The organism is Prevotella sp. C561 (assembly GCF_000224595.1).
In the GTDB taxonomy this organism is placed as follows: domain Bacteria; phylum Bacteroidota; class Bacteroidia; order Bacteroidales; family Bacteroidaceae; genus Prevotella; species Prevotella jejuni.
In genome coordinates, this window is sequence record NZ_JH114141.1 from 262,024 (window position 1) to 319,694 (window position 57,671).

A 57,671-nucleotide genomic window follows, 5' to 3' on the forward strand; every position below is an offset into this window, starting at 1 on the left:
AATGGAGAACTTTGCACTGCAAAACCTTGCCATGTATATCTTTGAACATAATAAGGACGAACTCGACCGAGCGCAACAATACATACAGACTGCCCTTGAGGATGCTCGTTTCTATAATAACAGACTTCGTATAATAGAGATTTCAAGTAAGTTACCTGCCATTGTTAGCAGTTATCAACAGACGCTTAACCAGCGGAATAAAGTGCAGATGACGGCCATCATTGTTATTTCACTATTACTTCTCTTCCTACTTTTTGCGGTCGTATATATCGTAAAACAGACCAAACGACTTAGCCTTCAACAGCAAAAGTTACAACTGAATAATAATCAACTATCCAATCTCAACACACAGCAAAAACAGCTGAATACACAACTACACGACCTTAATGCTTTGCTTGTAGACACCAATCGAAAGCGCGAAAGATTGGCGAAGTTGTATATTGACCTTTGTGCTAAATATATTGCAAGACTAAAGAAACAACAGACATTGGTCAAGAGGAAGATAAAAGCCAACCAAACTACAGAATTGCTTAGTCAGCTCTCCTCTGAGCGACTCTCAGAGGAAGACGCTGCTACATTCCTGTCTCGTTTCGACAAAGCATTCCTTGATCTCTATCCAGACTTTACTGAAGAACTTAATAACTTACTCTTACCTGATGGCAAAATTCAGAACAAAAGCAATGATGGACTTACCACCGAGCAACGCATTATGGCCTTAATCAGATTGGGCGTAAAGGAGAGCTCTGAGATAGCCGACCTCCTTTTCTATTCTCCACAGACCATCTATAACTACCGTTCAGTACTTAAAGGGAAAGCTGTAAACAAAGAGACTTTTGAAGAAGAGGTAATGACCTTGTGTCGTGTCATTGGTAAATCGAATACCAACTAACTCAAAACAGGAGTTAAGAACAGCCTTTGCTATGTCAATAAAATGGTTCTTCCGTTAAATGTGTGGACGCTTTTCGTAGTGCTTTAACGTAAGAGCCAAAGTTACTCATTAAACAAAAGTATAGCTGAGACAGTCAACTATCTATTCTATTTTCATCCTCTTTCATTGAAAATCTTTATATTTTAAGACTTCGAAAATCTGCAGACAAGGTTTGAAAAATCATTACATAATTTCAAGGAAAATACCTATAACTAACGACAAAAATACACACATGAAGCAGGTTTGCAATCAACAGGATATCAATTAGTTACCAGGTATAAAGTAAAAGGTGCTTAGTTGGACTTCAAAAGGGCGTTAGTAAGGGTCTTAAAGAGCATCTTTTGCAACCCAAAAGGGCGTCTTTTAGAAGCCAAAAGAGCATGTGTTGGATTTGAGCTGTACAAAAATAGTTTACAAACATGATTTAATAAGGGAATAAGCAGGTTATAGATGACAGATTGGCATCACGCCTAATTACATTTATCATATAGTTTACCCCCCCTTATAAAACAATCTTATTGGCGGTAAGCTTACCATGTATGTATATTAATCTCATTCTATTAACGATCTACGCATTTAACGGAAGAACCAATAAAATTAACGAATCAAGTTAAAAACCACAAACTTTCAATAGCATAAAATAAATTAATCACTTAATAGAAATAAGTGTGCTACTTTTGTATTCATAATTAAGTCGCTCAGTGATAAGTAGGTATATATTCACCAAAAAGACTATATGGAAAGTATGAAAACAAAAGGTTTTAAGTCAATGGTTGTCCTCTTGATTGGTGCAACACTCATGAGTTCATGCGTAGGGTCGTTTGCTTTGTTCAATAAACTTGCTCATTGGAATAAGCGAGCAACCAAGTCTAAGTTCGTCAATGAGATTATCTTCATCGTTCTCACACCTGCCTACGCCTTCTGTGGAGTTGCTGATGCTGTCGTTTTGAACTCTATTGAGTTCTGGACAGGCGACAATCCCGTTGCTAACCAGGTTGGTAAGACACGTAACATCAAGGGTGATGATGGCTTGATATACGCTGTTAAGTATCTTGAGAACGGTTATCAGATAACAAAACCAGATGGTAGTGTATTCTACTTCACCTACAACAAGCAGGAGAACACATGGTACATGAATGCAGAAGGCAAAGAACAGAAGGTTATCCACTTTAACGGTGACGGTTCTGTAAAGGCTTTTCTCAATAATGGTTTGACTGCTGATGTAACGTTGGATGCCGCTGGTGTATATGAAGTACGTCAGCTGCAAGCAGGTACAAGCTACTTTATGGCAAGAAGATAAACTATCGTTTCCCATTCATCTTCTCCTTTGTTACGATAAAGGAGAGGGTGAAAGGGATAGATACGCATAATTAGTTTCCATGAAGAATACATCAATATAGCAACAAGACAGCCTACTGACAAAAGGTAGTAAACACGCTTGCTATAAGCAAATAACCAAATAGGGGCACAGACGTGTTCCTATTTTGCTTTTCTATGAAACAACTCCTAACAACATATTGTACATTTAGTATTTTCCAAAGAACAAACCTCTACATATTAGATATAAGTCTTCTCAGTAGACAATAACGACACTACCCAACCGACCTCACCATCGCCTACAATCATGCCATTGCCCCACACAAACGGTCTGAACACCAAACAAATTTCCCGTTAAACCCTACCACCTATCGTTTAGAGGATTAATTCAATTTCCCCCACACCTTATTATATATACAGTCTTACCTTAGAAAAGAGACATATAACCCCAAATAAGAATCCACCATATAATATAAACACCTCCACTCCACCCTACTAAAAAAGGGCTTGCACAAGGTATAACCCCCTTGGCAAGCCCCTTTATATTAATGTTTTGCTTACAGATCCTTACTTCAACTTCAAGTCGTAGTTCATATCCTTGGTATTTGTTGCAGGCTCTTCGAACTCGTCATTAACAAGACGGAGTGTAGAATCGTTCACAACAAGGAAATTTGTCTTGTTGCCCTTACCCAATTCAAACTGGTAGTAAGTATTCTTCTTGCCCTTAACATCCTTCTCAATAACCTGATACTTACCGTTATAGTTATAAACAGTATCAGCCTCAGAAGCAGATTTCATATAAGCCTCAGATACGCTGAAACCGTTTGAAGAATCCTTAGCCAAAGCCACACGATACTTGATACCAGCAACATCAGCAGCAGGTGTCAGGCCTTCGTAAACAGCAGAGTCGCCAGCAGCAGCAGTTGAGTCCTGTGCTGATGAGTCTGCACCCCCATTGTTTGCAGTAGTCTTGCCATTGTTACAAGCTACCATAGCTGCGCATGCAGCTACCATAAACATAATCTTTTTCATAATCATTTTAGTTTTATATGTAAACTCTAATTTAACTCTCGAGCTGCAAAGATATTGTATTTACAATTAAAAACAAGAATGTTTTAACCTTTATTTGTTCTTATCGTGCAAGTTTTACTTTATTTTTATCGCCATAGCACGTATCCCTTGTCCACCCTGCGAGTTCGTTGCTCTAATTACAAAATGATAATCTCCTGGTTGCGCATTAGCCGGGATGTAGATGCTTCGACGGGCGTCATAGTCTTTATTACCACGTGGGATAACAAAGTCCTGATTATAATAGAACGCATTCTTCTGAGGCTCTTTTTTTGCGTCTAAGGCGCATGTCTGTCCTTGTGTTCCGTGTGTATGGTGATCGAAGTTATTATGGATTTCAAGGTTATAACTACCTAACTCCTCATGACCAGTAATTCGATAGTGGAAGTAAATACTATCTCCACGGTTATACACTTGGCAGTCTACAGGATTAGCCGTTATACCTAAATCAGTAATAACTGGTACCTCTACGCTTTCTGTTGAGCAAGACACCATTCCAAGGAGGGCTGCTACAGCTGCTAAACTAAATAGAATCTTTTTCATAATGTGTGCTTTCTTGATTAATGCGTTAGGATTAATTCTGTTTCAATACTTTGTTTTCTTATCTTTAAGATTTAACCTACTTACAAGAAGACAATACCCTCTTGTCACTCACTTTGCTTGTTATGAACAAACAAGCTGAAGCACATCCCCTTATAAGTAGGTCCTCATTATTTATCAAGCATTTATCGTTTTCGTTTCTTACTTACTTAACGATAAAGTCCTCAATCTCCTCAGTAGTCTCGCGACCCTTAGTATCCTTCACTGTGAAATGGATGTGATAAGTACCAGGCTTACACTCAGCAGGGATAGTAACCTCCTGTGTGAAAGTAATGTTACCACTCTTTCCTTTGTAACCATCCACGTCTATCTCATGCTCTTTATCACCATGGAACTCTATCTCTATTTCGTCAATAGGGTCCTTGGTAACGATGTTTGCAGAGAAAGTAAGCTTACCATTCGCTGTTCCAGACATAGCATTCACCTTCAAATCAGAAATCTTTGGTGCATTAGGGTCTACCACCTTCTTCTGCAAATTTACCTTCTCTACAATGGTGTTGACGCCTCCCTGCTCGTTAGTAACCTTAATTGTGCAAGTGTAGACACCCTCAGCAAGTGTTTCAGGAAGGTCGAGATGCTCGTGGAAAGTAGTGTTGAGCACTCCAACATACTTGAGACTGTTGTAAACCTTCTCCACCTTATTATTCTCATCCTTGTAGAATGAGACGCTGACAGACTTTATCTTAGAACTTGACTGTATTTTACATTCCAAGTGGATGTCGTCGCCAATTGTGCCAACTTTGCTGTTGTCGTGTCCGATCTCTATTTCGCTAAAAGTGATACCACCGTTTGCAGGAGAATCATTATCGTCACTACATGAAGTAAGTGTCATTGCAAACACGCTCAAAAGCGCCATAGCGCCCATTAAAAGTTTCTTTTTCATTGTTTAATCTGTTTTTGATTGAAGCTTTCGCCTCGGTTTTCTATTATGTTGTTTATCTCATTCTTTACGTTGTGAAAGGATGACATGGGAGACAGTGTGTTGTTAGTCCGTCTCTCCATGTCTATCCAATCGAAGTCTCAGATTAGTGTATTTGATCAAGCATTTATATTGTTTTCGTTATTGAAGTTACTTTTCATCAGAACTCAAAGGTAGCCATCAGTGCCACGTTGCGGCCTGGCTCTGGCACATCTATGAGTCGATAGAAACTCGTGTGGTCGTAATACTTACGATTGAGGAGGTTCTCTGCGTTAAGACTCAGTCGTAACGTACGCTCACCAAAGGCAAAGTCTTTCCCCGCAGTGAGGTTCAACGTGTAGTAACCCGGCGTCGGTTTCTCTGGCGGAACTATGTTGTTTTGTCTACCAGTGACGTGCATGTTCATTGCGACAAAGCCTTCATTACCTACGTTCTTACGACAGAAGGCATAACGAAGGGTAGCATCTGCCGACCAAGGAGTGCTGAATGGGAGTGTATAACCCTTCTTTTCGCCTGATAACTGTTCTGCATATAGATATTCACCCTTGAACTCTGCACTCAATGAAGGTAGTATCTTCCAGTCTGCCTGTAGCTCAAAACCACAGCGGATAACCCTACTCTGCGTGTAATAATACCATTGCAAACCTTCATAATAGTTCGGTGTCGGATTCATATAGATGTAGTTTGGGAAATAGTTGAGATAGGGGTCGAACTGAATCGTTAGTCTATCGTTTCCCCAATGAATACCAGCATCCAACTGATAAGACTCCTCAGGGTTCAGATTAGGGTTGCCTTTCTCATATCGGAAGATGTGATAATTAACACCATCTGTGCCCAGCTCCTTTGGAATAGGTACTCGGAAGCTCTTTCCTATATTTGCTTTTAGAATCCAACCTGCCGTTGCGTAGTTGATACCAGCCGACCACGTGAGACTATTGAACGAACGACAGAGGTCCTGCGAACGTTCTTTATAAATGGTATCGGTGGCACTTACAGGCGTCTTAAACCAGTCGGTATAACTATGAATATTCGTCCTTACGTGGTCGTAACGTACACCAGCGTTTACAATCAGGTCTTTCTTAATTGTGTAACGGTCGAAGGCATACGCACCAAACGAGGTTGTCTCAAAGTCAGGAATGATAAAACCCCAGCCCGCACGACGGTTGTGTTGATACTCACCATTGACTCCTGCCGACAGACTATGGCGTTCGTTCAAGTCGTAACGTGTCATCAGATTGGCCGTGTAAGTATCTTTCTTGAACTCACGCTCCAGTGAGTTCGGTGGCGTAGGCATGTATCCATGTGCGATAGGTTCGGTTAGCTCCTTGCGGTGGTTGTTCTGATAGGCTAAATTTAACTCTAAAGCAAGCTGCCCTTCTTGGTAGACTGTATGACTCATCACCTTGAAGTGGTTCACACTCTGGTAAGGTAAGTCGATGTCTCGACGTGACTTATCATAGTCGATGCTCGACAGTCTCACCTCTAATCCATGTGCGTTTGCAAAGAAGCCACTCTTTGTGTAGGCATCCGACAGCTTGAGCTCGGTATGGAAATTAATACCCTTATAACCCAACGTCACACTCCCATCTCGTTCAAGACCAGCCGTATTGCGAAGGAGCTTGTCCTTCAATGGGATGTCGTAAGAGAAGTACTGAATGCTATTCGTTGGCACTCTGTAATCGGCATAGTCGATAAGTGTTGCGTTAGCCTTCCAATAGAAGCCCCCTGTGATACCCTGTAAGCGAGCCGACAGACCAACTGATTCATTGTTGCTACGGCCGAAGAGCGACACAGCCCCTTGGAATTTCTTCGTCGGAATATAGTTGCTATAGAGGTTAATCACGCCGCCAATGGCATCTGAACCATAGAGTAACGCTGCCGGACCCTTGACAACATCAATGTGGTCGATGGCAAACTGGTCTATTTCCAACCCATGGTCGTCGCCCCACTGTTGCCCTTCATGCTTGATACCATCCTCGGTTACAACCATACGATTAAATCCCAAACCACGTATCGTTGGCTTTGATTGACCCGAACCAATACTCATTGCCTTTACACCAGGGATGCCCCTAAGGCTCTGCATCAAACTTCCTGAGAAGTTATTCTGTAGGAACTCTTTGCCAATACTTATCGTATTGACTGATGATCTCATCTGAATGTCTTTCTGTCTGTTGCCCAATACGGTCAGATCTTGCATAACAATACTACTGTCAACGCCTACTTCAAGCGGTGCTGAAGGTGCTTTTGACGTGCGATTGTCTGCCAAGGCTGTCATGCACACAGGAGAAAGAACAAAAGCTAATAAAGCCTTATTCATTTCCAATTGTTGTTGAATGTTGATAAAATTATGGTATGTCAGCCTTGTCTTATACATGCGAAAAGGCGTGTATAACAAGGCTTTTTAAGACACAGTGACGACAGAAAAGGGACTATCCTACGGGGTTCTATTTATCCTCGAAGGCTACTTTCGCCTATTACGGCCAAAGCTGACAAGGCATAACTATCCCCTTTTAGTGTCTGTGCCAGAGCTTGTTTCTGCTTTGAAATTGGTGAAAGACAATGGTTTGGACTACTCACATCAGTATCCAACAGCCTCTTTGGCCTATAGACAATAGGCCATGACAAGCAGATACAATCTCTCTTTAGAATCGTGTAGGAGGTGCCCTAAGGCTGATAACTTCCACTTCTGGGCGTACATACCTCGTTACGCAAGCAAGGAAAAGGAAGCCAAGTAAAATGATAACTACGTCATTCAACTGAATGCTCGTAGCTTTCATGTAATTGAAAAAGGCAAAATGACAAATCTTACAGGTGTCTGTGTCATGGCTCTGACTGTGTTGACCAGCCGTCTTATGACCTACAGCAAGCTCAGACTCTACCTGACATACATGCACAGCCTTAACTACCATTGGTAACATAAAGAGTACCAATAGCAGCCATGCAATGAGCATCTGTCTTGTATTTCTGTTCTGCTTTGCCATTTAAAAACCTTTATAATCGCTCGACAAAGATATTTATTATTTTGGGAGAAAGCAAATAATACGTTTTTATTTTTGCTATTATTAACAGTAGGAAACGGTTGCTAAACTTTCTTCTCGGGGTTGTTATGACGCTAATCAGTGCTTTTTTCATGGCATTACCTAAGTCTTTTCTGCCCCCATTGGTCGATGATTAGGAGTCTCCATGGCCCTACTTTCAAATTCTTTTCATGAAGATAAAGATTTATTTTCACGACAATAAATATTTTTTTTCATGAAGAAAAATATTTTTTTTTCATGAAAAAAATTCGCCACCGACTATAAGCAGCCCTCTTCAAGGGGGATATAAATAGGGTTGCATCGGCTTGATTGGTTCATATATGGGTACGTTCTGTACAGATATTCAAGTCTGTTTGTGGATGAATATATCCACTCTTCATAGCCCCCAAAGGATTCAGTCTTCATAAAAAAGGCAGGAATACACGATGTATCCCCGCCTTCCTTCATCTAAGAAAAAGCTTGTCACCAAACTATCTCGTCTCTTCCATGCTTATGGAAGGTGTTTTATTGCAGTGTAATAAGTCATATCATGGTAGCGTTCAACTCTATTCACACTACCCCCATCTTTATATTCCACGAATGGTATAAACCTACTGTCGGCATCGTTAAAAGTTCCAAGAAGGTTTAATCCGCTTGTTTCTATCGGCATATAATACCAACCCTTTGGGTTAAAACCATTATAAGGAGCATTAAAAGGCTTGTCCTTAGAGCGAATAAAATCTCTCTCTCCTAAGTAATAATTATAGTAGAATCCATTGCTGCCATTCAACAAATAGGCCACTTCAAGGCCGAAATTGTCTACAATATTATTGTTAGGATCTTTCAAGTCGATGTTCCAACCGTCTTTACATATATACTTTGAATAGCGCACACCACCCGTAACAGCCGATGGAGTAGACACTCCGGAGCCTATATTGATTACTTGATAGGCCTTATTCTTAGCTACAACCTCTGCATATCCTGTGCCTGCAGCTAAGCAAATAGACCTTCCTGCAGGTATCGATGTTGTTGAGTTTCCTGGCATACCGACACTACTACTGCCTCGACTCAATGCTTTGAGGTCGGTCAGGTTATCAACATACAATGCTCCGTAAGGCGGTACGTTCCATGGATTAGGACTAACAAGATAATAGCCTTTCAGGGATACCGTCTCTCTTGAAGCGTTCGTTATCTCAATCCAACTACGCTCCCCCGTCTCAGCAGACGAGTATTAGGTAGATGTGATTACACAATCAGGTTGATACGATTATACCATATAGATAGATAAAATAACACTATCTGGTTCATGCGATTATACCATTAAATAGATCAGATTACACCATCAAGTTGATACGATTATACTATTAGATAGATATCATTACACCATCAGGTTGATACGACTATACCATTAGATAGATGCGGATTCACTATCAGATTTACGCAGTTACATCGTAGGTAAATATTGTGTGCACAGTCAATAAAAACAGGGTTTGCGTACTGTACATCTTAAACAAAGGTGAGTATAATTCCCCCACAAGCCACAGTAGGCTTGCAGGGGACTATAAATTAATTACGAATAAAGTTTATTCGTGGTTCCCAAAATCATTGTTCTCACGACGTGGACGACGCTCGCCATCACGACGATCACCCTCACGACGTGGACGACGGTCGCCTCTTGGACGGCGTTGTGGCTCTACATAACCCTCTGGTTTGTCGAGTAACACACGACGAGAAAGCTTATACTTACCAGTCTTAGGATCGATCTCAAGGAGCTTAACCTTAATCTTATCGCCCTCCTTAATACCAGCTTCTTCAACAGTCTCAAGGCGCTTCCAGTCGATTTCTGAGATGTGAAGCAAGCCATCCTTACCTGGGAGTATCTCTACGAAGCAGCCGTATGGCATGATAGAACGTACTACACCCTCATAGACCTCACCGATCTCAGGAACAGCAACGATAGCCTTTATCTTACCGAGAGCAGCGTCGATAGAGTCCTTGTTTGGCGCAGATACCTGTACCTTACCTACTCCTTCTGTCTCTTCAATAGTGATAGTAGCACCCGTCTCTTCCTGCATCTGCTGAATAATCTTGCCTCCAGGGCCAATGACAGCACCGATGAACTCCTTCGGAATCTCCAACTGTACGATACGAGGAACCTGTGGTTTCATCTCGGCACGTGGCTCGGCAATTGTCTCAGTCATGATGTTGAGGATGTGCTCACGAGCTGCCTTAGCCTGCATAAGAGCCTTCTCAAGAATCTCGAATGACAATCCGTCACACTTGATATCCATCTGAGTTGCAGTCAAGCCGTCCTTTGTACCAGTTGTCTTGAAGTCCATATCACCCAAGTGATCTTCGTCTCCAAGGATGTCACTCAACACTGCATACTTGTCTTCACCAGGGTTTTTAATAAGACCCATAGCGATACCTGAGACTGGTTTCTTCATTGGAACGCCTGCATCCATCAATGCAAGTGTACCCGCACATACGGTTGCCATGGATGAAGAACCATTTGATTCGAGGATTTGACTAACCAAACGAACAGTGTAAGGGAAGTCCTCTGGAATCTGACCCTTTAGTCCTCTCCATGCAAGATGACCATGCCCAATCTCTCGACGACCAACTCCTCGCTGCGCCTTAGCCTCACCTGTACAGAAAGGAGGGAAGTTATAGTGAAGAAGGAAACGTTGGTAGCTCTTCTCCAAGACGTTATCAACCATCTTCTCATCCATCTTTGTACCAAGAGTACAGGTAGAGAGAGACATTGTTTCACCACGTTGAAAGAGTGAACTTCCGTGCGGCATTGGTAGAGTATCTACCTCGCACCATATAGGACGTATCTCATCTGTTGCACGACCGTCCATGCGCTTGCCAGTATCAAGTACGCTTCGGCGCATAGAGTCACGCTGAACATCAGCAAAGTAACGGTCGATAAGTGTGTGTTTTTCTTCGAGGTCGTCTTCTGAAAGGTCTGTGTGAGCAGCATCGTAAGCCTCAGTAAATTCAGACTTAATCTTATCGTAAGTCTCTTCACGGTGCTTCTTATCATCGTCACCACTCTGAGCCTGTGCGTAGCAAGCATCGTATGTAGCCTTGCGAAGCTCTTCACGGAGCTCTTCATCATTGACTTCATCTTCGTATGCACGCTTAACATCTGTTCCGCAAGCCTTTGACAGCTCCTCTTGCATCTCACACATCGGTTTAATAGCATCGTGTGCAGCCTTCAAAGCACCGATGAGATCCTGTTCAGAAACCTCATCCATCTCACCTTCAACCATCATGATATTGTCCTTGGTAGCACCTACCATGAGGTCCATATCAGCTTCCTTCATCTGCTCGAAGGTTGGGTTAATAACGTACTCGCCGTTAACTCGTGCAACGCGAACCTCTGATGTAGTATGCTCGATAGGGATGTCTGAAGCAGCAAGAGCTGCTGAAGCTGCCAATCCAGCAAGTGCATCAGGCTGATCGACGCCATCAGCTGACAGCAACATTACCTGTACATAAACTTCGCAGTGGTAATCTGATGGGAAAAGTGGACGAAGAACACGGTCCACAAGGCGTGATGTAAGGATTTCGTCGTCATTGGCTTTGCCTTCGCGCTTGGTGAAACCACCAGGGAAACGACCTGCGGCAGCATACTGCTCGCGATAATCAACTTGCAAAGGCATGAAGTCTGTGCCCGGAACTGCCTCTTTAGCTGCACAAACAGTGGCAAGAAGTACGGTGTTACCCATGCGGAGAACTGCTGCACCATCGGCCTGCTTTGCAACCTTTCCGGTTTCAATTGAGATGGTTCTCCCATCTGGCAACTGAACTGTTTTCGTAATTACGTTCATCTAAAAATTATAACTTATTGTTTTGACCAACATCTTTGGGAACCAAAAGCGGCAACAATGCGCAAGGTTCTAAAGTCTTGATGTTACCTTCTCACGCGTCCCGAAAAAAATTAATCCGTGCAAATTTACCTATTATATATGTAACACACAAATAAATAACCATATTTTTTGCGGTGCTAATTATCAGATGTTAAATCGCTTATCACTATACGCTCTCAGCTCAAACACGACCTTTTTGATTTTAGGTGATAGTTTTCTTCTTCCAAGGAGATTGTCGGACTGATGCTAAAGTAGGGTCTTTCAAGGTACAAAAATCGTCGTTTTCATCGTAAGAAAACAATGTTAATGAATTATGACAACCTTACTCCCTCGAATTATTATCATGAAAAAAAATATTTTTGTTCATGAAGAAAAATATTTCTTGTCGTGAAAATAAATATTTTTGTTCATGAAAAGAATTTGAAATTATCGGTCAATTGGTAACGAACAAAAGATATTACCCGACCGCCTCGAGCGATAATAAACAATGAAGAAACGCCTCTCAGCAGTAGTATTCACTCCCCTCTCCTATCAAGAAGAAACCAAGGCAGGGCCTTACCTTAGCCTAAAAATAAAAAGGCTTCGCATCCCTGCGAAGCCTTTCGTTTAACATCAATCTTACTCACGTAAGTTTTGTGTCCTTGTACTAACTCAAATAATTAACTTTAATAACGACTATTTTCTATTTGACAACGCAAAGTTACAAAAAAACACATAAATAAAATGAGATTTAGAAATAATCATTAATACTTTTAGACTTTATAACAGAAAGCGCAGTTTGGCGTATTTTTTTAATAGGTTTTGACACAACTATTTCTTCTCTTAGCCTTATTTTTAATAGTGTTCACGGTCTTTTCCACGCTCTTTCACCAACTATTTGCCCCATAACCTTGATTTATAATCGGTTTTATTTGTCCATATCAACATCTTGCCGTACCTTTGCAACCAATAAAAAGGTAACATACCACCTGAGAGTCTGCGTACTGACTGGTTGAAGCCCGTCGCAGGCAAGTGTCTTTTTAGTGGGTTCGTTTGGTGGTGATCTTACCTTTTATATAGGATAATAAATAATAAACAAACGAATTTGAAGACATTTGAAGAGTTAGGTGTGAGCGAAGAGATTCGTCGCGCCATTGGTGAGCTTGGATTTGAACATCCAATGCCTGTACAAGAAGAAGTAATCCCTTATTTACTTGGTAATCGTAACGACGTCATCGCACTGGCACAGACTGGTACGGGTAAGACGGCAGCCTTTGGTCTTCCTCTGCTGCAACGCATTGACACAAGCAGCAAGGATACGCAGGCGATAGTGCTTAGTCCTACACGTGAACTATGTTTGCAGATTGCTGATGACCTAAAGGAGTTTAGCAAGTATATCCCCCATCTACACATCGCAGCGGTCTATGGCGGTGCATCTATCGATACACAGATTCGCCAGTTGCGCCATGGTGTACAGATAATCGTGGCTACGCCGGGTCGTCTGATTGACCTTATGCATCGTGGAAAAGCTCGTCTGGACAATGTGAGAAATGTTGTCTTGGACGAAGCCGACGAAATGCTTAACATGGGTTTCCAAGAGAGTATCACCGAGATATTGACTGGTGTGCCCGAAGATCGTAACACATTGCTATTCTCGGCTACGATGAGTCGTGAAGTAGAACGGGTTGCAAAGGGTTATCTGCATGACTATAAAGAGATCGTAGTGGGTAGCCGCAACGAGGGAGCCGAGAGTGTTAACCATATTTATTATATGGTGAATGCACGCGACAAGTATCTTGCCTTGAAACGACTGGTTGACTTCTATCCAAAGATATATGCGATAGTTTTCTGCCGCACAAAGCTTGAGACGCAAGAAATTGCTGATAAGTTGATTAAGGACGGATACAATGCTGAAGCCTTGCATGGCGACCTCTCACAGCAGCAACGTGACCTTACGATGCAGAAGTTCCGCTCACATCTCACACAGATTCTCGTCGCTACAGACGTTGCAGCACGTGGACTGGATGTGAACGACTTGACACACGTTATCAACTATGGGCTACCTGATGATATAGAGAACTATACTCACCGCTCTGGCCGTACGGGTCGTGCAGGGAAGAAGGGTACGTCTATCTCGATTATCCACTCTCGTGAGAAATATAAGGTACGTAATATTGAGCGCGAAATCGGTAAGGACTTTGTCGATGGAACACTCCCTTCTCCAGAGGAGATATGCAAGAAACAGTTGTTCAAAACTATGGATGACATCTTGAAAACAGACGTTGATGAAGACCAGATAGCACCTTATATGAAGGATATCAACCGTCAGTTCGAGTATATCGATAAGGAGATTGTCATCAAGAAGATTGTTACTGCGACCTTTGGTAGGTTCCTTGATTATTATAAGAACGCTCAAGAGATTGAGAAACCATCCTCACGTAGTTCACGAGATGATAGCCGTAGCACAAAAGGAGAAGGCAGAGGAAGTCGCAGCCGTGGCCCTCGTAAGGCGGAGAGTGGCTATAAGCGACTCTTTATCAACCTCGGTAAGGCAGATGGTTTCTATCCGGGTGAGGTGATGCAGTTCATTAATAAGAATATGCATGGGCATCAGGCGGTAGGCCATATAGACCTCCTTGCAAAGCAGAGCTACATCGAAGTGCCTGAACAGGACGCCAAGAAGGTGATGAGTGCATTGGATGGTGCTACCTACAAAGGCCGCAAAGTGCGTTGTAACGATGCTGAAGAGGGTGGCCATGGACGCTCGGCTGGTGGTCGCTCGGCTGGTGGCAATGGTCGCTCATCAGGCGGTCGTAGTGGTTACGCCAGCCGCGGAGAAGGTCGTCAAGACGCTCGTGAGCGTAGAGGACGTGGTCGACGACAGAATGATGACAATGCTTTTGGCGCACAGTATAAGTTCAAGAAAGATGATTGGAAGGAACTTATGAAAGGTGCACCAGCTAAGCTAAAGGGCGACGAACCCGATTTCTCTGAAGAAGGATGGGCCAGACGCAGACCAAAGAAATAGGGAGCTATACTACAGCTCAGTCTGAAAGGATGGAGGACTTAGCGTATAAAGGTGAGGAGTAAACTGATAGTAAACACCTCATCTACTGCATTTTATCCTTCAGAGTGGCTTAAAGAGCTATCAAAAAAGCCCCATAGCATCGATGCTATGGGGCTTTTTATATATTAAGACAGACCCTTACTGTGGATTAATCTCGTTCAGCAAACGATCAGCGTGACCCCACTTATCCATTAAGTAGAGTACATAACGAATGTCAACACCAATACAACGTGCGAGCTTGCGATCGAAGTTGATATCGCTTGAAAGGCTATCCCAGTTACCGTCGAAAGCAAGACCAATAAGGCGACCCTTACCATCGAACATTGGAGAACCTGAATTACCACCAGTGATATCATTGTTAGTAAGGAAGCAAAGCTGCATCTTTCCTGTTGTCTTATCAGCATAACGACCGAAGTCCTTAGCACTCATAAGCTCCATCATGACAGGCTCTACCTTGTAATCCTCAAGCTTCTTACCCTTCTTCATCTTCTCTACAATACTCTCAGCGGCCGTGTAATAGTTGCTATCAAAGCCTCCAAGCATATAGCCACCCACCTGTCCATAAGACAAGCGCATGGTGAAGTTGGCATCACTATAGTGTGGCATGTCCATCTCCATCTGCACCTTTGCCTCGCAGAGCTTCTTCTCCTCGTTCGCAATAGCTTCTTCTTTCGTGGCATAATCAGCTAATACTTTCTGATACACCATTACGAGCTGCACTCCAAGTAAGATACCTGGGTCTTCAAGAGTCTTCTCATCATTATAGAACTTATGCCCTTTAACGAGTAACATACTCTTTGAATAAAGCCAGTCAACATACTTCTTATAATTATTACCAAACTTAGTCTTGATTTCATTATACGCCTCTGGGAGATACTGAGCAGGCACATGTTCGGCATAATTCTTCAACATTGCGGCTGTCATCTCCTTGTCAAGAGCTAAGTTCCAATCGTTACTATTGTCCTTAAACAGTATGTACTGTCCCTTAGGATCGTTCTCTGACCCCTGTGGTTCGATAGCTCCACGAGTGATATCAAAGGCCCTCTGAATCAATTCAGACACCTTCCAGAAAGACTCTCTCCAATAAGCTTGAACCAAGGCAGGCTCGTTACTTTCTTTATAAAGCCTACTCAATTTAGCAAAGTCGACATCTACAGAAGGGTCTTTCACCTTCTTCTCGTCTAACCACCTTTGTATCTTAGCCTCGTATTCAGCCTTTTGACGAATCAAACCAATGGAGTCTATGCACTTATTCATACCCATTGAGTTCTTCCAATAGTTCGCTGCTCCAACGTACTTGTCCTCATATTGGATACGAGTCTTCTCACTCTTGTCCATATAACGCTTTAGGATAGCAAGCTTAATACCACGTGCTTGCACCTGAACAGCGTTGTTTATGTCTCTACGTTGCTGTATACCGTATGAAGAAAGATACCGATTAGTAGAGCCCGGATAGCCTATTGTCATCGCAAAGTCCTTGTCCTTATAGCCTTCAAGACTTACTGGTGCCCAGTTAGCAGGCTTATATGGCACATTATCCTTTGAGTAAGAAGCTGGTCCATTGGTCTTAGGATCAGCATAGATACGGAACACTGAGAAGTCACTTGTTTGTCTTGGCCACATCCAATTGTCCGTTTCTCCACCGAACTTACCCATACTCTTTGGGACAGTAAAGACCAGTCTCACATCAGGAAAATCCTGATATGTAGTTGCATAGTACTTGTTTCCCTCATAGAAAGGGTCTATACTGATATGCAGGGTCTTGTCGATAGCCTTAATAGAGTCAGTCAGATGGTTGGTAAGAGAGTCTATGATAGCCTCGGTCTGTTCGCTGTTCTTCCCTGCAACAAGCTTACTCACACGAGCTGTAATATCCTCCTGTTTCTTCATGAAGGATACAAACAAGTCTTTGTTTGGGAGTTCCTCAGCATAGGTCTTGGCGTAGAAGCCATTCTTCATATAGTCATGTTCTACGGTGGAATGGGCATTAATTGCACTAAATCCACAATGGTGATTGGTGAAGACCAGGCCATTTGGAGAAACAACAACGCCTGAGCAATAGCCAGAGAAATTAATAACTGAATTGCTGATAGCGTTTGGAGCGCCATAAAGCATAGCCTGTGGCAACTGGAAACCCTCAGCTACCATTTGTTCATAGACGGCCTCTGGCAAGTTATAGAGCGTCCACATACCTTCATCAGCATGCATAGCTGTACTACCCAATGCGAGAAGTCCGGCAATAAGTAATGTCGATTTCTTCATATTAATACTATTAATTAATTGATACTTACTTGTTTTCTACTTGTGTATAAAGGGTTAACAAAAATCTATGGGGAGCTTAGAGAGGGGGCGCCTACTTATCTATAACGCTCTATAAGGCCATCCTTTATAGTCTTATAAACCCTCTTCTCCCATAATATCTCTTATTTCTTACCAAATCGTTTACGCAGTTGTTGCAGCGGGAAGTCATGGTATAAGACATGAGCAATGAATAGGATAATAACCAAAGTATTAATTCCTAAAGCCGCAGCAACAGACAGGTTGGCATTAGTATAGCTAATAATAGCAAAGAAGAGACCACCTATAAGGACATAGACCCCAATACTCTTTAATGGATAATCTATCGGATACTTACGTTGACCGACGATATAAGACAGCACCATAGCCGTAGCGTTACCCAAGAAACCTGCCCATGCACAAGCGATATAACCGTATTGGGGGACGAAAATAACGTTGATTCCGATAATTACAGCACATCCGATACCTGAGAAGTAAGCCCCCCAAATCGTCTTATCAATGAGCTTATACCAGAAACTAAGGTTGAAGTAAACACCTGTCATGATACCTCCTGCCATCACGATAGGCACCACCTCCAGTCCTACCCAGTAGTCACGCCCAATGATATGACGCAGAACATCCATATAGCCCATCACCACCAAGAAAGCTAAAAGCGTAAAGATGATAAAGAACTTCATAGCTCTTGCATACGTCTCCTTATTGTCCTTGTCGCGAGCCTTACCAAAGACGAATGGTTCATAAGCATAGCGAAAGGCCTGCGTAATCATCGACATGATCATAGCTATCTTACTTGCAGCCCCAAAGATACCCAACTGTGTATGCGCATCGCTATTCTTATAGACGTATGGGAAGATGATATAACCTGCCGTTTGATTAAGAATACCAGCAATACCAAGGATGAGGATAGGCCAAGAATAGGATAGCATCTTCTTCGCCAAAGGCATATCAAGGAGCTTACCACTGGCAAAGAAGCCATCTTTCAACTCTCTCCAGAAGCAGAAAGTGATAGTTCCTGTACAAACAAGGTTGATGTAGAAGGCATAACCTACATCATGTCCGCCTAAGAAGAGATAGTAAACAAGGTTCAAGATGATATTCAACGCAATGAATAACAGTTTGAAGGCAGCAAACTTAATAGGGCGCTTCTTATATCTTAGATAGGCGAAAGGAATAGCCTGAAAAGCGTCTATCGCAACCGTGATAGCCATCACCCACACATACGAAGGATGTTCTGAATAGCCCATAAAGTCACAGATAGGCTGTAAGAAAACAAAGACCATCGCTATAAACAGCAGTGATGACAATCCTACTAAAGACAGAGTAGTTGAGTAAACCTTCTGTGGGTCTTGGTCAGTCTTGTTGGCATAACGGAAGAAAGTAGTCTCCATACCATACGTCAGAACCACCAACAGCAAGGCTGTATAGGCATAGATGTTTGTTATAACACCATATCCACCGCTCGCAGCACTAATCTTTGCAGTATAGAGGGGTACGAGAAGATAGTTTAAGAACCTTCCGATAATACTGCTAAAGCCATAGATAGCAGTGTCTTTTGCCAGTGATTTTAAATTTGCCATTGTCGTTTTGTAGTTTAGCTTATTTGCCCTATTAGGCTAATAAAGCTTATAGGGCTAACAGCCCAATAGTTTAATAGACTCTATTATCTCCTAAAAGAATATATAGCAGACGGCGATAGCGGCTATTACACCCGCCAAATCAGCTAACAGTCCACAGGCCAATGCGTGGCGAGTGTAGCGTATTCCGATACTGCCAAAATAAACTGCAAGAATATAAAAGGTGGTATCTGTTGAACCTTGGAAGATACAACTCAATCTGCCAACGAATGAGTCAACACCAAAGGTTTTCATTGATTCCAACATAAGGCCACGTGCTCCACTACCTGAAAGGGGTTTCATAAAGGCTGTGGGGAGTGCATCCACGAATCTTGTGTCAAGTCCACATTGCTGTACAACCCACCTTATACCATCTATCAAGAGGTCTAACGCACCAGAAGCACGTAGCACTCCTACTGCCACAAGGATAGCTACTAAATAAGGAATAATACGTACTGCGGTTTGGAAACCATCTTTCGCTCCTTCGATGAAAGCGTCATAAACATTCACCTTCCGCCACATACCAACAACGATGAAAAGGACGATTATCGACATGATAATCAAGTTTGACGCTACTTTAGTTACCGTATTCATCGTTTGCTTATCCATCTGTCCGAATCCCCACATTACCAGTCCGACAAAGCCAATGATACCAACAAGACCCAAGAACAATGTTGGTTGGAAGATATTGACACGTTGCCACGCTGCTGTAAGGAGTATACCTGCTATCGTCGCAACCGTTGTTGCCAACAAGATAGGGATGAACACGTCCATTGGCTGTGCTGCTCCGTTCATGCTCCGATAGCCAAGAATAGTCGTAGGGATAAGCGTCAAACCCGAAGTATTCAGTACTAAGAACATTATCATTGGGTTTGTTGCCGTGTCTTTCTTGGTGTTCAGTTCTTGCATCTGCGCCATCGCTTTCAATCCAGTAGGGGTGGCTGCATTGTCAAGGCCCAACATGTTTGACGCAATATTCATAAAGATAGACCCCATAACAGGGTGATTCTTAGGAATATCAGGGAAGAGCTTTGAGAAGAAAGGGCTAAGCATACGTGCAAGAACATTTACTACACCAGCCTTTTCGCCAATCTTCATGATTCCCAACCACAGTGCTAAGACACCTGTAAGACCGATAGAAGTCGTGAAAGCTGTCTTAGATGAGTCGAATGTGGATAGCATCATCCTACTAAATATGTCTGTGTCTCCCATCAAGAGAGAGACGAGTCCGAAGATAAATGAGATGAGAAAGAATCCTATCCAAATATAGTTCAGTGCCATTTATTGCTGCTTATAATTGTTTTAAGATGTCTGTTATATATCAGAAACGGGGACAGACAGCCCCACAAAGGTACCATGCTTTCCCAATGCAAAGATAAACATTTCTGTGTGAACCTACGGCATAATAAACTAAAAAGATGTTGTTTGTGTCCGTGTTTCTAATTGTTTTGTCGATAATATGTCGTGGGTTGTTTTCTTAAACCATGTCTAAACAACCCTTATTACACCTTATTTTTCTATCTTTTATCGATGATTAAACCGTTAGACGCATATTATTTAATCTTTTTAACATACCTAATTATGTATATATAGTACGAAGTCTTTAACTTTGCAAACGTCTTTTTCGGATAGAATTGTATCTCTTTCCGATTACTATTAATACATAATTAGTCACTTTGCGAATACAGATAGTAACTGTAAGACTATATGGGTATATTCGATTTGTTTAAGAAGAGTAAGCGAGAAACGCAACAGAAGGGCCAATGTTTCTTAGATAAAGAGGAGACCGAGGAGGTCGATTTATGGTCTAAAGCTTGTGTAGCAGAGCCTCAATGTTATGAAAAAGAGGGCAAGGAGAAGCTCCTTAGTTTCGTTATAACAGAGGGTGTCAACACTATCCTACCAATGTTTCCTAACGAGTTATACAAGAACAAGGAAGATAGCTTCGCTGACATACGCCTTAAATTCGTTAGTACAACGAACCAAGGAGAGGTAGTCGACCTACCTTTCTTTCATTGTGTACCTGCTTTATCGAACTATGCTGTGGAGTACAGAGAGCCTAATGTATTAATTAGAGGACTGAATGCGGCTGAGATGTGCTTGCTGATTTCAAGTGTCAAGCAGTCATTAAAGCGCCTATAAACGCCTGAAAAGGAGACTACATTATCAATCGTCAAAAATACCGATTATGGTTGCAAGAGATTTTGCCCATAGTCGGCTTTTTCGTTTTCAACCTTCTTAAATGGCCCATTCCATCGAAGAAAAAGGGGCTAATCTACCCTCCCTTCCTCTCAAAACGCTACTCATTACCGACACGAAAAAGCTTAGTTAGCCTTTGAGACAAGTTGCAGCTTAGTACTTAACCCTTCTTTCTTATTCCCTTCCATCAACTGATTTACACCCACAAAGACACTCCCCGGCGAATTATTTTCATGAAGAAAAAGAATTATTTACATGAAAAGAAATATTTTTTTTCATGAAAAAAAATTGGAGAAGGATGGTGTGCAGTGCGAAAAGGATGGTATAATAACCTTTTAGTCCAGTCCTTTCATTCCTTTCATGACGGCTTCTTCCACCCAAGAAATAAGTTGATTACACACAAAAACACCTATACCATTGTTCATAGACAGCACCTTATCGATTCTTTGTCGTAGTTAGCCCAACAAGAGACAGGCAAGAAAAGGAAAGGCTGAAATCCCTTACAGAATTCCAGCCTCTTATGTTCACGAGTAATAAAAACGTCTACCGTTACTCTTTTACAATGAATACAACACCTGAATAACAGTCTGTCCTACTGCCTGTAGCGTATTTTTATCAATATGCTCCATCGTGTCGTTGACCGTATGCCAGGTCGGACCGAAAGAGCTTTGTTGGCAATCAGGATAGTAAGGAATAATGTCTACAGTAGGAATACCAGCATACTGATTAACAGGAACATGGTCGTCTGTAACCATTCCACCGATGTTGTCTGGGAAATAAGAGCCATAGCCAGCCGACTTAGCAGCTTCCCAAACACGGCTAACGACGTCAGGAGCAAGCTGAACAGACATGCCCTCGCGATAAAACTGTGCTCCTTCGCCCCCTACCATATCAAGAAGAATACCGAACTGAGGCTTAACTGCAGTCGGGAAGTTCTTTGCGTAGTATTGAGCACCTAATGCCCAAGAGTCTTCACTATTCTGATATCCAGTCGCCCAGGTCGGTACTCCCCAGTCTTCTGCATCGAAACAAACGAAGTCAACACCCACTGTTAGCTTCTTATCGGCCTGTAACTGACGCGCTAACTCGAGCATTACAGCCACGCCACTGGCCCCATCATTGGCAGCCATGACAGGCTTCTTGTGGTTAGTTGAGTCTGGGTCGTTGTCTGCCCAAGGCCTACTATCCCAGTGCGCACATATTAAGATGCGTCTCTTAGCTTGTGGATTGAATCGTGCAATGATGTTGGTTGACTTCAACACCGTACCATCATAGCCTTTTAAGTCAGCCGTTTGTTCCTTGACCTCACAGCCATATTGCTTGAACTTCTCTACTATCCACTTGCCACACTTGTCATGGGCGGCAGAGTTCATCACACGTGGTCCGAACGCACACTGCGCTGCTGTGAAAGCGTAGGCAGAGTCTGCATTGAACGAAGGACCGACAGGTTTGGCCGTAGCAACAGTGTCAGTAGTATTCACATTACTACTTGCTTTACCCTTACAGCCGAACGTTACGGTTGTAAGCAACACTGCCACGAGGCAACCAAAAAGGGGATTTAAGTTTGTTCTCATCGTTGATTACGTTCTTATTCTCCGCCACCTCTATTTAAAAAGTAGCTGAAGACGATTCTATTCGTTTACTTTCTTACACTCTGTACCTTTGCCATTACACGAAGCCAGTTGGCTCCCCATATCTTTTCTATGTCTCGTTCGCTGTACTTACGACGGAGGAGATGGAGGGTGAAGTTTATCATTTCGCTGGCATCACACATACCTCTTACAGTGCCATCACCGTCGAAGTCGGTGCCAACTCCTACATGATCGATACCCATGATGTCGATGGCATGCTCGAGATGGGCTATGGCGTCCATCACTGTCGCCTCTCCGATCTTCTTCAAGAAACCCTGATAAAGCGTGATGTGGGCCACTCCACCCTTCTTTGCCAAGGCTCTCATCTGGTCGTCAGTAAGGTTACGAGGGACGTCACAGAGTGCTTTACTGTTTGAATGACTACATACGATTGGCATCGAACTGATGTCTAATGCGTCATAAAAACTCTTCTCTCCGCCATGGCTAAGGTCGACCATAATACCATTGCGGTTCATCTCCTTGATGACTTCCTCACCAAACTTACTTACGCCACCATGGGTGTTGCAGCCTCGAGCAGAGTCGCATATATCATTGTCACCATTGTGACAAAGGGTAATATAGGTCACACCTCGCTGTGCAAAATGCTTGACATTCTCAAGCTTATGTTCCAAGGCAAGACCATTCTCAATGGCAAACATGATGCTCTTACGCCCCTTACGCTTGTCTTCATAGAGGTCGGATGGGGTGCGAGCAATACTGATATAACGTTGATTCTGCTTGACTATTTCCTCGATTTTATCGAAGATAAGGTCGGCATAAGCGGCAGGTGAGAGATGATCTAACACCTCTGTAAGGTTAAGATTAAAGCGTTTTAGCCCCTCAACATCAATCTTTGATGAGAAAGACTCACCTATCTTCGGTTGTGGAAGGTATGCGGCCATCGTCACAGCATCCTGTCTTCCATCCGTCATCTTGTGTAGATCGTATAAAATACGAGGGTCGCGCTGTTCAAAGCGGACGCCTTGTGGGAAGAACATCGGCGTGTCGCAGTGTGTATCAAGCGTCAGGATACGCTGGTGAAGTTGCTTAGCAAGATAGAAGTTGTTGGCCTGTCCGACAAGCCACTGAAATAGTTTGCCGCCTTCTTCACCCATCCATTCAGGATGCCACTGTACTCCCATGATAGGCTTAAACTCACTACTCTCTATACATTCGATAACTCCATCGGGAGAGAGAGCCGTCACACGAAAGCGATTTCCAGCCTCCTTCACCGCTTGATGATGGAAACTATTGACCATGAGGCGTTCTTCCTTGTAGAGAGCATAGAGTACAGAAGACTTGAGAACGGTCACGCTATGCGTCGCTTCACTGCGTTCTGCGTCCTGTGAATGCTTGAGTGTTGCAGCATGAAAGGTTGTGATAGTCTTGTCTTTGCTCAACTTCTTCTCTACAGTCTCATCCGTTTTGATATAGTCTTCATAGATGTCCTGCTGTATTTTCCCGCCTAAGGCGACAGCAAGATTTTGTATTCCTCGACAGATACCAAGGATAGGCACTTGTCGATTATAGGCCAAACGAATTAGCATAAGTTCTGGTAGATCACGCTCAGCATTGATGTTGTGCAGCTTAACTGAGGGTTCTTCTCCGTACCAAAGAGGGTTAATATCGGCCCCACCAGTGAGGAGAAGGCCATCTAAATGGTCGAGTGTATTGACAAGAACATCCTTATCAGCAATAGGAGGAACCAACATTGGAACGCCACCAGCCGCTACCACCTGCTTATAATAGACATTCCTTAACGCTGCATCACCATTCATATAATTGGTTGTAATACCTATTATAGGCTTACGCTTAGCCTCTGGGAATGTGGCATACACCTTTTCAAGGTGCTCCTGAATATCATATTGCATTCTAATTACTATTTAATAAGTCGTTTAATCATTGTTAATTGGGAGAGAGACTTAGAGGAGTTCCTCTACAATAGGTATCTCTCTCTTAATGCTTTGTTCAAGAGATATAAGCGTCTCAGTCGATACCACGCCTGCAATACCTTGTAGTTGATTGTTAAGAAGGTCCATGAGTTGCTCATTGTCTTTGGCATATAGCTTCACAAGCATCGTATAAGGACCAGTTGTAAAATGGCATTCAACGACCTCGGGGATGGCACTTATGCGCTCAACTACCTTCTTATACATAGAGCCACGTTCAAGGTTAAGACCCACGTAGGTGCAGGTGCTGTAGCCTAAACTCTTCGGATTGACATCGAAACCACTACCCGTAATAACACCATTCTCTATGAGGTGCTGTACTCTCTGGTGTATAGCGGCACGTGACACACCACATTGAGCGGCCACATCCTTAAATGGCATGCGTGCATTCTGCGATAGAATACCTAATATCTTCTTGTCTAAACGGTCTACTTTTTCCATATTCAAGGCTGGATTACATTACTGGTTCGATAATTGAAAGATATAAATTGATAGCGAGCAAAAGTAGGGAATTAATATGGAACAGGCAACAATATGACAGAAAAAATGCGCCTCTTGGGCGCATTTTGTCTTTATTTTAAGGAATAGAACAGTATTTCACGGCTCTTACCTTACTTTTTTACAGTCTTCTTTGACTTCTGTGTAGGGGCTTTCTTAGCAGGTACTAACTTAGCAGCGTCCACTACTTTCTTCTCCTTTTCGGCTGGGGCTTCAATGCCTTTAAGGTCGAGTGTGAAGATAAGTGTTGAATATGGAGCAATGTCACGACCTGCGCCACGCTCGCCGTATGCCAAGTTTTCTGGTATAACAATCTCCCATGTTGAACCTACAGGCATCATCTTTAGAGCCTCGGTCCAGCCCTTTATGAGTCCATTCACATTGAAGGTATCAAACTCAACACCATGACGTGATGTGGCATCAAACACCTTTCCGTCAACAGTCTTACCTTCATAGCTTACCTGAACACGGTCGCCATCCTTTGGAAGAACGCCATCACCCTTCTTAATGATACGGTATTGCAAACCAGAAGGGAGTGTTACAACCCCTGCCTTCTTCTTGTTTTCTTCCAGATAAGCCTCATTCTTAGCCCTTGCTTCAGCCTCTTTCTTTACTTTCAGTTCAACTTGTTTCTTCTCAAAGAGCTGCTCAGCGACTGCTTGCTTTAGTACTGTAGAGTCTTTTGCAAGTGCTGCTACAAATCCTCGATAGAGTAAGTCGGCATTAATAGGAGCTGGTGTACCCTCGAACTGGGCTGTGACATTAGGCAACGTCGTCTTCTCTACCTGCGAACTGATGACCAATCCGGCTACATAAGCAGCAAAGGCAGAGTCCTTACGATGGTCTATTCCTTGGCGCAGGCCACGTAGGAAGTCAGGCATCTGGGCTTCTTTCACCCCGAACTGATTAGCGAGATAATCGTTCAGACCGCGAGTCATGGCCATACCTGCCGCATAACTCAACGAATCAGACGGTGTTCTTAACTCTACAGGAGTTGTTTTACAAGCCAGTTGACACTCAGTATTCTGTTTGCCGGCCTTGTTTTTCTTCTTACTCTGTGCACTTGCAGAGTTGAAGACTGAACCTGCTGCGATGAGCAGAGCCAGTATAATTACTTTCTTCATTGTTTTGTCGTTTTAAAGAAAAGATGTTTTTATTTTTAAGAGGGTGTAGATTAAATAGTATCTACAGAACTTCTGTTTTCCATCTGTCGAACTTTAATGCCCTCTTGTCTGCTTTTGTAAAGCTTTGTTTAGGGCTTAAACCATTGGTGCTAAGCGTTTTTTCGATGACTAATGATAGTCTTTTAACCATCTATACATCTTCCTTTCCATGCTACAAGAGTATCATTACTGAATTATTCTCATGAAAATAAATAATTACTTTCATGAGAATAAATATTTATTTTCACGACAATAAAGATTTTCTTTCATGAAAATAATTCGCTATCATCGTGAAAATGGATTACAGCTGATGCTCTTCCATATAAGATAAGGAAGACTCATCGAACCATTATCAAGCTTTAGTTGATTACATACCTGGCTTACCCTGTGGCTTACCTGGCTTACCCTGTGGCATACCTGACATACCCTGAGGCATACCTGGCTGACCCTCTGGAGCCTTCTCGATACCGAGTAACTCAACAGTAAAGATAAGTGTAGAGAATGGTTTGAGGTCTGGACTTGGCTGTTCAGCGCCATAACCTGCTGTATAAGGGATAGTAATCTCCCACTTAGCACCAACAGGCATCTTGGTCAAAGCCTCTGTGAAACCTGGGATAACACCACCTACAGGCATTGTAGCACCATCGCGCTGGTCGAAGACCTTACCATCGATAGTCTTACCAACATAGTTAATCTTAACTACATCTGAAGCTTTTGGAGTAGCACCAGAGCCTGCCTTGAGTTCTTTCACCTGTACACCATGACCGAGAGTCTTCACTCCTGGCTTCTTGGCGTTGGCTGCCATGTAGGCATCACTCTTCTTTTTGTTAGCACCGTAAGTCTTCTCTGCAGTCTTCATCTGAATAGCCTTTGATGTTTTCTGCTCAATCTCACGAGCCTGCTCAACGGTCATCTTCTGGCCCTTACCCTTTGCACTTGCTGCGAAACCAGCGAGGAAATTATCCAAAGAGATGCTCTTTGTTGAGTCTTCACCAAAGATTTGACGATTGAGTTGTTGCTTAATAACCATGTTCATCTGCATTCCTGCGCTTACACCAGCATTGTAAGCAGCACGCTTCTTATCATCGGCATTCTTCGCACCATCGTTCATTCCCTTTACAAACTCGTCTATGTAAGCGGTATCTATCTGCATTTGTTGAAGATACTGCTTAACACCTTGACCCTGATCAACACCGAATGCGTAGCTCAAAGAGTCTACATCAGATTTCAAACTCTCCTTTGGAGCTGAATTGCCACAGGCTGTGAAGCCTGCAGCTGCAATAGCCATAGCAGCTAATAAATAAACTTTCTTCATTATACTTTTATTTGTTTAGTTCCTTAAGCAATATTATTTAAGTAGGCGATAACCAACGATACGACCGCTTTCAACCGCCTACAATACTCATTATTTTACCTCTATCAACTCTACATCGAATACGAGTGTAGCAAAAGGAGGTATCTGTGCACCTGCACCACGCTCACCGTATGCAAGCTTATAAGGGATAAAGAAGCGATACTTAGCACCCTCCTGCATGAGCTGTACACCCTCGGTCCAACCAGGGATAACCTGATTCAAGCCGAATGTAGCAGGCTGATTGCGCTGATAAGAACTATCGAAGACAGTACCATCAATCAGCGTTCCTTCATAATGACATACTACTTGGTCTGTTGCAGAAGGCTTCTTACCATCGCCTTCCTTTAACACTTGATACTGTAAACCTGATGGTAAGGTAACAATACCCTCCTTCTTACCATTCTCAGCAAGGAAAGCCTCGCCTTCAGCCTTTGCTGCCTTACCAGCCTCAGCGGCTGCTGCTTGCTGCTTAGCTTCCTGCTCTTGGAAGAAATTCTGTACCAGTGTCTGTGCTTCAACATTGTCAACTTTCAGCTGTGAACCCGAAATAACATCCTTGATAGCCTGTGCGAAGTCGTCAATATTCAGTTCTTTTGCACCCATTCCAGCAAGTTGTGAACCGATACCGATCCCCAGTGCATAGCTTAATTTATCCATTCTTGTTCTTAATATGTTAATAATTAATGTGCAAAGATACTATTTTTAAGGTATAGTAGGGCATTAATCGGATTAAAATTACTAAATTTGTCATAGAGAACGGAGGATTAGCTAGTAAGTTGTAACTTATTACCTAAATTCTGAAAGATAATCTATTGGCATTCTCTTTGCCATACTCTCCTTTCAAGAACTTTATGGAATAGGTGCTTATTAGATATTCTCCTTGTTCAAGCCTCAACTCAATAAAGATCGAAGTATGAAGAGAATCGTATTCTTAACAGGTGCTGGAATGTCCGTGGAGAGCGGCTTCAAGACCTTTCGCGGTAATGATGGATTATGGGAAGACTACCCTGTTGAACAGATAGCTACCCACGAGGGCTGGCTTGCTAACCCTACCCTCGTCAATAACTTCTACAACCGTCTGCGTAAGAAACTATATGCGGCCAAGCCTAATGAGGGTCATCTCCTTATTAAAGAACTTGAGAAAGACTACGACGTAACAGTGATTACGCAGAATGTTGACAATCTCCACGAGAAAGCGGGGACTGAAAAGATTATCCATCTACATGGGGAACTGACTAAGGTGTGCTCAAGTAAGGACCCTGACGACCATAGATACATAGTAGAACTACCTGCTGATCACTGCGAGGTGGCACCAGGTCAGCTTGCAGGCGATGGCAGTCTCTTGCGCCCGTTCATAGTCTTCTTTGGTGAAGCAGTACCCATGATTGAGCCTGCAGCAGAGCTTGTAGCACAGGCAGACATGCTTGTCATCATTGGGACATCGCTTGTTGTCTATCCTGCCGCTGGTCTTGTGCAATACACCCGGCCAGGGACTCCTATCTATCTAATCGACCCTGACGATACGCCTACACGTGCTTCTGGTAGATTAACACATATCAAGAAGGGGGCAAGTGAGGGTATGAAAGAATTTATAAAACTATTGTAAGGAGTCGAGGATAGTATTACATGTAACTAACTACAGGACAGTCACTCCCAATACTGTACCCCTATTAATAACCAAGAAAGAATATATACGATACCAACCATTTATCCCCTACCCTCTCATTAGGGCTTAAATGAATGTGAATATCAATGATTAAATGTATGAAGAAACTATTATCAATCATCTTCTTAGCCCTTATGGCGTTGCCAACCATGGCTCAGAAGAATGTTTACAAGTTTAGTGTAAAGGACGGTAATGACCATACCGTTAAGTTGAAAGACTACAAGGGTAAGGTGCTGCTCATCGTGAACACGGCGACAAAATGCGGATTTACACCACAGTACGAGGCCTTACAAAAACTCTATGAGACCTATAAGAATCAAGGATTTGTCGTCCTTGACTTCCCTTGTAATCAGTTTGGTGCACAGGCACCTGGCTCCTTCCGCGACATACACGACTTCTGTACAGGCAACTATGGGACCACTTTTCCACAGTTCGCAAAGGTTAATGTCAATGGACGCAACGAGTCACAGCTCTACACTTACCTAAAGGCTCAACAGCCATTCAAGGGCTTTGACATGAATAATAACATCGGTAAGTTCCTCGATGAGAGGTTTCGTAAGGAGAACCCAGACTACTTCAAGGATCCAAGTATCAAATGGAACTTCACAAAGTTCCTAATAGATAGACAGGGACATGTCATCGATCGCTTTGAACCAACAGCTGATATGAAAGACGTTGAGGCTGGTATTAAGGCGGCTTTGAGGATGAAGTAAAGGCTAAGAAGGCTATTAGCCTTATTAGGCTAATGGGCCTTATAGGGCTAATAAAGCAATTAGCCTTATTAGGCCAATGGGCCTTATAGGGCTAATAAAGCAATTAGGCCTATTGGGCCAATGGGCCTTATTGGGCTAATAAAGCAATAAGCCTTATTGGGCCAATGGGCCTTATAGGGCCAATAAGCCCAATACTCCCAAAGCAAAGCCGGCTAACACGCAACCACGTGTCAGCCGGCTTTGTTCGTTTTATTGCTTAGGCAGATTAGTAAAGTTCTGCTTATTCTTATTAGGTGACTTCTTCTTCACCTTAAACTTATCAAATCCTTTACCAAACACACCCATTACCTGACTCTGAGTTACGAATGCATCAGGGTCTATCTCATCAATCATTCGATACACATAGGAGGCTTCGCGCTGGCGAGTAACTACGATAACCAACTTTATATCATGCCCAGTATAATAGCCCTTAGCATCGATTATCGTACTTGTACGGTGTGGTTGCTCTTGCGAAATCATATCACAAATCTCCTTATACCGCTCTGATATGATAAGAAACTGTACTGATCGCCGACTGGAACTGATAACTTGATCGAGCACAAACGACGTGATAATCAAGTTAACATAACCATAGATAACCAGCTCCCAACTGTGAAGAACAAGGTAGCTGCCTGTCACGATGGTCATATCAACTAACAAGATAACTCGTCCAAGGGAGATATCACGATACTTGTTAACTATCGCTGCGACAATATCCGAGCCTCCTGAACTACCGTTATAAGACAGTCCAAAGGCTAAGCCAACGCCACAGAACGCTGCACCAATGATTGCTGCCATGAACGGCTGACCGTGTAAGAGCCCCGGATTAGGGAAGAAATGCCCAAAAGCACGCGTCATTAAGGTTAGCATTACCACCCCATAGATGGTGCGAATGCAGAACTTTAAGCCTAAGACCTTTAATGCAACAGCTAAGAGAATAGCGTTCAGAACAAAGTAAGTAATACTTACGTCTATGTTCTGTCCCCATTTCAAGATGGAAGCTAAACCTGCTACTCCACCATTACCGATGTGGTTGGGAAGTAGGAAAACCATCCATCCGATAGCGTAAGACATCATACCTACGGCTATCATCACGTAGTCTAAGACTTCACGATATAGTACTTTCTTGTTAATCTTGTTAATCATATATTTAAGGATATGAGTTGAATGACGCTACAAATTTAGATATTTTTTCTGAAACAAAGCCCTCGCACAGAAAAAATAGAGTACCTTTGCAGAAAATTATATCTTCCCAATAGAGACAGACCTAACGCCATATTCGACTATTCATAGGCAAGCATAGCAGATGTATCCATAAAAGACTGTGTTTTAGGGATATGCGAACAATGTGCGAAGACACGGTCTACTCTCTCTAAAACTTACGTCTTTTTGCAGAAAGATAGCAATATGCCAGAAGAATTTGACATACATGAAGAAAGGCAGAACTCGCTTGAGAAAGATTTCGAGAACGCTCTGCGCCCTCTGAAGTTTGATGATTTCAGCGGACAGCAGAAGGTTGTTGAGAACCTTAGCGTGTTTGTTGAAGCCGCTAAATTCCGTGGGGAACCACTCGACCACACCCTCTTGCACGGTCCTCCAGGATTGGGTAAGACGACATTAAGCAATATTATTGCTAACGAACTCGGTGTTGGCTTCAAGCTTACCTCTGGTCCGGTTCTTGACAAACCGGGCGACCTTGCGGGCATTCTCACCTCTTTGGAGCCTAACGATGTTCTATTCATTGATGAGATACACCGCCTTTCTCCAGTCGTTGAGGAGTATCTTTACTCAGCGATGGAGGACTATCGTATCGACATAATGATTGATAAAGGGCCATCGGCACGGTCTATCCAAATAGACCTTAATCCGTTCACTCTCATAGGTGCAACGACGCGAAGTGGACTGCTCACAGCCCCTCTCCGCGCTCGATTCGGTATCAATCTACATTTGGAATATTATGATCCAGAGACCTTGAAGCGTATCATCAAGCGTTCAGCAACACTATTAAAAGTGCCCATTGTCGACGACGCTGCAGTAGAGATTGCACGTCGTTCACGTGGCACACCACGTATCTGTAACGCCCTACTTCGCCGTGTTCGCGACTTTGCACAAGTGAAAGGTAATGGTACTATCACACCTGAAATAGCCACCATATCACTACAGTCATTGAACATAGACACGTATGGTTTGGACGAAATCGATAATAAGATTCTACTCACTATCATCGATAAGTTCCATGGCGGTCCGGTAGGTGTTTCGACCATTGCGACGGCCATCGGCGAAGATTCTGGTACGGTTGAAGAGGTCTACGAACCTTTCCTCATCATGGAGGGATTTATCAAGAGGACACCACGAGGGCGTGTAGCGACAAAGCTTGCCTACGACCACTTGGGACGAAACTACGGTTCATCAAACCCGCTTCAACCAGGGTTATTCGACTAACAAATGCTCCATTGCAATTGTTCATACCGAACAGACGCAATGGAGTTCTTGTTTTTTATCATCTTAGAACGGCCTTTTTGCAATCATTATAAAGCTCATATTCAACACTTTATCACAGTCTCCCCTACCCTCTCACACCGTCTCATTCAAATTATTTTCATGAAGAAAAAGAATTATTTACGTGAAAAAAAATATTTTTCTTCATGAAAAGAAATATTTTTTTTCATGAAAAAAATCGCAGAGGTCTAATTCCTGCATGAAAATTCCTACTGGAAATAGCCTCAACTTATAAATGGACTCCTACTCTACTAATACTCCTTATTGACCATAAACACCTACCTGTAGCTGCCAATAAGGGCCAAATACTGAGTTTTAAGAGGGTAATTATTCTTTTACAACCGTATCTTTTTGAAGTGTCGTGCTTATTTCCTAACTTTGTCGACATGATTATTCAAATGCATAAACCTAAGCCAAGGATGGAAGAACTGGACTTTCTTAAGTTCGTCTTCATCACACTGATGATTGCTTTCCACCTTACTTATATAGGCGACACCTACCCTGTTGCCAAACAACTGGTCTATACCTTTCACATGCCGGGCTTCTTATTGGTGTCGGGTTATCTGTTTAATGTGAATAAGTCGTGGGCTGCTTTTGGGAAAACAATGCTTTGGATATTCATTCCATATACGTTGATGGAAAGCGGATACACCGTGATGGCTTCGCTTCTACCTATCCGTGAACATATTAACCATCTGACGGTAAGAATACTGATCGACCATATCTTACTTCATCCGATGGGTCCTTACTGGTATTTACATACACTCGTACTTTGCGGTATCTCGTATTATCTCGCTTTCAAAAGACCAAAAAGAGCCTTTTCATCGAGTATTAAGCAAGAGAAAACACTACTCCCTATCAAAATGATGAGTTGGGAGAATCAGATACTGTTGGGTAAGTTTACACTCTTTGCCCTATTCCTTTGGCTGCTCTCTTACGGCTGTGGACTACTCTCAATAGCCAATGCGGCCTATTTCCTTATAGGTGCTCTTGTGCGCCAATCAGTAGGTAACTTCCGCCAAGCCTTCCCCGGTCGTTGGTGGACAGTGGGCCTTTTAGTGGTGTGGTGCATCGACCCTTCCCACTATGATAAAGCAACCTTTGCAGGGGCATGTGTGGTTTTCTTGGTTATCAGTACACTGTTGTGGGTCTATCAGTTAGGTATTCCTCAACCCCTACGCAAGCTCTTTCTCTTTATCGGACGTAATACTTTACCGCTCTTACTCTTCTCCCCCATCTTCACCATACTTGCCAAATACTATCAATCTCTACTGCTCCGTATGGAGCCAACAGGAATGTTATTCCTTGTCGTTAGTGTAGCCTTCGCCATTGCAGGCTCGTATGGAATAACGTGGCTGATGGATGTCATGGGATTATCAAAGCTCTTCTTTGGCAAGAAAGGACTGATATAAGGAAGGGGATTAGGTGGTTATTGATTATTGACTTTATGGGCCTTATTAGCCCAATTAGACTAATAAGGCCCATAAAGTCAATAATTTCTCCCTATATTCTCTCCTGCTTTAGCGGTGTTCCATCAAGCGTATAAGCAGTGAAGACACCATGCTCATAAGTCATGAAAGTAGGTACGTTTCCTCCTTTGGGGAAAGTGATAGACCCAAGATTACAAACGAGTGTACCCTCCTGCTGGGTTAGCTCCCACAGATGAGTATGTCCATAGACAATCGCATCAACACTGCCTTTCGGCATGGACGACTTATTATAGATATGTCCATGCGTCAGGAAAAGCTTACGACCCTCATCAACTAAAATCAAATAGTCGCCCATCATAGGAAAATCAAGCAGCATCTGGTCTACCTCAGCATCACAGTTTCCACGTACGGCAACAATGTTATTCGCCCGTTTGTTCAGTGCTTCCACAATTCCCTTAGCGTCTATTCCCTCCGGAATAGAGTTTCGTGGACCATAGTTGAGTATGTCTCCGAGTACACAAAGCATATCGCAATGCTCACGATCATAGAACTGTAGCACCTTTTCCAGTGCTGGTAGACATCCGTGGATATCTGATACCAATAGATACTTCATATCACTTTGATTGATTGTTTACGTGGCAAAGGTAATGTTATTTTCCCATATAACCTTTTAATTTAACCCCAACTAACACATTACAGACCATCGAACAGGAGGAAGCCGACTGTTGAAAGCACTTAAAACGAGGTAACCTTTTGAGAATAAAAGGCCACAGAGAAATATGTAAAAAGAAGACACTGTTATCTAACAACATACTTGTATAAATAACACTAACACAGACTAATAGCATTAAATACTATTTTTTTAAATTATTTCCTTGATTTTATTTGATTGTTTGAAACTTTTAGCTATATTTGCGACATAATTATCTATTACAATCAACCTTACTTGGAAATAACATAAAGACCAACCTTATGAATACGAAAAGACTCTTTTTATTTACCCTATTGATGCTGTCGACACTCGCCAGCTTTGCCCAACAGGTATTCACAACCACAGGTGTTGTAGTTGACGAAACAGGCGAAACAATTATTGGTGCAACTGTTCAAGTAGTCGGTGACAGCAAACTAATAACAGCAACAGACATGGACGGTAAGTTTACACTTGCCAATGTCAAGTCTGGTGCTAAGTTGGAAGTATCTTATGTCGGCATGAAGACTTTTACTGGTCTTGCTAAACCGACAATGAAGATTACGATGCTTAATGACAACTCAGCGCTTGACGAGGTGGTTGTTACGGCCTTCGGAGAGCAGAAACGTTCGGCATTTACAGGCTCTGCAGCTATTGTTGACTCTAAAAAGATTGAGCATAAACAAGTCAATAACGTGATGAGTAGTTTGAAAGGTGAGGCTGCTGGTGTTCAGATTATAGACAACAGTGGTGAGCCTGGAGCTACCCCTTCTATCCGTGTACGTGGCTTTAGTAGTATTAGTGCAGGGCAGAGTCCATTGATTATAGTGGATGGTGCGCCTTATGATGGCGGTTGGAATAACCTTAATCCAGCCGATGTCGCTTCTGTAACCGTCCTGAAAGATGCGTCTTCAACCGCACTCTATGGAGCACGTGGAGCCAATGGCGTTATCATGGTGACTACTAAACATGCACAGGTGGGCAATGCCCGTATATCTGTCGACATGAGATGGGGTACGAATAGTCGTATTAATCGTAACTATGAGACCATAGATGACCCTGTTAAGTACTATGAGGTCTACTATGATGCACTTTATAATTATCAGCTACATGGCCTTGGCTTGACTCCTGCTCAGGCTGTAATAGAGGCTAACAAACAGCTTGTCTCATCTGGTGCGTCAGGTGGTCTGGGATATCCTATATTTACTGTTCCAAATGGAGAACAGCTCATTGGAGCTGATGGACACATGAACCCTAACGCTACATTAGGGCGTGTCATTGAACATAATGGGAAGCGTTATACTATCATACCAGACGATTGGAAGAGCTATGCCTTCCGTAATGGAATGCGCAAAGAATATGATATTAACTTAACAGGAGGTAGCGAGAAGATGCAATACTACCTTTCATTAGGTTACTTAAACAATGAGGGTGTTGCTTACCACTCGGACTTCGACCGTCTCACTGTTCGTGCTAAGGCTGACTACGAGGCACGTAAATGGTTGAAGGTGGGTACGAACATGAACTTCTCTCGGGCTAAATACCATGTGATACCATCGGACGGTAATGGTCTTTTCTATCAGTTGAATAATGTCGCTCCAATATACCCTGCCTTTATTCGAGACGAACAAGGTAACATCATAACAGATGAGAATGGACAGATGTTTGACTATGGTAATGGTGCTGTCATTGGTCTTAGACGTCCGATGCTACCTAATATCAACCCACTACAAGAGAATGCTCTAAATACGAATAGTTCAAAGGTTAATATGTATTCGCTCCATGGTTATGCGAATATCATGCCTCTTGAGGGATTGAAACTTACCCTTAATGGTACGGTGACTGTCAACAACTCTCGTGCAACTGAGACTAAACAGCCTTTCTATGGATATAGTCATACAGCCTACCCTACGGGTGTTGTGACAAGAACAAGCGACCAAACGTACTCTTATAACTTCCAACAACTGATCAACTACAACCACGACTTCGGTCATCATCACATGGAGTTACTCCTTGGACATGAGTTCTATCGCTACAGCTACGAAAACTTGTGGGGTAGTAAACTTGGTATGGCATCTTATTTCACCAACCAAACTCTTGCCGGAGCAATAAAGTTGGATAGCACAGGAGAGTCTGGTAATGGAGAGTATGAGTCTGAGGGTTTCTTCTTCCGAGGCCAGTATGACTACGACCAAAAGTACTTCGCAAGTCTTTCCTTCCGTCGTGATGCATCAAGCCGATTTGACCCTGATCACCGCTGGGGTAACTTCTACTCATTTGGTGGTGCTTGGACCATTACGAAAGAGTCTTTTATGAAACCTTATCGTTGGTTGAATATGTTCAAGCTAAAGGCTTCTTTTGGTCAGCAAGGTAATGATAATATTGGTGATTTCCACTATCTTGACACCTACAGTATCGTTAACACAAATAATAAGGTTGGATTAGTTCTATCAGAGAAGGGTAATCCTAATATCACTTGGGAGACCAATAATAACTTCAATGCAGGCTTTGATTTCGAAATGCTCAATAGCCGCTTGCGTGGAAGTATCGAATACTTCTATAAGAAAACGACTGATATGCTATGCTTCGTCTTTGCCCCTTACTCTGCAGGCTACAAGGGAACGTACGACAATATAGGTGATATGGTGAACAACGGAGTGGAGATTGACCTCGCTGCTACAGTCTTAAAGACTAAGAATATATCATGGGATGTCAACGTGAATGCCACTACTTACAAGAATGAAATTACCAAACTCGCTGACGTACTCAAAGCTGATCTCGTCGTAGATGGCCACCCTGGCTATAGTAGTGGCGATAGACTCTATGCAGAGGGACTCCCTATTTACGAGTGGTACATGCCACGTTATGCTGGTGTATCTAATGAAGGAAAGGCTATGTGGTACTACACTGACCCTGACGGAACCCTTAAAACGACAGATGTATATGGTAATGCGTCTTATTACTCATGCGGAAGTCCACACCCAGACGTCTATGGTGGCTTCGGAACAACGCTGAATGCGTATGGTTTCGACTTCTCTATCTCCTTTGCTTATTCGTTAGGAGGACTCTCATACGACAATGGTTATGCAGGTTATATGGGTCCACCGAGTGGTACCTTAGGAGGTGCAGCAATCCATAAAGACGTTCTTAACTCTTGGTCAGCAAGTAATCCGACCAGTAATATACCTCGTTGGCAATATGACGACCCAAGTGTCAGCGCTCAGTGCGACCGTTTCCTTATCAGTGGTAGTTATCTATCTCTACAGAACATCAACCTTGGCTACACCCTACCTAAGATATGGGTAAACAAGATAGGATTAGATAACATACGCATTTATGTGGCTGCTGATAACGTGTACTTCTGGAGTAAACGCAAGGGATTCGACCCACGTGGCTCTTTTTCAGGAGGAAGTAGTACATCCACCTATAGCCCTACGAGAACCATCTCTGGTGGTATTAAACTAAGCTTCTAACCATCTTCTCACATTAATACTACGTCATTATGAAACGCTTAATATCAAATCACATCATATCATTGACTATCGTTGCAGCAGCAACCTTAGGTCTTGTTTCCTGTATCGATAGTATAGAACCATCAGAGGTACTGACTTCTGAGCAAGTAAAGAAGATATCTTCCTCACAAGAAGGACTTATTAATGGTATCCTTTCTTATATGATAACCTTCGACTCTTGGGGTTCAGGCGATCCAATAAACGACTGGGGCTATCCTTGTCAGATGTTTTATAGGGAAGTATTAGGGAGTGATATCCCTGTTTACAGCAGCAATTACAGCTATTGGACAACAGTCGAAAGCGGCGTAAACACCCGTTTCAACGCTTATTACACCTATCGTTTCTATTACGATTTCATTGCCACCTGTAATAATGTGACAAGTGTCGTAGACCCAGCCACGGCTTCTCCTACCTCAAAGAACTACTTAGGTATAGCTCTAACTTACCGTGCAATGGCTTATCTCGATATAGCTCGTCAATTCGAGTTCAAGAAGACTGGCATTGCAAGTCTTGATGATAAGGCATCAAAAGATGGGATATGGGGACTCACAGTTCCTATTGTCACCGAGAAAACAACTAAAGAGATGCAGCGCCACAATCCACGTGCTCCATTCTACAAGATGTACCGTTTCATCCTTACCGACCTCAACCATGCAGAGGAGTACTTGGCCAACTACGCACGTCCCGACAAGACTTTGCCTGACCTTAGTGTAGTTTATGGACTCAAGGCCCGCCTTTGGATGGAGATGGCAAGCCGTTTCGACCAGAGCAGTGCCGACCTTGCTGCAGCCGTTGCAGCCGAGGACTCAGCAAGTATTGAGTATGACAAGTTAGGTATAACCACCGCCCGTGAGTGCTACGAAAAGGCACGCACCTACGCTCGCAAGGCTGTCAGTGGTTACAGTCCAGTTACCGAAGCCCAGTGGCTTAGCACACAAGACGGATTTAACAAGGACAATCAAGCATGGATGTGGAAGTTAGGTTATACCACACGTGAGCAAATCAGCTATATGTACTACACCTTTACCAGTACCGTGACATCGGAGACTAATTGGGGACTTGCAGGCACATACGGTGCAACACGTATGATTGGTAGTGCGCTATACGACAAGATGCCGGAAGGCGACTGGCGTCATTATGCATGGATTGACCCGACCGCAGCAGGTACACATGAGGGTTACGAGAAATACGACTCTATTACGATTGGCACCAAGAAGGAGAAGTTAACCCTCTTAGACGAGGACGCATGGAAGGAGCTACCAGCCTATGCTAACATCAAGTTCCGCCCAGCAAAGGGTAACATCTCCGACACTTACGAGGGACAATTCATAAGTCTTCCATTGATGCGCATGGAGGAGATGAAGTTTATCGACATCGAAGCGACTGCTCATTTAGATGGTGTTGCAGCAGGTGTTACGGCTCTGAAGGATTTTATAAACACCTATCGCTACACCGACAACTCCTATCAAGCAAACAATGCCACCACGATGGAGGACTTTATCAAAGAACTTATGATACAGAAACGCATAGAGTTCTGGGGCGAGGGAATCACTTACTTCGACTATAAACGTCTTGGCTTACAGGTGCGCAGAAAGGACAACACCAATTATGAACCATCTGCTCGCATCAATTCTAAGGAAGGTTATGTATGCCCATGGATGAACTTCTTCATCCTTGAATACGAGACACACAACAATGTAGCATGTAAACCTAACCCCGACACATCTGGTAGTTTGACAGTTACAAATCAATAATAACGGATGTTAAGACAGATAGTTGTTAAATAAAAAGCAGACGCTAAGAGGCGAACCTATTGTTTCGTCTTTGGCGTCTGCTTTCTTAATAGAGGAAAGATGGAGATAAGAGACATCTTTACACTTCGTAAACAAGGGCGAACAGAAGAGGCTTACGCAGCCATTCTCCCTATGTATGCGGTCCACAAAGGGCATTATACCACCATTGCCATGTTCTGGGTAGGGGTCGACATGATGAAGCTCCGCTATCAACAGCGGCAGTTAGAAGAAGCTTATAAGATATTCCGAAGTCTGTTGAGGCTCTATCCTACGATGGACGACAAGGACCTTAAAGGACAGAGCACTTTAATGCGTGCTGCCTTGTTGGTCTTCGAGCACCATCCAGGATTTTCCATGATCGATTTCATAACACAGTGGGGTATCACCCGACTAACGGACGATGATTGGCGAATGGAGCAAGGGAACGGCCATCCAATACCCTCTATAGGAATGCGTATAGTAGGGAAAGTCTTCAAGGAGGTAGAGAGTAAGCCTACTGTTGACATGGCGTTGAAGGCTGCACCGATATTAGCAGAGGCGCTAAAGCACAGCCCCTATAACATGCACAACCAACGTTACAAGGCGATGATATATCGAATTATGGGCAAGAAGGACAAGGCTATCAACATCTACACCCATCTTATCAAGAACCACCGACAGTCTTATCTCTTTCACGAACTATCCGAACTCATTGACGATGAGCGCTACAAGATTGCACTTCTCTGTAAAGCCATCGCTGTACAACGTGAGGAAAAGTTCCGACAGCGCATGCGCTTTACCCTTGCGGGGCTACTCTTCAGAAGAGACAAAGCCCGTGCTCGTTACGAACTCGATAAATGTATTGCTATGCGCAAGCAGTTAGGCTATTCCATCACATGGGAGATGCAGAACCTTGCAGCAAGTCTGGCAGATATAGCACCAGTATCAGAAGCTAACGAAAAGAGCTTCTATAGGGAGCAAGAAGTAGTATTGAAAGAGCTTGCAAGATAGTCGTTCACATGCCCAATTACCATATTGTTCAAGATTTGCAAGGCTTGGACAGATTCTTACATAGCATAATCTAAACATCAACTAACAATACACTGTAAGCTCATCGTTACTACCCTACAAAAAGAAATATCCCTTCTTTTGTCATTTTCTAATAATTTCTTATCGATTCCACTACCTTTTTAATACCTTTGCAAAACATGTTGTAAAACACTTTCATCAGCTTTATGAAACACTTATATCTATCCGCTTTATTCCTTTTGGGCTTAACATCCTGTCAAATAGGAGGCTTAACTTCGGGTTATTCACATCTTTCAGCTACACAAAAGGAGAGAGTCGTAACACTTGAAGACGATATTGATGCTATTCATGACTTCTCAAAAGTATATACAGTCAGCATCAATCAGGTAAAACAATACATCGAATCACACGATAGAGTACTGCTATATGACTATACACCCTTTTGTCGTTCAACCTATTGTGTGTCGCCTTCAGCCTTAGTATCTCAGTGCAAAGACAAGGGAATTAACGTCCTTGTCATATCGAATATATATGACGACATATTCAAACAAAAGCATACTACCTTCCCTATGCTGATGATTGATACGAAGCAGTTCTCGACTAAATGGAGAGCAAAATACCATGATCTTTTCTATTTACCCTTGACCGGACATACAGACAAGGAACTGAACTACGCCAGTTTTCATTACTTTGAGAAAGGAAAATACATCAAGAGTTTCAAAAGCCCAAACGACATTTAACTCTCTTATTCACGGCAGAATAATACATTCCCAAGCCGCAGAATGACATAGTATATACCAATAACAAGGAAGTAGAGGTTGGACATTTATCGTCCAATCTCTACTTTTCTTTTCGCCAAGTAATGGCCAATTAATACATCACCGAGACTGAAAACGCACAATATCGAGCAGCGACAAGGAGACATCACCACGTCAAATTCAAATTATTTTCATGAAAAGAAATAATTATTTTCACGACAGGAAATATTTTTTTTCATGAGTGGAAATATTTTTTTTCATGAAAAAAAATCGGAAAGGCACATCTATCAGAGGAAAAAGACACAATCGGAAACAGTGTTTTTGGACCATATCAGACATCTTGTCAGCGCTATGCAAGGCAACACCCACAGCCCCTATAAAACGAAAGATGCCGTATCCAACTCACAAATACGGCATCTTCACTATAGTAATCATGCGAGAAACAGCTATGTACTGTTAGTCTACACGACCGAAAAAAAGCATTTTATTTCACTCTCTCCTCTGGTGCGAGCATGTGTTCTGGTGATAGGATAGCATCGAGTTTCTCCTTAGAAAGCAGCTTGTGTTCGAGTACGAGGTCGTAAACAGAGCCTCCTGTTGCAAGCGCCTCCTTAGCAATTTTCGTGCTATTCTTGTATCCTATGTATGGATTAAGTGCTGTCACGATACCAATAGAGTGCTTAACCATCTCAAGACAACGGTCCTTATTCACCGTGATACCGTCGATACACTTCTCACGCAGCGTGTCCATTGCATTAGGCAACCATGTTAGGTCCTCAATAAGACACTCAGTGATGATTGGTTCCATCACATTCAACTGCAACTGACCAGCCTCAGCAGCAATCATCACAGTCGTATCGTTACCAATAACCTTGAAACATGTCTGGTTCGTAACCTCAGGGATAACAGGGTTCACCTTACCTGGCATGATACTTGAACCCGGTGCCATCGGTGGGAGATTAATCTCATTCAGACCGCAACGAGGACCAGATGCCAACAAACGAAGGTCGTTACAAATCTTAGAAAGCTTAACGGCAAGACGCTTCAACGCACTTGAATAGCTTACGTATGCACCTGTGTCAGGGGTTGCCTCGACAAGGTCAACACCAGCAATGAACTCCATTCCCGTCAGTTCGCTGAGCTTTTCTGCACAAATCTTAGGGAAGCCAGGGGCAGCATTAAGACCAGTTCCGATCGCAGTACCACCCATATTAATTTCATGTAAGAGGGCAGCATTACGATTTAAGTTAGCTATCTCCTCCTCCAAAGTATTCGCAAAAGCATTAAACTCCTGTCCGCTTGTCATAGGGACAGCGTCCTGCAGCTGTGTACGTCCCATCTTAATGACATGCTTAAATTCCTCCCCTTTCCTACGGAAAGCAGCGATAAGCTCGCTAAGAGAGGCCACAAGCTTCTTATTAAGCAGGATAAGTGTCAGACGAATAGTCGTTGGATAGACATCATTCGTTGACTGTCCGCAGTTAGCATGGTCGTTAGGAGAGCAGTACTGGAACTCTCCCTTCTTATGACCCATAATCTCGCAAGCACGGTTAGCGATAACTTCATTGGCATTCATATTGACAGATGTGCCCGCACCTCCTTGTACCATATCGGTCACAAAGTTCTCGTGCATCTTGCCATCGATGATTTCACGGCATGCTTCCGACATCGCATCAGCCACCTCGTTACTAATCTCACCGAGTTGACGATTAGTCTCTACAGCAGCTAATTTGACGTAAGCTATTGCCACGACATAGTCTGGGTAGTCGCACATACGCTTGCGTGAGATGTGGTAGTTGTTAATGGCACGCTGTGTTTGTACGCCATAATAAGCCTCTTCTGGTACTTTTAGTTCACCTAAGAGGTCGCTTTCTACACGAAATTTCTTTTCTTCCATGATTCTATATTGATAAAGTTAGCGTTATTCTCGTTCGCATGTGGGAAGAGAATGAACAGTTTTTTTCATTCATGAGGATGTTTCAGAAGACCGATAGAGGCAGCGTTTACGACTGCTATTAGGCTATTCTTTTAGGCCGACAAGCCATGTCTCTCCCCCTTAACCATTGAGGGACAGCAGTCTGACAGGCGCCCTTCAGCATCTTTCCAATCCTTTTGTATCCTACATTTAATAAGCCTTTATTCTGTACTTAAAGCCCAATTCAATGCGGTTAGTATTGTATTTATCCAAGCCAACACCGTCCTTATAGGTCACCTTACGCCCCACATAAGCCAAGAACACACGGAAGTCTTGACTCTTAACAGGGTAATACTCCACGCTGCCGACATATCCGTAACTCTTACGGAAGTCTTTGAAACGGTCGACCTTCGTAACACTTGCCGTCTCATACATGCCTTTCAACATCAGATTCCATTGTGGAGCAAACTGCCAATTAAGCTTTGTTATGAACGACGTATAGTGCACATCGCTCATCCAAACCTCCCCTCCAACAGCTGGGAAGAAATCCCTCACTTCTCTTGATGCCAAGCCAAAGCGGTCGAGTCCATCGTTCTGATACATATAATCGAAGTACCATTGCAGTCTGTCTAAGTTCAGTTTCTGGCCAAGAATAAGCATACGACTATACTTATGGCGGGCTTCTCCTTCTATTCCCCACGACCATCTCGTAAGCAACCTATTGTTCAGAAAGCTACCATTCCAGCCCAAGCTGTATCCGAGTGGGATGCGTGTCTTCTCCAATATTCGGTTTTGAGTACCGTCACCTTCGATTGCCAGCGAGTTATCACCATACACATCAGCAAACTTATCATTGTGCGCATTGGTCACGCCAACGACAATCTCCTGTGTAGGGACAGGTTTATAATTAACGACAACACCACCTAAATAGCACTCCAAGCCGCCAGTCAAGTCCGAATACTCATAGATATAGATAGGATTCTCATCCACTTCATAGCCACCAAAGGGCTGGAATATCTTACCAGCCTCAACCGAAAGCTTATCAGAAAACCTATATCCAATCATCACGACATCGGTAGATCGGGCGAAATTATCCTCACTTCTTGCCACGTTCGAATTAGTCATACGATAGCAGAAACGGTAGTATAACTTATCAGTTAAGTTACCTTTAATCTCAAGGCGCAAGTGTTTATTCTTAAAGCCCGTGCTCCATTCGTGCTCATTATCCGTCTCCACCTGTGCACTGGCGGCAGTATTGAGATAGACATTGAACATATCATTACTCTTTTTCAGCTTTGTCACCTCTTCAGCAAGCGATTTAAAGTGACCATCATCACCTCCGTAGCCATGATTGTCTTGTGCGTTCATACTTACAGAAAGTGCTAACAGGCAGCAGCACAATAGTGTCTTCCTCGTCATGATATATGTCTTAGTTCATTAATATTTTTAAGGATAACCCCTACTAAAGAAGGCGAACACGCTCCTTATCCAGCATTATCCAAACGATTAATGGTTGTTTTAGCCGTAACAGACTTACATCTAAGAAGATAGTAACCCTTATAGAGAGTGTTGTTTTCAACGTAATGGTTTGTTTCACAAAAGTAGGAAAAATATTGATAGGTCACTCATTTGAGATAAATAAAAATATCGCATTTAACTTTCTTTAGCGTCATATAGCAAGCTAAAGGGGCAAAAACTCCAAAGAAGAAAAGGTGTATTATTAACATTTTGTCAGTCCAAATGGTCCCATCATCCCCCTCTTCTCACTTACGACATCATCCGAACAAGCCCCAAAAGCATCATTTTTCTCACGCGAAACAACCTCATATAGAACGAATATATAGTATGAAATACAAATTATTAATAAAATCCTAACCCACGTCAGAAATAATCGCTACTTTTGCAGAAAGCTAATTACACGCAGCAAAAGGACTGTGTTATCGAGCAGCACAGACGAACGATTAAACCGCAACGGCCTGTGTTCATCTCAGCTCTTGAGGTAGGATAAACGCCAAATCCATCGTAAGTTCTCCCCTCATTAACGTCCGCTCCAGCAGCGTGTAGTACTATTCTTATCAATTATGAGTAAACGATTGCTTTTCACACTTGGACTTTCAATGTTGCTCTCGACGGCTGCAACAGCACAAGACCATATCAACCCCGAGGATCGCACGGTCGATATGGACTCTCCAACGTTCGTCCCTATGGTCCATATAGGTAAGGCGAAGGTGGGAGCAGACAGTATTCAATATGTCAGAACAAGTAATGTTTACGTCTTCCCACCCTTAGAGTTTAAGAATAAAGCACAAGAGACAGCCTATTACCGACTGGTTTATAACATCAAAAAGGTTCTTCCGGTAGCCAAAGAGTGTCACCAGATTATCCTTGAGACAGGCGCATATCTTGAGACTATCCCAACCAAAAAAGAGCGTGACGAACACATGAAGAAGGTAGAGAAGGAAATCTGGAACACCTATAAGCCACGTATGAAGAAACTAACTTTCACGCAAGGTAAGCTACTTATTAAGCTCATTGACCGTGAGTGTAATTCAACATCCTACGAGCTTGTACAAGCCTTCCTCGGTCCTGTAAGAGCAGGTTTTTATCAAGCATTTGCCTGGGCCTTTGGTAGTAGTCTTAAGAAACGATACGACCCAAAGGGCGCTGACAGACTCGTAGAGCGCATTGTCTTGCAGGTTGAGGCTGGTCAGTTATAGTCCTACTGTCCCTTTTCTCCGACTTAGAAGAGGGCAAAACAAAACCGATAAAAAACTGAATAGAAAAGGCGTAGAGCTGTTATAAAACAACACCTCTGCGCCTTTTCCAAATTATTTTCATGAAAAAAAATCTTTTTCTTCATGAAAATAAATATTTCTTGTCGTGAAAAAAAATATTTTTTTTCATGAAAATAATTCGTAAGACTTACCTTTAAGATATTTAACGAGTAAGATAGAAGGGGATTCTTACAGCTTAGTAATCACTGTATTGACGAACTTTATAGGTATAATACACTCTCATTACCCTCATTGAAAAGCAAGTCGAGGATACTAAGATTAGGTAGGAAACCAAATTTCTGTTGGTAGACTTGATAGTAGCGACGAGGAACAAAGTCGGTGTCAATGCCTGGATGTTTAGGACGAATGGCTTCTCTAAAATCGACGGTTCCATCGGGAAGACTCGTCTGATAGCTATCTGTGCGTCGCATACACGGTATAATATCGATGAGTTCGCACATCTTAAGCGTTATCTCCCAGTTGAAGTCATAGAGAAAGACCCACTTCCGCTCGAAAAAAGGGCGTATATCGTCCTCATAATACTCAAAGAATGGACTCTCACCGTAGGACGACTGCAAGGCATTCCAGTGTTGATGGCGCCAGTTATCGTGGTCGCTAATACGCACATCCTTCATCGGGCACTTCGCTCCCTCATACTTTTCAACAGGGATAGAGAGGGCTTGCGGACCATTCGCAGACGCAATTACACAACGATTACGATAGGTTTGCTTTACGAAATTATCGTGTTGTTCTATCAAGCAACTACTATATCGATTCAGTTTTTGGTACCATTGAATAGGTGCAAAGTAAGCAGAAGATAACAAGACCTCGCCACCCTCTTCAGAAGAAGGGAATGTTAAGTCGTTGATATAACCATTATCAAGATTGGTCATAAAGCTTATTTTTGACGATAATAATATGATTAAGGGATAAATAAAAGGAGAGGATGCGCAAGCTACCAAGCTCTGGTAAGCGTTGCACCTCCTCTCCTTCAGAAGTATATGGAGACATCCTGCCTCCTATTGCGCCCTATTCGACATTCCTCATGTCCCCTCTTTCGAGACGGATTGGGGAAGTCCTTTGGACTTACTTAATATTATCTACCCAGTTGAACAGTCTGTGCCAACGAATACCACTAAATCCCTTGCGGTCAGGATCACTTGACCACCAGATGAAGATAGGCTTACCGACGATGTGATCCTCAGGTACAAAGCCCCAATAACGACTGTCGGCAGAGTTATGGCGGTTGTCACCCATCATCCAATAGTAGTCCATCTTGAAGGTGTAACTATTGGCAGGTTTACCGTTGATGTATATCTTTCCGTTCTTAACCTGTAGGTCGTTGCTCTCATAAACCTTGATACAACGCTCATAAACAGGGAGGTTCTCTAACGTTAAAGTAACCGATTTACCCTTTGCAGGAATCCATATAGGACCATAGTTATCACGTGTCCAGCCTGTATAAGCATTGAGTGGATAGTAAAGACCAGCGTAGATATCCTTGTCAGTAACAATTCGCATAGACTTAACAATGCCTTGTCGCTTCAGCTCAGCAGCTGCACTTTTAGTCAATGGCATATATCCATCGTAAGCCAATGTAGCTCTATTAAGCACGTAGCCTTGGTTGAGGTCGTAGCCATGTAGACGTCCTAATGTCTGTACATCTTCGTCACTTATGTTATACTCCTTGCGGAGCTCGTCGAAACGCTCACCCATGAAGTCAGCGACAGAGATATTCTTAAACTTGATAAAGTAGGTATATTCTACATTCTCAGGCTCTTTATTAGGTTTCCCATCGAGGTAGACTATCCTATTCTTTATCTGTAAAGTCTGTCCAGGCAGACCCACACAACGCTTCACGTAATTCTCTCTTCTGTCAGTAGGACGCCATCCTAACGTACCGAAAGTGCCCACGTTTTTGATGATATAATTCCTTCCCATAGCGTAAGCCTTATCAAAGAAAGCACGCTGTTGGAGGGTGTTCATGTCTGCCAAACGAATGTTTCTATTCTGTTGAGCAAGGAAGTTTGTGCCGTATGTATAGGCGTCATGATAGTAGTCATTACCCTGGTAAGCAGGCTCAGTCATAATGGTGTCGCCTGCAGGAAAGTTGAAAACAACAATGTCATTCAGCTCTACTTTACCCAAGCCCTTCACCCTACGGTAGTCCCAATGTGGCCAAGAGATATAGCTCTTAGTATTGATAATAGGCAAGGTGTGCTGGGTCAGCGGCATTGTCAACGGTGTCTCCGGGATACGCGGACCATAGCTAACCTTCGAAACAAAGAGGTAATCGCCCGTAAGGAGCGATTTCTCAAGGGAGGAAGAAGGGATAACATAGTTCTGGAAGAAGAACAAGTTGATGAAATACACAGCCACCAACGCAAATACAAGTGCGTCTACCCATCCCATGATAAAGCGGATCGGGCCCTCAGAGTCCTCCCACCACTTCCATCGTATCTTCTTTGTTATATAATAATCGAAGATAAAAGGAACTACTAATAGTCCCCACCAACTCTTTACCCAAACCAGGAAAAGAAGGTAGAGAACAAGCGCACAAATAAACTTAGCCCATTGTTTCTTAGGGTTTAGGGCTGCTTTTTCTTTATCTATCATACTGTATATTGAGGTGATAAATGATGATTAATGAGTGATAACGGTATGTTAGTTATTCAATATCAGTTGGAGGACGAGTGTTATGAGGAATGTCCTACTTTGTTATGGGTTACTTTCTGCGTTGTTATAAACGACTGTCAGTATTATTATATACGGTAGTTCACCTTATTATATATAGCTGCCAGCTTTATTATAAACGCCTTTCAGTATTATTATATATAATTGTCAGTCTTATTATAAATGCCTGTCAACATTTATGCTAAATACTTTTCAGTAACCATCAACACCTAACATTCAACACCCAACACCCATCACTAAAACTTAAACAAGTCGCTTGTCGTAAGCAGACCTGTATGGTCTTTCGTGTACTCGGCCGCTAAGACAGCTCCAAGAGCAAATCCCATGCGGTTATGAGCATCGTGAGTAATGGTTATCTTATCGGCTTCTGAATTGTAAATAACACTATGGATGCCCGGTACTTCACCGCAACGAATAGAAGTGATAGGCAACTCGTTGGGCGCAACATCATTCGTTCCAGACTCCGTTCCATCGGCTGCACGCTGGTAACCCTTCACCCACTTGTCTTTACGATCGAGGTCGTTAACAACCTCTTCGGCAAGAGTTATGGCTGTACCAGATGGTGCATCGAGTTTGTGCATGTGGTGAACTTCCTCTAACTCAACGTCATACTGTGGAAAACCATTCATTATCTTTGCTAAGTAACGATTGACAGCTGAGAAGATGGCAACGCCTACAGAGAAATTACTTGACCAAAACAAAGTATGTCCCTCTTCGTTACATAGACGCTCAATCTCGGTCTTTTGTGTTTGCATCCAGCCTGTAGTACCACTTACAACCTTCTTGTTACGACCAAAAGCACGCATGCAATTACCGAAAGCAGACCCTGGGCTTGTAAACTCAATGACGACATCGGCCGATGCAAATCCAGGTGAATCAATCTCTTGAATATTATCAAGATCAACGATACTTACGATTTCGTGGCCACGTGCAAGGGCTACCTTCTCTATCATCTGGCCCATCTTACCATAGCCTATCAATGCTATTTTCATAACTAAATCCGTATTAAAAACATTGCAAAGGTAGCTGATTTACGGCATAAAACAAAATAAGTTGATATATTTTTAGGCCTCCCCTGTATTTCAAGTGATTGTGCTGTCGATGCTTTCCTATGAAATACTTAACAGCATACTCGCATGTGCTCTGTCGCTTTCTAATAACTTATAGCATCTTTCCTTAGGTAGTCACAATGCTTCATAACGTATGCCTGTTTTGCTTACAGTGGTGGTTTGCACTTTTCTCTATAATGTGTAAGCATCGGGTAAAGGGAAAGTAATACTATTAAAGATAAACCTATAGAATGGAGACAAAAGTCCTTTCTTCTACACTCAGATACTAATAAAAACAGAAAATACATCGTTAAGAAGACCAATTCTACCATTTTATTTGTATATTTGCGTATTGTTAAACCAAGAATCTGTTATGGAACAACTCATCCACTACGTCTGGAAGCATAAGATGTTTCCGTTGACAGGACTCAAGACTACCGACGGACAGGAGGTAGAAGTTATTGATCCTGGACTGCATAATCGCAATGCTGGACCCGACTTCTTCAATGCCAAGGTGAAAATAAACGGCACCCTGTGGGTGGGAAATGTGGAGATTCACGACCGAGCATCGGACTGGTTCCTCCATAGACACGACCGTGACCCTAATTATAACAACGTTATACTACACGTGGCAGCGTCTATCGACGTTGATATTAAGACTCAACGAGGAGAGTATCCACCACAGGTACGACTGAAGGTGCCGCCTGACGTGCGTGAACACTACGAAGAGTTGCTCACAACAGATGAGTATCCTGCATGCTATCGCATCATCCCTAACCTCTCTAAACTAATGGTTCATTCGTGGATGAGTGCCTTACAAACAGAGCGATTAGAGCAGAAAACGGACGCAATAGTACAACGGCTGCATGACTGTGAAGGCTCATGGGAAGCGGCTTATTTCGTTACCTTGGCTCGTAACTACGGCTTCGGTATTAATGGCGATGCCTTTGAGACATGGGCAAAACACATACCTCTGCAGGACATAGCCCACCATCGTGACGATATTCAGCAGATTGAGGCCTTCTTCTTAGGCCAGGCAGGACTATTGGAAACAAACTCCATACCCGAACGCTACCAAGAGAAGGCATTGAAAGATGCCTACTTTGCACAATTAAAAAGCGAATATCAGTATCTCTCACATAAGTTCGGTCTACAGCAGATGGATGCTACTCAATGGCGCTTCCTACGCTTACGTCCACAGAACTTCCCACATATTCGGATTGCACAACTGGCCCTTCTCTACTATAATCGACAAACTGGATTATCGCAGTTGTTGGATTGTGAGACGGTTAAAGAGGTCCGGAAACTATTGACAACACAGGTGACACCCTACTGGGAGAGCCACTATGTCTTTGGAGAAGAGAGTGCGAAATGTGAGAAACGACTGTCTACAGCATCGTTGAACCTACTGATTATCAACACTGTTGTGCCTATCCTCTTCGCATACGGTACTCATAAGAATGCTGAGAAGTACTGTGATCGCGCCTTCAACTTCCTTGACACGCTAAAAGCAGAGCGTAATCACATTGTTAGGATGTGGCAGGAAGTGGGATTGACAGTGGATACTGCGGGTGATTCACAGGCCCTTATACAATTAAAGAAGGCGTATTGCGACCGCAAAGACTGTCTCCGTTGCAGAATAGGATACGAGTATCTGAAAGGGAATTCAGCATTAAAGGAATAAGAGAATAGGGCTAATAAGGCTAATGAGGACTATAAGGCTAATAGGCCTAATAAGCCTAATAAGAGTCTAAAAAACCAAATAGATTATGGAAAAGAAGAAATATGTCTTTGAGACAAGACTGGATGTTCGCGACTACGAGTGCGACATCCAAGGTATTGTAAACAATGCTAACTACTTGCATTACACCGAACATACACGTCACAGGTTCCTCAAGTCGTTAGGTGTAAGCTTCTCTGAACTACACGCAAAAGGCGTTGATGCTGTCGTAGCACGCATGCAACTCACTTATAAAGTGCCGTTTACTTGTGACGACGAAATCATCTCTCGCATGTCACTAAAGAAGAGTGGACTACGTTGGATATTCTCTCATGACCTCTTCAGGGCCAGTGATGAGCGTCTTTGTTTCCATGCTGATGTAGACCTTGTGACGCTTATCAACGGTCGTTTAGGCAGTAGCAAAGAATATGACGAAGCGTTTGCTGCCGTATTATAAAACCTTGTCTCATCTCCTAACGTCCTCCCCCTCGTAGGAAGAACGTTAGGGGTGACCTCATCAATCACACCACCATGGAATCATTATACTCAATTCTACTAACCCGACTCAGCCGTTTCAATCTCGTTGAATTAGCTGAACTCTACAGACGGGCAGGCTCTGCAACAACGGTCATCGAGCACAAAAGAGACATTAGAGAGATACTCCCCGATGCCTCAACACATCTTATACAAGCATTGAAAGATATTGACATCTGCAGAGAATGGGCTGAAAAGGAATTAGAATACGACCATCGGCATGGCATTGAGCCTATCTGCATGAATGATGAACGCTATCCACAGCGACTCAAAGAATGCCCAGACGCACCCATCCTACTCTACTTCTTCGGTAATACCGACCTCAATCAACGTCACGTAATCAATATTATTGGGACACGACACTGCACTCCCTACGGTCGAGACATTATCCATTCGTTTGTCAGAGAACTGAAGGCTCTATGCCCAGACGTACTTATCTTAAGTGGATTAGCATACGGTGTAGACATCCATGCACACCGAGAAGCCTTGGAGAATGGCTTTAACACTATCGCCGTATTAGCCCATGGACTCGACGACATCTACCCTCGTGGACACAGAGAGACCGCCCAAAAGATGATACATCAAGGTGGACTACTCACCGAATACGCCACACGAACACAGCCCATAGCCCGCAACTTCGTACAACGCAACCGTATCGTAGCTGGTTGTGCAGATGCTACTATCCTCATAGAGTCGGCTGCGAAGGGTGGAGGACTTATCACTTGCAGTATTGCACGTAGCTATGGACGTGAGGTATTCGCCTTTCCTGGCTCGGTTTATTCGGACTTTAGCGAGGGATGTAACAATCTTATCCGAGACAACGGGGCATCTCTTATCACCTCTGCTACCGACTTCATAAAGGCTATGGGGTGGGATGATGCTATCAAACTGGAGCAAGCTCAACAGCGAGGTATCGAGCGAACGCTTTTCCCTGATTTGTCTTCTGATGAGGAGACCATCGTCCGCGTGCTCACTAAAAACAATGATCTACAGATTAATCTCTTGTCTATTCAATCAAACATCCCTATCTCACGCCTCACAGGACTACTGTTCACTTTGGAAATGAAAGGCGTTATCAGGGCTATGGCTGGCGGTTGTTACCACCTTTTGGCATAGTCTATGGAATGGTAAGAGAGAGCGAAAGCTATAAGCCAACACCCTGTTTCTCTGTACCATCCGACGTATCTTCCTTTCTATAAGAACCTTTAATAGCTTTCAATCTATGGTCATAAACACCCGAACTCACCACCCTCAACCATCCTACGGAGGCTCATCACGCATCATGCCGACCTCTTTCTCCCTTCGCACAGATAGATAAACATCCATCTCATAAAGGGTCTAACCCCCGTCAGAGAACCCTCAATAGAGGTAGAACTCAACATTAGAAAGACCCCACCCCATCCTAAGCAAACAGACACCCAACAATCTATAATATACGTATATAGCATCTTTTTAAAGAAAAAAAGGCTTTCCTTGCCACAAATCATTCCTCCCTTCCGTCTCTATAGATGTGGACAAAACAGAATCATTAACCCCATTAAATATCAAGACAATGAAAACAACAATCTTTACTATCGTATTTGTTGCAGTCATCATGTGTACAGGATGCACCGCACAAGCCAACTCTTCAGCCGTTACTAATGAACCGATGAACGATTCAATAGAAACGCTTATTAAGGAGTTCAGGAAGGAGAAGAACGTTACTTACGTCAATCTCCCTAAGTCACTCATACAGATAGGAATGCAAATGGCCGACGACGAGGATGCTGATAAGTTCCTTAAGCAAGTGGACGGAATACAGATTTTAAGCTTCGAGGAGGCTCCACAGAAGACAAAAGACAAGCTCTTCGACCATATCAATAACTTGGAAACACTGGGTTATGAGCCTATGGTGAAGGCCAACGAGGACGGAGAGAAGGTAAGAATACTCCTCAAAGGAGATGAGAAAGTTATACATACCCTCCTTATCTTTGCTATTGACAAAGAAGACTGTTCGCTTATTAAGATTGACGGACATATCAATCCCGCTGATGTTAACGATATCGTAGATACACAAATAAACTAAACAAGACTCGACCATGAAACGATTTATCATCTTATTCGCCCTCATCATCTCTGCTGTTGGGGCCTCAGCACAGAGCATAGGTACGTTATTCAGACAATACAGATACGAGGAGAAGGCCAACTACATGCACATTACTCGTTTCGCAATGTCCATCGTCAAGGCCTTTGCTAAGACCGATTCAGAAGACAAAGAAGCACTCAAGGCACTCTCTTCATTCCGAATTCTCTCCTTGGAGGACTGTACCTCGACCGTCAAACAGAGTTTTCAAAAGACGCTCCAGACCTTCCGTCCAACAGGATACACGCCTCTCATCATCGCAAAAAAGAATGATGAGGTCGCTTACATCTACCTTAAAGAGAAGGACGGATATATCCGTGAGTTGCTCATCCTTACCACTGACAATCATGATGGAGCCATTGTGCAGATTAAAGGGAAATTAAGACCAGACGACATAGACGCCGCTATAGAAAAAGGCACTAAGAAGAACAAGCTTAAAAAATGTAAGTTATGGGACAAACATGCGTAGACAATAGTCTATGATAACCCACTCTCTACATCTGCCTATGCAAGCAAGCGATTTCAAACAGCTATTCCTACCCTGCCATCGGAAGCTCTTTTCGGTGGCATATAGGCTGATGGGGAATGTTCAGGCAGCTGAGGACTTAGTGCAAGAGACCTTCTTAAAACTGTGGATGCAGCGTGACAAGATGGGAACAGTAGACCATCCAGAGGCTTATAGCATAACTGTTCTGCGTCGATTGTTCTATGACAAGATGCGGACAGGACGCTTGCAAGAGGTAGACAAAGATGTGGGAACCTTGCAGGTCAGCTCCTCACAGAACATAAGTAGACAATTAGAGCAGGCCGACGAATACCAACGAGTAAGACAAATGATAGTTAGCTTGCCCGAACCACAGGCGAGTATCATGCTGATGCGTGATGTTGAAGACCGCAGTTATGAGGAGGTTAGCATAGAGACAGGGCTTACGGAGGTGAATATAAGGAGTATTCTCAGTCGTGCCCGTAAGAAGATTAGAGAACAGATAAAAGCAATGAGATATGATAAAGACTGAAGACATAAAGCGTTTACTTGACCGTTACTACGACGGGACGACCACCGAAGAGGAGGAGGAGGCGCTGCGCACCTACTTTAACGGCAGTGACATCGATGCCAGCATAAGGGAGGAAAGCGTTATCTTCACGGCACTTCAGTCTTCAGAATGCCCTGTACCAACAGGGATGGAGGGACGTCTCAGCCGTCAGATAAGCCAGTGGAACAGCTTAGAAGTCGCCACTCAACGCACGATTAGGCACATCAACCTGCGCTGGGTAGTAGGGATAGCAGCCAGCATGTTACTCCTCTTAGCTACTGGAGCTATCGTTTACCAAAACGAGAACAACTCTCCACAGACAGAACAGGACACCTATACTAATACTAAAGACGCTTACGCCGAGACATCCAAAGCACTGATGAAATTCTCGAAATCGCTCAACAAGGGTATTGAAGCTACCGAGAACGTCACTAACAAAACAAGAGATTGATTATGAAGAGATTTATTTTAACGCTTTCTATGGCACTGTTTGCTTGTATAATGGCCTCCGCTCAGAAAGCATTGTTCGATAAGTACAGCGAAACCGACGGTGTCTCTACCGTCTATATATCGCATAAAATGATGCGAATGATGGGGAATGTGAAGGCAGGCAACAAAGATATCAGTAAGATAGCCAGCCGACTTGACTATCTACAGATACTCTCTTGCGAGCGTCGCTCACTGATTCCTTCCATCAAGAAGACGGCTCAAAGCATCTTCTCTCAGCAGCATTTTTCGGTTGTTATGCAAGTCAATGAGGGTACAGACCATACCACCATCTACGAACGTCATTACCCCAATGGGAAGAACGAGTTTTCCTTGTTGGCCATAGAACGCAATGAGATTACGATTATCAATCTGTTGGGTAATGTCACACTACAGGATATCCAAGGGATAGCTAATGGTAAATAATACTGCTGCTTATTTGGTTATATAACAGAAATAGAGTACTTTTGCATAAAATAAGGAGGTATAATTATGAATAGGACCATAAATATTCCAAGTGCAGACAACGCCTTCTTGGAGATGTTAGCACAAAAGATGGGATGGACTATAAGTCAAATCAACTCTCATACAGAGAACTATAAAAAGCCAGACTTAAACACACCAGAGAAAAGAAAAAAAGCAATAGAGTTGCTTCAATCCATCGCTGGTAAACTGCCAAACAGTCATTTAGAAAGCTGGAAACAAGCAAAAGAAGAGTATCTAAGAACAAAACACTTATGAGAATCTTCTTAGATACCAATATCCTCATAGATCTTCTTGAGGCAAGAGGTGAGTTCACACAGAATGCACTGAAAGTGGCAAGTATGGTTATTAACAACGGAGACGAACTTTTATTAAGTGACTTATCAGTTGTAAATGCTTGTTATATCGAAAGAAAATCCTTAGGGAATAGGGGCTTTATAGCAACATTCTCTGCTATTAGAGATTGTTTTAAAATTATCGGTATGGGGGCACCTGCGTTAGATTCTGCGCTCACTGCTAATTGGAATGATTTTGAAGATGCAATGCAATACTTTGCAGCTCTTAATGCAAATGCTGATATCATTGTCACAAGAAACAAGAAAGATTTTGCTACCAGTGAGATAAGTGTTGTAACTCCTTTGGAATATATAGAAGGTAAAAACAAATGAAAATAGGCATATTCGTTGGAAGCTTCGACCCTTTCACGGTGGGTCATGACTCTATTCTACGCCGTGCTTTACCACTCTTCGACAAGGTCGTGATTGGTGTTGGCGTCAATGAGCGAAAGAAGTGCATGCTATGTGCGGAGGAACGGACCGAGCGCATAGCACGACTCTATGCCAGCGAACCAAAGATAGAGGTAAAGGCATACAGTGACCTTACCATCGACTTTGCTCGAAGAGAGGGTGCCGAATATATCATTAAGGGTGTGCGTAGCGTAAAGGACTTTGAATACGAGCGCGAACAAGCAGCCATCAACCGCCGCTTGAGTTCTATTGAGACCCTCTTACTCTTCGCTGAACCCGAATTAGAAAGTATCAGTTCAAGTGTTGTGAGAGAGCTGCATAACTTTGGAAGAGACATCACTGAGTTCCTGCCAAAGGGATATTGACGATTAGACAGAGGCGTACAAGCCTCATTGATAAAACATAGACACGATGATAACATATAGTGCTGAAGGCGTTAAGATGCCTAAGATAAAGAAGAGAGAGATTTCTCGTTGGATTAAAGCTGTTGCCGCAACGCACGGTAGAAAGGTAGGAGAAATTGGTTACAT

Annotated in this window: 50 protein-coding genes (2 of these 50 only partly in view); 27 read left to right on the forward strand and 23 right to left on the reverse strand. The window is 43.0% G+C overall.

The window, feature by feature from the left end; all coding sequences use genetic code 11:
• Positions 1-889, forward strand: the 3' portion of a protein-coding gene (locus HMPREF0666_RS03855) for a DUF6377 domain-containing protein (RefSeq protein ID WP_042855958.1). The gene continues 782 nt to the left of window position 1, outside the view; only the last 889 of its 1,671 coding nucleotides appear in the window; the start codon falls outside the window, past its left edge; it ends in the stop codon at positions 887-889.
• A 784-nt stretch (positions 890-1,673) separates the two neighbouring features.
• Positions 1,674-2,228 carry a DUF3332 domain-containing protein gene (locus HMPREF0666_RS03860; protein WP_042855984.1) on the forward strand — a complete coding sequence of 185 codons (555 nt, stop codon included), beginning with the start codon at positions 1,674-1,676 and terminating at the stop codon, positions 2,226-2,228.
• Positions 2,229-2,812: 584 nt separating this feature from the next.
• Here the strand turns inward: HMPREF0666_RS03860 and HMPREF0666_RS03865 are convergent.
• The 4 genes from HMPREF0666_RS03865 to HMPREF0666_RS03880 form a co-directional block, all read right to left on the reverse strand.
• On the reverse strand, positions 2,813-3,277 hold the full coding sequence (locus HMPREF0666_RS03865) for a copper resistance protein NlpE N-terminal domain-containing protein (RefSeq protein WP_009011014.1): 465 nt from the start codon (positions 3,275-3,277) through the stop codon (positions 2,813-2,815).
• A 114-nt stretch (positions 3,278-3,391) separates the two neighbouring features.
• On the reverse strand, positions 3,392-3,856 hold the full coding sequence (locus tag HMPREF0666_RS03870) for a DUF4625 domain-containing protein (protein WP_009011015.1): 465 nt from the start codon (positions 3,854-3,856) through the stop codon (positions 3,392-3,394).
• A gap of 202 nt (positions 3,857-4,058) precedes the next feature.
• A complete protein-coding gene (locus HMPREF0666_RS03875) occupies positions 4,059-4,796 on the reverse strand; it encodes a DUF4625 domain-containing protein (RefSeq protein ID WP_042855959.1) in 738 nt (245 codons plus the stop codon).
• Between the two features lie 196 nt (positions 4,797-4,992).
• Entirely contained in the window at positions 4,993-7,149 is a 2,157-nt protein-coding gene (locus HMPREF0666_RS03880) for a TonB-dependent receptor (RefSeq protein ID WP_009011017.1), read from the reverse strand.
• Between the two features lie 94 nt (positions 7,150-7,243).
• On the opposite strand from HMPREF0666_RS03880, the gene HMPREF0666_RS17235 reads away from it, so the two are divergent.
• Entirely contained in the window at positions 7,244-7,447 is a 204-nt protein-coding gene (locus HMPREF0666_RS17235) for a hypothetical protein (protein ID WP_157600234.1), read from the forward strand.
• A gap of 27 nt (positions 7,448-7,474) precedes the next feature.
• Here the strand turns inward: HMPREF0666_RS17235 and HMPREF0666_RS03885 are convergent, their stop codons facing one another.
• The 3 genes from HMPREF0666_RS03885 to pnp all read right to left on the reverse strand — a co-directional run bounded on the left by HMPREF0666_RS03885 (position 7,475) and on the right by pnp (position 11,688).
• The gene (locus HMPREF0666_RS03885; RefSeq protein ID WP_009011018.1) at positions 7,475-7,813 is read right to left on the reverse strand and encodes a hypothetical protein; all 339 of its coding nucleotides are present in this window, start codon (positions 7,811-7,813) and stop codon (positions 7,475-7,477) included.
• Positions 7,814-8,360: 547 nt separating this feature from the next.
• The gene (locus HMPREF0666_RS03890; RefSeq protein ID WP_009011019.1) at positions 8,361-8,954 is read right to left on the reverse strand and encodes a hypothetical protein; all 594 of its coding nucleotides are present in this window, start codon (positions 8,952-8,954) and stop codon (positions 8,361-8,363) included.
• Between the two features lie 478 nt (positions 8,955-9,432).
• Entirely contained in the window at positions 9,433-11,688 is a 2,256-nt protein-coding gene (gene pnp / locus HMPREF0666_RS03895; protein ID WP_009011020.1) for a polyribonucleotide nucleotidyltransferase, read from the reverse strand.
• A gap of 526 nt (positions 11,689-12,214) precedes the next feature.
• On the opposite strand from pnp, the gene HMPREF0666_RS18420 reads away from it, so the two are divergent.
• Both HMPREF0666_RS18420 and HMPREF0666_RS03900 read left to right on the forward strand, forming a co-directional pair.
• The gene (locus tag HMPREF0666_RS18420; RefSeq protein ID WP_254919360.1) at positions 12,215-12,337 is read left to right on the forward strand and encodes a hypothetical protein; all 123 of its coding nucleotides are present in this window, start codon (positions 12,215-12,217) and stop codon (positions 12,335-12,337) included.
• Positions 12,338-12,811: 474 nt separating this feature from the next.
• Positions 12,812-14,734, forward strand: a complete 1,923-nt coding sequence (locus HMPREF0666_RS03900; protein ID WP_009011021.1) for a DEAD/DEAH box helicase — start codon at positions 12,812-12,814, stop codon at positions 14,732-14,734.
• Between the two features lie 177 nt (positions 14,735-14,911).
• Here HMPREF0666_RS03900 and HMPREF0666_RS03905 read toward each other — a convergent pair whose 3' ends face one another.
• From HMPREF0666_RS03905 to HMPREF0666_RS03915, 3 genes are all read right to left on the reverse strand, one after another.
• Positions 14,912-17,035, reverse strand: a complete 2,124-nt coding sequence (locus HMPREF0666_RS03905; protein ID WP_009011022.1) for a S46 family peptidase — start codon at positions 17,033-17,035, stop codon at positions 14,912-14,914.
• A gap of 161 nt (positions 17,036-17,196) precedes the next feature.
• Positions 17,197-18,648, reverse strand: coding sequence for a lipopolysaccharide biosynthesis protein (locus HMPREF0666_RS03910; protein ID WP_009011023.1), 1,452 nt, complete (start codon positions 18,646-18,648; stop codon positions 17,197-17,199).
• Between the two features lie 90 nt (positions 18,649-18,738).
• Positions 18,739-19,965, reverse strand: a complete 1,227-nt coding sequence (locus HMPREF0666_RS03915; RefSeq protein WP_009011024.1) for a nucleoside recognition domain-containing protein — start codon at positions 19,963-19,965, stop codon at positions 18,739-18,741.
• A 426-nt stretch (positions 19,966-20,391) separates the two neighbouring features.
• Here HMPREF0666_RS03915 and HMPREF0666_RS03920 point away from each other — a divergent pair, with 426 nt between their 5' ends.
• Complete coding sequence (locus HMPREF0666_RS03920; protein ID WP_009011025.1) at positions 20,392-20,826, forward strand: hypothetical protein; 435 nt, start codon at positions 20,392-20,394, stop codon at positions 20,824-20,826.
• A 614-nt stretch (positions 20,827-21,440) separates the two neighbouring features.
• Here the strand turns inward: HMPREF0666_RS03920 and HMPREF0666_RS03925 are convergent.
• The 6 genes from HMPREF0666_RS03925 to HMPREF0666_RS03950 form a co-directional block, all read right to left on the reverse strand.
• Positions 21,441-22,457: a M28 family peptidase gene (locus tag HMPREF0666_RS03925; protein ID WP_009011026.1), complete on the reverse strand. Its 1,017-nt coding sequence runs from the start codon at positions 22,455-22,457 to the stop codon at positions 21,441-21,443.
• A gap of 65 nt (positions 22,458-22,522) precedes the next feature.
• Complete coding sequence (locus HMPREF0666_RS03930; RefSeq protein ID WP_009011027.1) at positions 22,523-24,385, reverse strand: fused gamma-glutamyl-gamma-aminobutyrate hydrolase/peptidase; 1,863 nt, start codon at positions 24,383-24,385, stop codon at positions 22,523-22,525.
• A gap of 51 nt (positions 24,386-24,436) precedes the next feature.
• A complete protein-coding gene (locus HMPREF0666_RS03935; protein WP_009011028.1) occupies positions 24,437-24,904 on the reverse strand; it encodes an Lrp/AsnC family transcriptional regulator in 468 nt (155 codons plus the stop codon).
• Between the two features lie 170 nt (positions 24,905-25,074).
• Positions 25,075-26,085: an FKBP-type peptidyl-prolyl cis-trans isomerase gene (locus HMPREF0666_RS03940; protein ID WP_009011029.1), complete on the reverse strand. Its 1,011-nt coding sequence runs from the start codon at positions 26,083-26,085 to the stop codon at positions 25,075-25,077.
• A gap of 406 nt (positions 26,086-26,491) precedes the next feature.
• Positions 26,492-27,439 (reverse strand): FKBP-type peptidyl-prolyl cis-trans isomerase, encoded by a 948-nt coding sequence (locus HMPREF0666_RS03945; protein ID WP_009011030.1) that lies wholly within the window; start codon positions 27,437-27,439, stop codon positions 26,492-26,494.
• Positions 27,440-27,529: 90 nt separating this feature from the next.
• Positions 27,530-28,135 carry an FKBP-type peptidyl-prolyl cis-trans isomerase gene (locus HMPREF0666_RS03950; RefSeq protein ID WP_009011031.1) on the reverse strand — a complete coding sequence of 202 codons (606 nt, stop codon included), beginning with the start codon at positions 28,133-28,135 and terminating at the stop codon, positions 27,530-27,532.
• Positions 28,136-28,391: 256 nt separating this feature from the next.
• On the opposite strand from HMPREF0666_RS03950, the gene HMPREF0666_RS03955 reads away from it, so the two are divergent.
• Together HMPREF0666_RS03955 and HMPREF0666_RS03960 are read left to right on the forward strand one after the other, a co-directional pair.
• Positions 28,392-29,084, forward strand: a complete 693-nt coding sequence (locus HMPREF0666_RS03955) for a Sir2 family NAD-dependent protein deacetylase (protein WP_009011032.1) — start codon at positions 28,392-28,394, stop codon at positions 29,082-29,084.
• Between the two features lie 158 nt (positions 29,085-29,242).
• Entirely contained in the window at positions 29,243-29,857 is a 615-nt protein-coding gene (locus HMPREF0666_RS03960) for a glutathione peroxidase (RefSeq protein ID WP_042855962.1), read from the forward strand.
• A 249-nt stretch (positions 29,858-30,106) separates the two neighbouring features.
• Here the strand turns inward: HMPREF0666_RS03960 and HMPREF0666_RS03965 are convergent, their stop codons facing one another.
• Positions 30,107-31,042, reverse strand: coding sequence for a YitT family protein (locus tag HMPREF0666_RS03965; protein ID WP_009011034.1), 936 nt, complete (start codon positions 31,040-31,042; stop codon positions 30,107-30,109).
• Positions 31,043-31,303: 261 nt separating this feature from the next.
• Between HMPREF0666_RS03965 and ruvB the strand changes: the two genes are divergently transcribed.
• Positions 31,304-32,338 carry a Holliday junction branch migration DNA helicase RuvB gene (gene ruvB, locus HMPREF0666_RS03970; protein WP_009011035.1) on the forward strand — a complete coding sequence of 345 codons (1,035 nt, stop codon included), beginning with the start codon at positions 31,304-31,306 and terminating at the stop codon, positions 32,336-32,338.
• Between the two features lie 476 nt (positions 32,339-32,814).
• Complete coding sequence (locus tag HMPREF0666_RS03975; RefSeq protein WP_009011036.1) at positions 32,815-33,807, forward strand: acyltransferase family protein; 993 nt, start codon at positions 32,815-32,817, stop codon at positions 33,805-33,807.
• A gap of 91 nt (positions 33,808-33,898) precedes the next feature.
• Here the strand turns inward: HMPREF0666_RS03975 and yfcE are convergent, their stop codons facing one another.
• Positions 33,899-34,438, reverse strand: coding sequence for a phosphodiesterase (yfcE, locus tag HMPREF0666_RS03980; protein WP_009011037.1), 540 nt, complete (start codon positions 34,436-34,438; stop codon positions 33,899-33,901).
• 359 nt (positions 34,439-34,797) lie between these two features.
• Here yfcE and HMPREF0666_RS03985 point away from each other — a divergent pair, with 359 nt between their 5' ends.
• The 4 genes from HMPREF0666_RS03985 to HMPREF0666_RS04000 all read left to right on the forward strand — a co-directional run bounded on the left by HMPREF0666_RS03985 (position 34,798) and on the right by HMPREF0666_RS04000 (position 41,566).
• Entirely contained in the window at positions 34,798-37,986 is a 3,189-nt protein-coding gene (locus HMPREF0666_RS03985) for a TonB-dependent receptor (RefSeq protein ID WP_009011039.1), read from the forward strand.
• Between the two features lie 29 nt (positions 37,987-38,015).
• Positions 38,016-39,779: a RagB/SusD family nutrient uptake outer membrane protein gene (locus tag HMPREF0666_RS03990; protein WP_009011040.1), complete on the forward strand. Its 1,764-nt coding sequence runs from the start codon at positions 38,016-38,018 to the stop codon at positions 39,777-39,779.
• Between the two features lie 99 nt (positions 39,780-39,878).
• Complete coding sequence (locus tag HMPREF0666_RS03995; RefSeq protein ID WP_009011041.1) at positions 39,879-40,808, forward strand: tetratricopeptide repeat protein; 930 nt, start codon at positions 39,879-39,881, stop codon at positions 40,806-40,808.
• 224 nt (positions 40,809-41,032) lie between these two features.
• Positions 41,033-41,566, forward strand: a complete 534-nt coding sequence (locus HMPREF0666_RS04000; protein ID WP_009011042.1) for a hypothetical protein — start codon at positions 41,033-41,035, stop codon at positions 41,564-41,566.
• A gap of 502 nt (positions 41,567-42,068) precedes the next feature.
• Here HMPREF0666_RS04000 and aspA read toward each other — a convergent pair.
• Together aspA and HMPREF0666_RS04010 are read right to left on the reverse strand one after the other, a co-directional pair.
• Positions 42,069-43,481, reverse strand: a complete 1,413-nt coding sequence (gene aspA / locus HMPREF0666_RS04005; RefSeq protein ID WP_009011043.1) for an aspartate ammonia-lyase — start codon at positions 43,479-43,481, stop codon at positions 42,069-42,071.
• Between the two features lie 228 nt (positions 43,482-43,709).
• Entirely contained in the window at positions 43,710-44,918 is a 1,209-nt protein-coding gene (locus HMPREF0666_RS04010) for a porin (RefSeq protein ID WP_009011044.1), read from the reverse strand.
• A gap of 662 nt (positions 44,919-45,580) precedes the next feature.
• Here HMPREF0666_RS04010 and HMPREF0666_RS04015 point away from each other — a divergent pair.
• A complete protein-coding gene (locus HMPREF0666_RS04015; protein ID WP_009011045.1) occupies positions 45,581-46,216 on the forward strand; it encodes a DUF4294 domain-containing protein in 636 nt (211 codons plus the stop codon).
• Between the two features lie 278 nt (positions 46,217-46,494).
• On the opposite strand, the gene HMPREF0666_RS04020 is transcribed toward HMPREF0666_RS04015, so the two are convergent.
• The 3 genes from HMPREF0666_RS04020 to dapB form a co-directional block, all read right to left on the reverse strand.
• On the reverse strand, positions 46,495-47,166 hold the full coding sequence (locus HMPREF0666_RS04020) for a WbqC family protein (protein WP_009011046.1): 672 nt from the start codon (positions 47,164-47,166) through the stop codon (positions 46,495-46,497).
• Positions 47,167-47,359: 193 nt separating this feature from the next.
• Positions 47,360-48,889: a signal peptidase I gene (lepB, locus tag HMPREF0666_RS04025; protein WP_009011047.1), complete on the reverse strand. Its 1,530-nt coding sequence runs from the start codon at positions 48,887-48,889 to the stop codon at positions 47,360-47,362.
• A 314-nt stretch (positions 48,890-49,203) separates the two neighbouring features.
• Complete coding sequence (gene dapB / locus HMPREF0666_RS04030; RefSeq protein ID WP_009011049.1) at positions 49,204-49,959, reverse strand: 4-hydroxy-tetrahydrodipicolinate reductase; 756 nt, start codon at positions 49,957-49,959, stop codon at positions 49,204-49,206.
• A 430-nt stretch (positions 49,960-50,389) separates the two neighbouring features.
• Here dapB and HMPREF0666_RS04035 point away from each other — a divergent pair, with 430 nt between their 5' ends.
• The 12 genes from HMPREF0666_RS04035 to ybeY all read left to right on the forward strand — a co-directional run.
• Positions 50,390-51,700, forward strand: a complete 1,311-nt coding sequence (locus HMPREF0666_RS04035; RefSeq protein WP_009011050.1) for a DUF2851 family protein — start codon at positions 50,390-50,392, stop codon at positions 51,698-51,700.
• Positions 51,701-51,785: 85 nt separating this feature from the next.
• The gene (locus HMPREF0666_RS04040) at positions 51,786-52,193 is read left to right on the forward strand and encodes a thioesterase family protein (protein ID WP_009011051.1); all 408 of its coding nucleotides are present in this window, start codon (positions 51,786-51,788) and stop codon (positions 52,191-52,193) included.
• A gap of 74 nt (positions 52,194-52,267) precedes the next feature.
• Positions 52,268-53,386 carry a DNA-processing protein DprA gene (dprA, locus tag HMPREF0666_RS04045; RefSeq protein ID WP_009011052.1) on the forward strand — a complete coding sequence of 373 codons (1,119 nt, stop codon included), beginning with the start codon at positions 52,268-52,270 and terminating at the stop codon, positions 53,384-53,386.
• Between the two features lie 436 nt (positions 53,387-53,822).
• The gene (locus HMPREF0666_RS04050; protein ID WP_009011053.1) at positions 53,823-54,335 is read left to right on the forward strand and encodes a DUF4252 domain-containing protein; all 513 of its coding nucleotides are present in this window, start codon (positions 53,823-53,825) and stop codon (positions 54,333-54,335) included.
• Between the two features lie 13 nt (positions 54,336-54,348).
• On the forward strand, positions 54,349-54,861 hold the full coding sequence (locus tag HMPREF0666_RS04055) for a DUF4252 domain-containing protein (protein WP_009011054.1): 513 nt from the start codon (positions 54,349-54,351) through the stop codon (positions 54,859-54,861).
• A 37-nt stretch (positions 54,862-54,898) separates the two neighbouring features.
• On the forward strand, positions 54,899-55,408 hold the full coding sequence (locus HMPREF0666_RS04060) for an RNA polymerase sigma factor (RefSeq protein ID WP_009011055.1): 510 nt from the start codon (positions 54,899-54,901) through the stop codon (positions 55,406-55,408).
• Positions 55,395-55,877: a hypothetical protein gene (locus tag HMPREF0666_RS04065; protein WP_009011056.1), complete on the forward strand. Its 483-nt coding sequence runs from the start codon at positions 55,395-55,397 to the stop codon at positions 55,875-55,877. The genes HMPREF0666_RS04060 and HMPREF0666_RS04065 overlap by 14 nt, the downstream gene beginning before the upstream one ends.
• Before the next feature lie 2 nt (positions 55,878-55,879).
• Positions 55,880-56,338 (forward strand): DUF4252 domain-containing protein, encoded by a 459-nt coding sequence (locus tag HMPREF0666_RS04070; RefSeq protein ID WP_009011057.1) that lies wholly within the window; start codon positions 55,880-55,882, stop codon positions 56,336-56,338.
• A gap of 66 nt (positions 56,339-56,404) precedes the next feature.
• Positions 56,405-56,653: a hypothetical protein gene (locus HMPREF0666_RS04075; RefSeq protein ID WP_009011058.1), complete on the forward strand. Its 249-nt coding sequence runs from the start codon at positions 56,405-56,407 to the stop codon at positions 56,651-56,653.
• A complete protein-coding gene (locus HMPREF0666_RS04080) occupies positions 56,650-57,063 on the forward strand; it encodes a PIN domain-containing protein (RefSeq protein ID WP_009011059.1) in 414 nt (137 codons plus the stop codon). The genes HMPREF0666_RS04075 and HMPREF0666_RS04080 overlap by 4 nt, the downstream gene beginning before the upstream one ends.
• Positions 57,060-57,506 carry a pantetheine-phosphate adenylyltransferase gene (gene coaD, locus HMPREF0666_RS04085; protein ID WP_009011060.1) on the forward strand — a complete coding sequence of 149 codons (447 nt, stop codon included), beginning with the start codon at positions 57,060-57,062 and terminating at the stop codon, positions 57,504-57,506. Before HMPREF0666_RS04080 ends, coaD begins: the two co-directional genes overlap by 4 nt.
• Before the next feature lie 46 nt (positions 57,507-57,552).
• On the forward strand, positions 57,553-57,671 hold the 5' end (the start) of the coding sequence (ybeY, locus tag HMPREF0666_RS04090) for an rRNA maturation RNase YbeY (protein WP_009011061.1). It continues 310 nt past the right edge of the window; only the first 119 of its 429 coding nucleotides appear in the window; it begins with the start codon at positions 57,553-57,555; its stop codon lies beyond the right edge, outside the window.

Coding starts and splice junctions, on each gene's coding strand:
- HMPREF0666_RS03860 (WP_042855984.1), top strand. CDS start 1,674: ATGAAAACAAAAGGTTTTAAGTCAATGGTTGTCCTCTTGATTGGTGCA.
- HMPREF0666_RS03865 (WP_009011014.1), bottom strand. CDS start 3,277: ATGAAAAAGATTATGTTTATGGTAGCTGCATGCGCAGCTATGGTAGCT.
- HMPREF0666_RS03870 (WP_009011015.1), bottom strand. CDS start 3,856: ATGAAAAAGATTCTATTTAGTTTAGCAGCTGTAGCAGCCCTCCTTGGA.
- HMPREF0666_RS03875 (WP_042855959.1), bottom strand. CDS start 4,796: ATGAAAAAGAAACTTTTAATGGGCGCTATGGCGCTTTTGAGCGTGTTT.
- HMPREF0666_RS03880 (WP_009011017.1), bottom strand. CDS start 7,149: ATGAATAAGGCTTTATTAGCTTTTGTTCTTTCTCCTGTGTGCATGACA.
- HMPREF0666_RS03885 (WP_009011018.1), bottom strand. CDS start 7,813: ATGGCAAAGCAGAACAGAAATACAAGACAGATGCTCATTGCATGGCTG.
- pnp (WP_009011020.1), bottom strand. CDS start 11,688: ATGAACGTAATTACGAAAACAGTTCAGTTGCCAGATGGGAGAACCATC.
- HMPREF0666_RS18420 (WP_254919360.1), top strand. CDS start 12,215: ATGAAGAAACGCCTCTCAGCAGTAGTATTCACTCCCCTCTCCTATCAA.
- HMPREF0666_RS03905 (WP_009011022.1), bottom strand. CDS start 17,035: ATGAAGAAATCGACATTACTTATTGCCGGACTTCTCGCATTGGGTAGT.
- HMPREF0666_RS03910 (WP_009011023.1), bottom strand. CDS start 18,648: ATGGCAAATTTAAAATCACTGGCAAAAGACACTGCTATCTATGGCTTT.
- HMPREF0666_RS03915 (WP_009011024.1), bottom strand. CDS start 19,965: ATGGCACTGAACTATATTTGGATAGGATTCTTTCTCATCTCATTTATC.
- HMPREF0666_RS03920 (WP_009011025.1), top strand. CDS start 20,392: ATGGGTATATTCGATTTGTTTAAGAAGAGTAAGCGAGAAACGCAACAG.
- HMPREF0666_RS03925 (WP_009011026.1), bottom strand. CDS start 22,457: ATGAGAACAAACTTAAATCCCCTTTTTGGTTGCCTCGTGGCAGTGTTG.
- HMPREF0666_RS03930 (WP_009011027.1), bottom strand. CDS start 24,385: ATGCAATATGATATTCAGGAGCACCTTGAAAAGGTGTATGCCACATTC.
- HMPREF0666_RS03935 (WP_009011028.1), bottom strand. CDS start 24,904: ATGGAAAAAGTAGACCGTTTAGACAAGAAGATATTAGGTATTCTATCG.
- HMPREF0666_RS03940 (WP_009011029.1), bottom strand. CDS start 26,085: ATGAAGAAAGTAATTATACTGGCTCTGCTCATCGCAGCAGGTTCAGTC.
- HMPREF0666_RS03945 (WP_009011030.1), bottom strand. CDS start 27,439: ATGAAGAAAGTTTATTTATTAGCTGCTATGGCTATTGCAGCTGCAGGC.
- HMPREF0666_RS03950 (WP_009011031.1), bottom strand. CDS start 28,135: ATGGATAAATTAAGCTATGCACTGGGGATCGGTATCGGTTCACAACTT.
- HMPREF0666_RS03955 (WP_009011032.1), top strand. CDS start 28,392: ATGAAGAGAATCGTATTCTTAACAGGTGCTGGAATGTCCGTGGAGAGC.
- HMPREF0666_RS03960 (WP_042855962.1), top strand. CDS start 29,243: ATGAAGAAACTATTATCAATCATCTTCTTAGCCCTTATGGCGTTGCCA.
- HMPREF0666_RS03965 (WP_009011034.1), bottom strand. CDS start 31,042: ATGATTAACAAGATTAACAAGAAAGTACTATATCGTGAAGTCTTAGAC.
- ruvB (WP_009011035.1), top strand. CDS start 31,304: ATGCCAGAAGAATTTGACATACATGAAGAAAGGCAGAACTCGCTTGAG.
- HMPREF0666_RS03975 (WP_009011036.1), top strand. CDS start 32,815: ATGGAAGAACTGGACTTTCTTAAGTTCGTCTTCATCACACTGATGATT.
- yfcE (WP_009011037.1), bottom strand. CDS start 34,438: ATGAAGTATCTATTGGTATCAGATATCCACGGATGTCTACCAGCACTG.
- HMPREF0666_RS03985 (WP_009011039.1), top strand. CDS start 34,798: ATGAATACGAAAAGACTCTTTTTATTTACCCTATTGATGCTGTCGACA.
- HMPREF0666_RS03990 (WP_009011040.1), top strand. CDS start 38,016: ATGAAACGCTTAATATCAAATCACATCATATCATTGACTATCGTTGCA.
- HMPREF0666_RS03995 (WP_009011041.1), top strand. CDS start 39,879: ATGGAGATAAGAGACATCTTTACACTTCGTAAACAAGGGCGAACAGAA.
- HMPREF0666_RS04000 (WP_009011042.1), top strand. CDS start 41,033: ATGAAACACTTATATCTATCCGCTTTATTCCTTTTGGGCTTAACATCC.
- aspA (WP_009011043.1), bottom strand. CDS start 43,481: ATGGAAGAAAAGAAATTTCGTGTAGAAAGCGACCTCTTAGGTGAACTA.
- HMPREF0666_RS04010 (WP_009011044.1), bottom strand. CDS start 44,918: ATGACGAGGAAGACACTATTGTGCTGCTGCCTGTTAGCACTTTCTGTA.
- HMPREF0666_RS04015 (WP_009011045.1), top strand. CDS start 45,581: ATGAGTAAACGATTGCTTTTCACACTTGGACTTTCAATGTTGCTCTCG.
- HMPREF0666_RS04020 (WP_009011046.1), bottom strand. CDS start 47,166: ATGACCAATCTTGATAATGGTTATATCAACGACTTAACATTCCCTTCT.
- lepB (WP_009011047.1), bottom strand. CDS start 48,889: ATGATAGATAAAGAAAAAGCAGCCCTAAACCCTAAGAAACAATGGGCT.
- dapB (WP_009011049.1), bottom strand. CDS start 49,959: ATGAAAATAGCATTGATAGGCTATGGTAAGATGGGCCAGATGATAGAG.
- HMPREF0666_RS04035 (WP_009011050.1), top strand. CDS start 50,390: ATGGAACAACTCATCCACTACGTCTGGAAGCATAAGATGTTTCCGTTG.
- HMPREF0666_RS04040 (WP_009011051.1), top strand. CDS start 51,786: ATGGAAAAGAAGAAATATGTCTTTGAGACAAGACTGGATGTTCGCGAC.
- dprA (WP_009011052.1), top strand. CDS start 52,268: ATGGAATCATTATACTCAATTCTACTAACCCGACTCAGCCGTTTCAAT.
- HMPREF0666_RS04050 (WP_009011053.1), top strand. CDS start 53,823: ATGAAAACAACAATCTTTACTATCGTATTTGTTGCAGTCATCATGTGT.
- HMPREF0666_RS04055 (WP_009011054.1), top strand. CDS start 54,349: ATGAAACGATTTATCATCTTATTCGCCCTCATCATCTCTGCTGTTGGG.
- HMPREF0666_RS04060 (WP_009011055.1), top strand. CDS start 54,899: ATGCAAGCAAGCGATTTCAAACAGCTATTCCTACCCTGCCATCGGAAG.
- HMPREF0666_RS04065 (WP_009011056.1), top strand. CDS start 55,395: ATGATAAAGACTGAAGACATAAAGCGTTTACTTGACCGTTACTACGAC.
- HMPREF0666_RS04070 (WP_009011057.1), top strand. CDS start 55,880: ATGAAGAGATTTATTTTAACGCTTTCTATGGCACTGTTTGCTTGTATA.
- HMPREF0666_RS04075 (WP_009011058.1), top strand. CDS start 56,405: ATGAATAGGACCATAAATATTCCAAGTGCAGACAACGCCTTCTTGGAG.
- HMPREF0666_RS04080 (WP_009011059.1), top strand. CDS start 56,650: ATGAGAATCTTCTTAGATACCAATATCCTCATAGATCTTCTTGAGGCA.
- coaD (WP_009011060.1), top strand. CDS start 57,060: ATGAAAATAGGCATATTCGTTGGAAGCTTCGACCCTTTCACGGTGGGT.